The sequence below is a fragment of the Paenibacillus sp. FSL E2-0178 genome, from assembly GCF_038593005.1.
GTDB lineage: Bacteria > Bacillota > Bacilli > Paenibacillales > Paenibacillaceae > Paenibacillus_AQ > Paenibacillus_AQ phytohabitans.
Genome location: NZ_CP151953.1, coordinates 3,056,197 through 3,112,487, shown reverse-complemented (window position 1 = coordinate 3,112,487; position 56,291 = coordinate 3,056,197). Strand labels below are relative to the sequence as shown.

Genomic DNA, 56,291 nt, shown 5'->3' with positions numbered 1-56,291 from the left:
GTGCTATACCTTGCCCGTTCCTTTAAGTTCGCTGAAGAAGAGCAGACCGTCCCTTCCCAGGAGACCAAGCGCAATATTTCATAGAATAATTTTATATAAAAAAGCCCTAACCTCCAGTGATCTGGAGATTGGGGCTTTTTTTGATTTCTGAATTACAGGCTCAGCACTGTCAATTCTTTGGGGAAGCTGGTCAGCGTCTGCGGGCCCTCTGCCGTAACGAGCACATCATCCTCAATGCGCACGCCGCCAAGATTCGGCACATAAATCCCCGGCTCTACGGTGAAAACATTGCCGTTTGCGATAATATCCGTATTGAGTCCATGCAGCGATGGATATTCATGGGTATCCATGCCGAGACCATGTCCGACGCGGTGCATGAAGTATTCGCCGTAGCCGGCGGCTTCAATAACGTCCCGGGCAGCCTTGTCAACAGAACCGAAGGTGGCTCCGGCAACAGAAGCGGCAATACCAGCTTCATTGGCAGCAAGCACAGTATTATAGATATCAATCAGCTTGCTGTCTATCTCGCCTACAGCGAAGGTGCGGGTAATATCGGAGGCATAGCCAGCGGCGTATACGCCAAGATCGAACATCAGCAGATCACCCGGCTGAATCTTGCGTTCACCCGGTACACCATGCGGCAGGGCTGTATTCGGGCCGGAGAGCACCATGGTGTCGAAGGAGGGGCCGGAGGCTCCGGCTTTTTTCATCAGGTATTCAAGCTCCGCTACCAGCTCATTCTCGCTGATACCGGCTTTGACATGCGACAGGCCCCGGCGGAGAACTTCCTCCACAAGCTCGGCGGCATGCTTCATAATGCGGATTTCTTCAGGCGTCTTCATGGCGCGCATAGCGCGGAGCAGATGGCCGATGTCGCTGAATGCCTCCGCTGGGATGGCGTCTGCCAGCAACTCATAGCGGCTGACGGAGAAGTGCTCCTTCTCTATGCCGAAGCTGCCCGGAGCAGCGCCGCCGAAGCGGGATTTGAGCAGCTCGTACGGATTGTCCGTATCGCTGTGCGTCAGAATAGTCTTCACCGAGGAGGCGGCATGAGCCGCTTCGGCGTCCAGCGCCGGAACGATCAGCACAGGCTCCTCGCCGCGGATCAGCAGCAGGCCCAGAAAGCGTTCATGCGGGTTGCTGGCGAAGCCGGTCAGATAGTATACATGCTTGGGATCGGTCACGAGGAGAGCATCCAAGCCTCCTTCTGTAAGTCCTTGCTCCAGTTTAAGCAGAGCTTCATTCATTGCAATAGTTCCCCTTTCATATACACGCTTGAAACAGCATTATTCTCATTATAATTCATAATCCGGGAGGCTGCACGTCCCTGGAGCGGATGCTAAAGGGGGTTTAGTGAAGTTAAGCACCGGGTAATAGTTGCCACAATCATTTCTGGTTTCTATTCCCGCTTCACTTAACAGGAGGTTATGAATATGTCCGGTACATCGGTCCTCTCCCGTACATTTCTGCTGCGCGGAGCTTTGGTCCTGCTGATGGGCCTTCTGTCAGCCTGCACCTCTTCTGAACAAGATACTATGCAAGGGCAGCTGACAGGAGAGAATCCGCGTCTTGACGCACAGCCTGCCGGCACTGCTCTTCCATCTTCGATGACTACGATGACCGAAACGCCGGTGACAAGAACACCGGGAGCGTCTGCCAGTGCAGGAACGGGTGCGCCTGTTGGCGCAGCATCACCTGGTGCCTCTGGAAGCACACAGGCACCGGAAGTAACGGCTGCCGCGCCGAAGCCGCCAGCTTCGTCAGCCTTCCCTTATACCGCCCATACGCTGGCAGACGGATTGAATGTGCCTTGGGAGATGGCGTTCGCTCCGGACGGGCGGATCTTTTTCACCGAAAGACCAGGCAGCCTGCGGGTCATAGAGAACGGCAGGCTTCGTGAGGCCCCGCTGCTGGAGCTTGAAGCCCCCTTTATCAGTAAGGGAGAGGGCGGGTTGCTGGGACTTGCGCTTGATCGGGAGTTCGAGAGCAACGGATTGGCATATGTATATCATTCTTACCGCAATGCGGAGGGCGGAGTGGCAAACCGGGTCCTGCGGATTAAGATCGGCAGCAGCAAAGCGGAGATCAAGCAGGTTCTGCTGGATAATATACCAGGGGACACCAATCATAACGGCGGACGGGTCAAGCTGGGCCCGGACGGCTATTTGTACATCACCACAGGTGAACGCTATGAGCCTGAGCTCGCGCAGGATAAGACCAGTCTGGGCGGGAAAATACTGCGGATTACCACCAGCGGCGGCATCCCTGAAGATAACCCGTGGCCGGGATCTCCGGTCTATAGCATGGGCCACCGAAATCCGCAGGGTCTGGCCTGGCAGCCGGGGAGCGGAGTCTTATACAGCTCGGAGCATGGCCAGTCGAGCCATGATGAGATCAATCGTATTCAGGCCGGGTCCAATTACGGCTGGCCGCTGATTGAAGGGGATGAGACCGGAGCCGCTAAGCTGAAGCTGAAGGCTCCGCTGGCACACAGCGGGGATGAGACCTGGGCGCCGTCGGGCATGACCTTTATTACGCAGGGGCCGTGGAGCGGCGAACTGTTGGTTGCCGGTCTGGCGGGGCAGCAGCTGTTGCGGGTATCTTTGTCTCCTTCGGGCGGCAAGCCTAAGATTACGGATTTATTCAAAGAGAAGTATGGCCGAATCCGCAATGTGGCGGAAGGGCCTGACGGCACCTTGTATATTATGACCAATAACCGGGATGGCAGAGGCAACCCGCGCGCACAGGATGATAAGCTGATTGCGCTGCGGCCGAATTGGAAATAAAGGCTGTTAGCTGTATTTTCCGTGTATTTCCTCCGGCACTTTACCAGGCTATGCTAATGGAGAAGGGATTTCTCGGCCATCTGCTGCTGATGCGGACTGAGAAGCCGTTATTTCTGGATAATAGCCCGGTTTCTGTCCGTTGCGGACTCAGATGACCTTAATGGCTCAGTTTTACCGTGTTCGGGTCTATAATATTCCGAATAAGGGCTTCTGAGTCCGGATAAACGTCAAAAGTACCCTTTTCCGCAAAATAGCGTCATCTGAGTCCGTTTCACTCTATAACTCTGTAACTATGTAACAAACAAAGGCTGTCCTCCTTGCAGATCACCTGCACAGAGGACAGCCTTTGCTGTTATGGACTTGCAGCGTGCAAACTCCGGCTCAGCCAGCCCGCAAGCAACCGATCAGCACCTGCGGTTTGCTTACATACCGTGCACCATGGGTAGCAGACGATATTCTTACCGTCAGGCCTGTGAGCTTACGAGACTACGCAGTGCAAGCGGCATACCCGGGGTGGCCGGTTCAGCGGGTCCGTTACGCGATCGGCGTTCCGTTCGGAACCTGCTGCTCCGGAGCCAGCAGAATCACATCGCCTTCCTCCGGTACGCCGCCGAGGACGAGCACTTCCGAGAGGAAGCCGGCAATCCGTCTGGGCGGGAAGTTCACGACAGCGGCAATCTGCCGGCCGATCAGCTCTTCCGGAGTGTAACGTTTGGTGATCTGCGCACTGGAGGCCTTGATGCCGAGTTCCCCGAAATCGATCTGCAGCTTAATCGCCGGTTTGCGTGCTTCAGGAAAAGGCTCAGCGGACAGAATGGTTCCTATGCGTATGTCCAGCTTCAAGAAATCTTCAATCGTAGCCATGTACCCGCCCCCTGTAGTGGATAAGTTGCTTCTAACCGGGAATAAACTTCTTGAGAAGTTATTCCATGCCCAGGGGCTATTTTAACCCTCAGAAATGATGTAACATTATCATAAAACATATACTCTGAAAAGGCTACGCCATGCCCTGGCCTGGCTGGCCCGCAAGAGAGGGGAAGATGTCCATGAAAGGAAAGACCGTGCTTGTCACCGGTGCGAATTCCGGCATGGGACTGGCTACGACAGTGGAAATGGCCCGCAGAGGAGCCCATGTAATCATGGCCTGCCGCAGCCGCAAACGCGGGGAGGAAGCTCTTGCGGAAGCAGTGCGCCAGAGCGGCTCTGATCAAATCCGGCTGATGCTGTGCGATCTGGGATCGTTCGCAAGCATTCGCGCTTTTGCAGAGGAATTCACGGCCGGCTATCCGGTGCTTGATGTTCTGATCAATAATGCTGGCGTAGTCGCCATCAGACGTGAGCTTACTTCAGACGGCTATGAGCAGGATTTGGGCGTGAATCATCTGGGGCATTTTCTGCTCACCATGTTGTTATTGGATAATCTGAAGCATGCTGAACAGGGCAGGATTGTGGTAGTGGCTTCGGGTGCCTACAAGATTGGCAAGCTGCATCTGGAGGATCATACGCTGTCACGCGGCTTCAACCCGGCTAAGGCTTACGCCCGTTCCAAACTGGCCAACATCCTGTTTACCCGCGAGCTGGCTGCTCAACTGAAGGGCACCAGGGTTACTGCGAACTGTGTGCATCCGGGAGCGGTGGGGACGAGCATCGGAGTGAACCGGGAGACAGGCTTTGGGCGCTCGCTGCTGAAGCTGCTGTCCTACTTCTTCCTGACGCCTGAGAAAGGTGCGGACACGGCCATTTATCTGGCGGCTGCGCCGGAGCTGAGCGAAGTTAGCGGGCAGTATTATTACCGCCGCGAGATCAAGGAATTATCGCCAAGGGCGAAGAATACAGAAGAAGCCGCACGGCTGTGGAAGTGGAGTCTGGAACAGACAGGGCTGAACTAGCCTAAGCTGCTTGAAAAAGCTGGAATCCTGTCTTTTGTACAACAACTTTGGATTTGAGCCGTAGGATGAGGGAAATGTTGTTCACATATCACATACAACTTTTAGGAGGAATAACAGATGGATTGGCAAGTGAACAGCATAGAGGATGCGGCAATTGAGGATTTGGGAGCGATTGTGGAGATTTATAACACGACGGTTGCCGGAAGAATGGTGACAGCGGATCTTACACCGGTAGCCGTGGAGGATAGAGTGAAGTGGTTCCATGAGCATAACAGCCATCACCGTCCGCTCTGGGTTCTGCGGCAAGGCGGTGAAATTGCGGCCTGGTTCAGCTTCCAGTCATTCTATGGGCGTCCGGCCTATAATGGAACGGCAGAGATCAGTGTCTATGTAAATGAAAAATTCCGCGGCAGCGGCGCCGGAAGTATCCTGCTGACCAAGGCGCTTCAGGAATGTCCGCGTCTTGGTCTGCAGAACCTGGTCGGTTTTGTGTTTGGCCACAATGAGCCAAGTCTTGCACTGCTGCGGAAGTTTGGTTTCGGACAATGGGGCCTGCTGCCGGGTGTCGCCGTACTGGACGGCATTCCGCGTGACCTTGTTATCGTAGGCCGCAAGCTGTAAATTTATATAAGGCTTTCGCAGAAACAGTGTGTGAAACTTATTGCGGAGGAGCAGCTGAAGCAGAGCGGCATTCCTCTTCCGTAATCCAGTCCTCCGACCATACCTGCAAATCACGGATGACGGATTCCAGGGCCCGGCCCTTGTCAGTTAACGAATACTGGATTCTTACAGGCGTTTCGGGAAAAACCTCGCGCAGGACGATACCCTCCTGCTCCAGTTCCTTCAGCCGCTCGGACAAAAGCCTGCCGCTGACCGGCAGCGAAGCTTCGATAGCGCCGAAGCGCTGGGGACCTTGCAGAAGCTGATAGATGATTAAGCCCGTCCAACGTCTGCCGATAATATCCATGCTTTTTTGTAACCTTGGACATAACTCTGTGGATTTCATTAGGCTCACCTCTTACTGTACATTATAAACGAAAAGACCTATAACTAAAACAAATTTGAACTATTTGCACTACTTGAAAGGATGATTCCCTTGGCTAAAAAGAAGAAGATAACTCCGGCTCCGCGCCCTGCTACGGCTGATGCTCCGGCAACACTCAAAGACCTGCTCAGCCGCGAGGTGCTGGACAAGCTGAAGGCGCAGTCCGATGCGCTCAAAGCCGAAGAGCAAGGCAAGAAAGACGCCGCCCTCAAGGATGCGGAGGACAAACGCAAGGCAGAGCAGAAACGTCTGGAGAATGATTTCGGCCACCTGCTGGAGAACAGCAATCAGGACTGGTCGAAATTCAAATAAAACAAACTTTACCAGATTCAGGGTTGACAATTTGCAGCAGCGCCATATATTATTGGGTTTATCATTTAGAGAAGGGAGGCCGATGGGTCATGATTGGAACAAATGGTTTGAGAACGCCGCACAGTCACATTACAACCGCATATGAACAATCTGATCTCATCGCCTTCGTCCGGAAGACATAATACGCAGCGTGCTTATTATGTCACAACTGCATACGGGTGTCCCGGCTTGAATTCGAAGCTGCACCCAGCGCTCCGGGAGCCGCATGATCAGAACTGATCTGCGGCTCTTTTTGCGTACCACAAAACTGGAATTTATCTTACCAACCTGAGAGGAAATGAAAACATTTATGAATAGCATGAAGCAGCAAGCGGGGGAGATATCCCGCTACAAACATGAGGTAGCCCTTCCGGGCGGCGACCTCAAGGTATATGCCAGTGAGCAATTATTTGGCTCACTTGATTACAAGGTCCTGGAAATGGCTAATAACAATCTGCAAATCCCGAATATAGAATATATGAGCTACACTCCTGATGTACATGTAGGCGTCGGAACCTGCATTGGGACTACCGCGGTCTGGGATGCCGCGTCAGGCTATGTCTCGCCGTCCATTGTAGGCAGCGATATCGGCTGCGGCATGCGTGTACATCTGACCAATCTGCATATGGATGATCTGCGTGAAGTGAAGCTGCGCCGGAAGCTGGTCCGTGCAATTGAGAAGTATCTGCCGATGGAGGCCCAGCAGCGAGGCCACTACAGCGATATCCGGCTGGAGAATATCGTGCGCAAGGGCCTGCACGGCCTGCCGAATAAATATGTTCCGGACAGCTACACTCCGAAGAAATCAAGCGCGCTGTCCCATGTGGAGATCAGCAAGCTTGCGTTCGATGACGAGATTCTGAATGAGCTGCCGGATATGGCCTGGCACCGGGGGCACCGCCAGCTCGGCACCCTTGGCGGGGGTAACCATTTCGTTGAGATCCAGGCGATTGAAATCGCCGAGGAGCAGCGGGAGGTGGCTAAAGCGTGGGGCCTGAGAGACGGGCAGATTGCCGTGATGATCCACTCCGGCTCCCGGGCCTGGGGAGGCATGGTCAATCAGTTCTGTACCCCGGCCTTCGCCAAGGTCATGGGCCAGCTTGGACTGGGCAGCGCAGACCCGCGCCTGATCTATGCGCCCCTGGCTCATCCGCAGGCCCAGCGCTATGTTAATCTGATGTACTCGGCGCTGAACTATGCGGTGGTGAACCGCCATCTGATCGCTTACGGGGTCCGCGAGGGCTTCCGGGACGTGTTCGGCACCAAGTGTGAGCTGCGCACCCTCTACGATCTGATGCACAATTATGCGTGGGAAGAGGAAACCTCTTCAGGCACCAAGTTTGTTCACCGCAAAGGGGCGACACGCGCCCTGCCTGCAGACCATGCGGATAATCCGCGGGCTTATGCGGCGACCGGGCATCCGGCGCTGATTCCCGGCTCGATGGGCACCGCTTCCTACATCATGGTCGGCCAGCCCGGAGGAGAAGAGAATTATTATTCGATCTGCCATGGAGCCGGACGCATCCGCTCCCGCTCGGCGACGAAGCGGCTGGTGTCTGTCGATGAATTCTCCCGGTCGATGAAGGTGGGGACGGCAGACGAGATTGTAGTGAATCAGCATTCCCTGGAATCTATCATTGACGAATCTCCCCAGGCCTATAAGAATGTAGATGAGATTATAGAAAGCGTTACGGGCGCCGGCCTGGCTGCTGTTGTGGCCAAATGCAAGCCGCTCGCAGCGATAAAGGGGACGAAATAGGATGGAGCAGGAGATTAAGAAACCTACTGTAATCTACGAATACGATGAAGACAGAGCAGGAATCATCAAAGGTTATGATGTGTACGCGCGCCTGGTTGACGGCATACTTGAAGCGCTCTATAGCCGCTACGGCGTCCGTTATGAGCTGTATGCGAGCGATGACCCCAACAGTGAATACTGGAAGCTGCTGGAGAACGATGTGCAGAGCGGGAATGCCGGGGTGGAGCATGTGGCGCGGATTTTTGACCGCCTGGAGGACCGGACGTTTGTGTATGACGATGATAAAGAGCAGCCGGAGTACAATATCCATCTCTCGATCCGCAATAATGTGCTGGCGTATCCTGCCATGGGCATTGCGCTAGCGCGGGTGCCTGTGTTCCAGGAGAACGGCATCAACTTCCAGGACTATGTGTTCGCGGCATCTGACGCACAGCTGCAATTCTTCCTGGCCAATGTGCGTACCCGGCAGCGGGAGCAGAACATTAATAAGGTGACGGTGTTCACTGACCGGCGTAACGGAATCTTCCGTGAGTATGAACCCATCACCCGCTCTGTCGGGCGTGAGGAGGTCGTGCTGGACGCGGGGATCAAGAAAGAAATCTACCGTTCGCTCGACCAGTTTTTTGATTCGGACCGCAGCTTCTACGTCACTTATGATATCCCGTACAAGCGGGGCATTCTGCTCTACGGACATCCGGGCAACGGCAAGACGACGCTCGTCAAATCGATCGCCGGAAGTGTACCGGGACCTGTGATCTACTGGCAGATTACAGAATATACGAGCAGCGAGTCAGTGAATGAGGTGTTCGAGGCTGCGGCCCGGCTGGCGCCGATGGTACTGGTGATTGAGGACATCGATTCCATGCCGCAGGAGGTCCGCTCCTTTTTCCTCAACACTCTGGACGGGGCCACTTCGAAGGAAGGCATCTTCCTGATCGGTACCACCAATTATCCGGAGAAAATAGACCCCGGCCTCATGAATCGCGCCGGGCGCTTCGACCGGGCCTATGAGATCAAGATGCCAAATGAGGCGCTGCGCCTCGAATATCTGCAGCTGCGCGGGTTCTCCGCCTTCGCAGGTGAAGAAGGTACGGCCACCGCTGCGCGCCTGACCGGAGATTTCTCCCTGACCCAGCTTGGCGAGCTGTATGTCAGTGCGGCACTGGAATGGCATGAGAATGGAACGGCTGATGTCGAGTCTCTGGTGCGCGGCATGCGCGGCGAACTGGACAAAGGGCGCAAGCGTGAATGGATGAAGGATGCTTCGTCCAGTATCGGATTTTATTAAGTAAGAGAGAAGCGACTGTAAAGGGAAGGTTTGGGGAGCCGTGAGGCTCCCTTTTTCCTGGGAGGATAAGAGTTTATAGGTTTGGAGAAGCGAAGCTTACTCCTTATTTATTTATTTAGTGGCTACCGGGGACAGCGGACATAGTTGGAAAAAAGGCACTTAATTCTGCCGAAACGGAGAGTTGAGAGTAAGCAGTTGGAAAAAGTCCACTTAATCCACCGACCCACCCGGATTTAGCTGAAATCGGACCGATTAAGTGTTGTTTTTCCAATTGCTTTTAATAAAATGTACCTTTGGCGCCAAATTAGATGTACTAATTCCACTTAGATCATCCGCAGCACTCCGAACTGTAAGCAAAAATTCTTGACGCTACCGACAAAAATCCGCAAATAAGCGTGCTGCTGTCCGTTAACAAACTTAGCTTCCCCTCTGTCCCCTCAGCAACGGCGCGGATACGGGGAATTTTCATACAGAAGTGTAACTTTTGGCATTCTCATACGTGGATGGATTAAGGGGGGAGGAGATGGAGCCGAATTCGCTGGATGATCTATATGAGAATTATGTGGCGGACATCTACCGCTATCTGCGCTCCCTCTGCCATGACCACCATGCGGCCGAAGACTTAATGCAGGAGACCTTCTACCGGGCATATCTGTATCTGGAGGATTGCCGGGAAGAGCGGATTAAGCCGTGGCTGTTCCGTGTGGCTTACAATGTCTTCGTGGATTACAAGCGCAAGGAAAAGCGGAGTGTGTCGAAGGATGACGGGTTTTTCAGCGGGCTACCCCATCCCGAGACCACGGAGGGGACTTTGCTGCGTCAGGAACGCTGGGAAGAGACAGCGCTGGCACTTAGCCGTCTGCCGGAGGGGCAGCGCCATGCGCTGCTGCTGCATGATTATCACGGGCTGACCTACAAGGAAGCTGCTGGCATCATGAACGTAGGTTTGTCCCAATACAAGATATTGGTATTCCGCGCCAGGCAGAAGCTGCGTGAGGCGGACCGGAGGAGGAATGAGCATGAGTGAGGACTTCAAAGAACAGCTGAGGAAATATAGTGAGGGAACACTTCCGGAGGAAGAGCGGGAGGCGCTAGAGAGTGAACTGGAGAAGCTGGAGGCTTATCAGCTGTATCTGGAGGAGCAAATGGAGCGGGAAGAGCAGACCAGCGAACGGTGGACCAAGGCGGACCCGGAAGGAGGGGTAGCTACAGGGCTCAAGAAGGCGAAGAGGAAGGCGAAGCGAAGAGAGAAGTCCATTATCCGCCGCGGCAAATGGAAAGCACGGATCACCAACACGTTTACTGTATTTTCGGTGTTTCTGATCTTTACGTTCATAAGCAGCGTTATTACAACGGTCTTCTACAGCACCGGGAGCCGTGGTGACACTTACAGGGATGTGGTGTCATCCGCGATTGCCGTTACCCGTCCCAATACGACGGTGAGACTTTCATCGAACGCGCATTATTTTTTCCGCCTGGAGTTAACCGGGAATCTGCTGAGGCAGGTGGGCGGCGAGAGTATTCAGGTGGGCAACTACACCCAGAATCTCTTTCTGGGAAGGGCCAATCTTGGGAAGTTTAACTGGATGGATGAGCAGAATGCGGCTGCATATGTGTTCTATTATCCGTCTGCGAAGGGCACGGCTGGGAGAGGGGATAACAGCGATCAGTGGAAGAAGCTGGAGAAGCTTCCTGAAGGTACGGTGGCCGAGGCCTATCTGTCGCTGGACCATTTGTATACCACAGATGAGCTGCTCAAGCAATTGGAACCGCTGAACCTTCTGCCTGTCTGGTTCGGTGCAGATACCGGACCTTCAACGAGGGACGATGTGGTCCGGTATCCGCTAGGTTTCCCCTATCAGCCCATCTGGCATGAGGATGATATGAAGAAATCTGAAGTCACTACTACCAAAACAGGCTGGTTCAGTTCTGTCTCCTCCTATAGCAGCGTATCCCCTTCCGTTGAAGAATACGGAAGCGGGGCGCTGCGGGATGAGAATTTCATCAAGACGCTTAAGCTGCTTCAGCAGCATCAGTCGCTCGCGGACAGCGTGGTGTATATTGACCAGCTTGACACCTCCCTGGCCTATCTGGAGCAGAACGGGGTTAAGCTCTATGGAGCCGTTGCTACCGGACCCGTCAAGGAACTGCTGAAGCTGCGCGAGGCTTCCTGGGTCAGCTATATGCGGGTGGGTGAAGTCCGGCTCTGGAATTGGCGGGAATGAGGCTTAGGCCGGGCGCGGCTTGCTTCTAAGTTCGCCAAACCGTACAATTATAAGTACGTAAACTTGAGAAGGTTGATGTGAAATGGCTGAGGAACGTTGTTTACAGCGTTTCTCGGCTATTTTACTTCCAGTATCTCGGGTCATTTTTGAACACTTGGAAATAGGATGGAAATCTACCGGGGTGCCGGCAGGATGACTATAAGAATTAGGAGCTGAAGCAGATGAAGATTGGAGTAGTATCGGATACACATCTCTCAAGCAGGGCCAAGGGGCTGCCCTCCGTGCTTATGGAAGAATTCAGCAAGGTGGATATGATTCTGCATCTGGGCGATTGGGTATCGCTGGAGATCTACGATCTGCTGGCCGGGCTTGCTCCGGTGGAGGGAATCGCCGGCAACAACGATGGATATGAGATCATTCAGCGCTTGGGGGAGAGCAAGATCGTTACGCTGGAGGGCATGCGTATCGGGATGATTCACGGACATGCGCCGTATTCCCGCAAAGGGACGGATGGAAACGCTTTGCTCGCTTTTGAAGGCCAGGAGGTGGACTGTATACTCTTTGGCCATTCGCATCAGCCGCTGATGCGCCGGGAGAACGGTATTCTGCTGTTCAACCCCGGATCACCAACGGACAAGCGGCGGGAGAAGCAGTATTCCTTCGGGCTGATGGACATTGAAGACGGTAAAATCACGGCCCGTCATGTCTTTTATGACTCCAAGGAATAAAGGAAGCTGGGCAGAAGGAGGGGAGAGCCATGTTGAATTTTCGTTTTGAACGGGCAGGGCTTGAGGATGTGGAGGAGCTTGCTCCACTATTCGATGAATATCGCAGCTATTACGGCCAAGCCTCTGACCTGGAAGCTGCACGGGAATTTCTGAAGGCGAGGCTGTCCAATGAGGAATCTGTAATTTTTATAGCAGCAGCCGGTGAGGGTGCGGACAAGCGGACGTATGGAATGGCACAGCTGTACCCTTCCTTCTCTTCCATTACAGTTCAGCCCGTATGGATTCTGAACGATCTGTTTGTGACGGAGGCGCAGCGTGGGCATGGACTTGGCTCACTGCTGCTTGAAGGCGTGCGCGGATTTGCGCAGGGGACAGGTGCGAAGGGACTGACGCTTTCAACGATGACGCATAATACCGGCGCACAGCGTCTGTATGAAGCCCAAGGCTACATCCGGGATGAGAGCTTTTTTACTTATCATTTATTTTTTTAAAGACATAGTTAGTTAGGGGAGTTTACGTGGAGACAAGCAATAAGCTGGCTGTGTTTTTTGATCTGGATGATACGTTGTACGACCATTTGGTGCCTTTCCGGGAAGCGGTGCGCGAGGTGCTGGCGCCAGATGAAGACAAGCTGGATTATGCGGAGCTGTTCTACACCGTACGGCATCACAGTGATTTACTGTGGCCGAAATATCTGCGCGGGGAGCTTGAGCTGGAGGAGACCCGGGTGATGCGGCTGGAGCTGGCTTTTGCCGAATATGGCCTGCCCTTGAGCCGGGAGCAGGCAGCCAGAGTTCAGGCCTCCTATATTGCCCGCCAGTACACGATCGAGATGATCGAAGGCGTGGCGGAGCAGCTTCAGCGCTTCATTGCCCTGGGTCATCCGGTAGGCATTATCACCAACGGCCCGCTGCAGCACCAGATGGGCAAGCTGCGCGGGCTGGGTATAGATAAGCTCATTCCGCCGGAGATGATCTTCATCTCGGATGCTGTGGGTCTGGCTAAGCCCGACCCGGCGATCTTCGCCCATGTCAATAAGATGACGGGAACTGCACCTGAGAACAGCCTCTATGTAGGTGATACATGGGCTAATGATGTGGTCGGTGCGCTTGCGGCAGGCTGGAAGGTATGCTGGTACAACCCGCGCGGCCGGCAGCCGGGGGGAGATCACACGCCAAGCTATATTTTCACCAATTATAAGGAGTTCAGTGAGCTGCCGCTGGTATGACAAAAAAGGTGCCCTCCCCCAAAGGAAGGCACCTTTTCTGCTTGCATACGATGCTGCACATCCATCACTGCGCGGTATCAATCAGCGAAGCTGTACGTAGGATCGGTCAGATTCAGCCGTTCTCTCAGCGAAGAGGTGGCATAAATCTTATTGTCGTCTGTGATGAAGAAGGCATCGACCTTCTCCGGGAGCGCTTCAAGATACTTCATGCCGTCTTCGAGACCCATCAGGAATACACCGGTTGACAAGGCATCCGCATCTGTTGCGTTCGGACTCATAATGGTAATGCTCTTCAGCCCGTTCTGGGACGGGAAGCCCGTCCGCGGGTCCAGAATATGATGGTAGCGCACACCGTCCTGCATGAAGAAGCGCTCGTACACCCCGGAGGCGTCGATAACCTCGTCCGAGATTTTGATGGTGCCCAGCTGGGTACCGCGGCTCTGATCGGGGTCCTGCAGGCCGATATTCCACGGCGAGCCGTTCGGCTTGTTGCCAAGTGCAATAATACTGCTGCCGCCGAGATTGATCATCGCACTATCCAGGCCTTGCGCCTTGAGATAGTCGGCGATCCGGTCAGCGGCATACCCTTTGCCGATCCCGCCCATGTCCAGCACCATGCCTTCTTTGGCCAGCTTCACCGTCTTCGCGGCATCATCCACGATAACATCCTTGTAATTGGTCAGGCTGCGGGCTTTATCAATCGCTGCCTGATCGGGAACATGCTCTCCGCCTTCACCGATTGCCCAGAGGTCAACGAGCGGTCCAACAGTCGGATCATATAGCCCGTCCATTTCTTCGGCATATTTGAGGGAAAGCTTCACGATATCCAGCGTTTCGTCGGATACGGCTACGGCTTCTTTACCGGCTGCCTGATTTACAGCGTATAATTCCCCGTTCTCCTTGGTGCGGCTGAACTCGATGTCCATCCGTTCCAGCATCGCCTGAATATCATCCATATTCTTCTGCTCTACAGTATCACCGAAGACCTTGATATTCACGACCGTATCATAAATATAAAACGTCTGTTCCAGGGACTTCGTATCGCCATCTTTCGTGACCGTTGCACCGCCGGGGGTTTCAGTAGTCGTGCTTTCTTTTCCATTGTTGCCCACCAAGAGCCAGATGCCCACAGCTGCGACGATAACAATGACGAGAGCGGCCAGAATAACGCCAGATTTCTTGTTCTTAAACATATTCCACCATCCATAAAGTTAGTTTCTTGATCACATCTTTATTATCATACCCCAGAAAGAATGGCAAGGGATACTAATTTCATGACATTTTGTGCAGAAGAGCAGCTTGCAGAAAGGAAGCGGATGGAAACTTTTATCAAAAAGTTGTCTTCTTCCCGGTGACATGGTAAATTGATTTGTGACTTAGTGACCAAAAATTAAATTTAGTCAATTTATGGTCGTACAGAAAGAAAGGAGTTTTACCTATGTCCATTGACCGCAAGGCGTTGATCCTGCAGGCAGCGACCCTGTCCTTTGTACAATTTGGCTATAAAGCTACGACAATGGATCAGGTATCCAGAATCGCCAATGTGGGCAAAGGAACGATCTATACTTTTTTCAAAACCAAAGAAGAGCTGTTTGAGGAAATTCTGGACAAGGCTTCGCAGGAATTAATGTCGGTGATGAACCGTGTAGCGGCAGAACAAACGACCTTTGTGCATAATTTGCTTAATCTGCTGGATTCTATTCTGGAATTCCGGTCTGATCATGAGCTATTTGTGAAGCTCGCCCAGGAGGTGCGGGACATCGGAACAGCCCAGGCGCTGGAAGGTGTTAAGCGGATGGAGGCATACGCGCTGGATTTCTTGAGACAGCAGATTGAGGAAGCCATCGGCAGCGGTGAAGTGAAGCCCTGCGATTCCAGTGTTGCGGCATTTATGATTCTGCGAATGTACCTGGCGCTCACGACGGAATGGAACAAATCCCATGAGCCGCTGGACAAAAACCGGATTAAAGAGCATATGATCCTGTTCATTTCAACGGGGATTCTACTATAGTGTAGGTGGACAAATTAGAGAATTATTGTAATAACTTAACAAAGTCCGCCTTTCCCGGTTGAGCGGAGTCTGCCTCCCGTCTATAATGAGAGCGTCTTCATATATACCGGAAAGCGAGCTGATCCAAGTGAAGAGCAATAACAATGATTTTACCGGCGGCAGAATAGAAGGTCCTGCGGCCCCCAAAGATCCGGAGGAGAGAAGAGGCGGCTTCTTCGTCATGTTCGAAACAGCGATCGAGGCGACAGCCAGAGCGGAGGGCAGTCCATCCCAGGAAGTGTATCTGGAAGGCAATTATCTGACGGATAAGGCAAGATACATAGGCGGGATTACGGATGAGGGGATGCTGGCGCTTCTGACAACCTGGGCCGGGTTCCGTGAGCTGGTGCATAGCATCGGGGTGTCCGTGAAGACCGGGACCGGCAGTGAAGGGGGAAAAGTCTCCTTTCTTATGCAGAACTGGGGCAGAAGCAGCAAGTATGAGACAGGAACGCATCTGCGTGTCCCCTGTCCCGTGGACGGGACGGAGGTATTGCTGAAGCTGGAGGAGGCCATGTGGTCCGGGGACGATGTAAGTCCCGGCAAATTCGCTTTTGAATTTAGCCGTGAAGGAGAGCTGGCAACGGCGAGTATTATTTTCTATTTGAATGACGGCTATACTGCGCCAGAAGCTACAATGGAAGCTCCGGTTGCCTTCGGTTCGCTGGAATACCGCGCAATGATTGCTAAGTCTCTGCTGCATTCGGGCAATAATTACCGGCTCAGAACAGCTATAGACAAGGCAATCAAGGGGGAGGATGTCACCATTGCTTATATTGGAGGGTCCATCACCCAGGGTGCAGGGGCTAAGCCGATCCACACCGGATGTTATGCCTACCAGTCTTATTTGCAGTTCAAGGAGCTGTTCGGTAAGGACGGTGGTGAGAATATCCATTATGTGAAAGCCGGAGTAGGCGGGACGTCTTCTGAGCTTGGAGTGATCCGTTATGAAAGAGATATTCTGCGGGAGGGTGCGGTAACGCTGGACATCGTGGTGGTGGAATTTGCAGTGAATGACGAGGGTGATGAAACGAAGGGCAATTGCTTCGAGAGCCTTTGTCTAAAAATCCTGTCTGACCCGGCCCGGCCCGCCGTGATTCTGCTGTTCAGTGTGTTTGTGAATGACTGGAACCTTCAGGAACGGCTCGCTCCTGTGGGCAGGCACTATAACCTCCCGATGGTCAGCATCAAAGATGCGGTAACCGGACAGTTCCGTCTGAGCAAGACTGAGGGGAACGTCATATCGAAACGGCAATTTTTCTACGATATTTATCATCCTGCTAATGACGGACACCGGGTAATGGCAGACTGTCTGGGTTATTTATTCTCCGAGACCTGCCGGTCGCTCCGGGACGAAGAGGATATTACAACCGCTAAACGGCCGGTTCTCGGAAATGATTATGCGAATATACGGCTGCTTGACCGCAAGAGCCTGACAGGTCTCAGCGATATCAGGGTGGAAGCTGGAGGCTTCGGGGCAACCGACACGGATTTGCAGCGGGTAGAGCTGGATGCCGATCCCTTCGGCACCCCGGAATTTCCGCATAACTGGCTGCATACGGCAGCATCCGGTGAGGAGAGCTTCAGGCTGACCCTCACCAGCAGCAATCTGATCCTCGTATACAAGGATTCGGGCAGCCCTGATTTTGGCCGGGCAGATATCTTTGTCGATGGCAGCCTTGTGCTGACTGCTGACCCGCATGTGAACAGCTGGACGCACTGCAATCCGGTCATTCTGTACCAGAATGAGCAGAGTCAGCAGCATGTCATTGAGATCCGCATGGCGAAGGAAGATAAGGATAAATGCTTTACGATACTGGGCTTCGGTTATACTGTGTGATGGTTTAAGAACTGGCACATACAACAGGACTGAAGAAGTGAGTTCATTCAAACAATGCAGCAACTTATGTATTCAGTCCAAGTGGAAATTCAGGATAGTTGTATTATGTACAATTAAAACCTGCGAAAAGGGTTGCTTCCGTCTTATAACTGCAGTCTGTACAACTAAATCTGCCCGAATCGGACAGAACCCTCTATAACCGGCATTTTAATTGCACGAAATACAACTAAACGGATAATGGGTTGGTAATCAGATGATTTAGTTGTACAAAGTACAATTAAGCATATCGGATACCGTAATCCGATCATTGTAATCCGGTCACCGCAAACCTTCAGTAGTGGCGGAGGAGAATTTTGGAACTGTAGGAGCGACAGCGTCCGCCTTTGTCAGCGGATTTCCACCGCGAACAGCGGGTTAAATTCAAGAAATCTGCAGACGGGCAGCGGCCGGATGGCCAAACATTCTCATTCTCTGGAGTCACGGCAATCCCATAATAGAAAAAATACAAGTTCAATCTATATAGGTTGAATCTGGCGCTATTAGTCCAGCATAAATTCCCTGTATTTATCCTTACGGGGGTTCAGTACGAAGAGAATTCCGCTGGCATAGCCCGAGACGGCATTGAAATTCCGCTTGAGGGTAGCTTTGCCGGTTAAATAGGTCAGTGTCCACAGCAATGCGGCATAATTCTTCACCGGTGCCTTGCGCAGATTAAGCAAATAATAATGATTCACTGCAGTAGCCCGGGCCACCCGGCCTGCCTTGTCGCGGGAGCTGGGAGATTCATGATGCATAATCTTCATCTCCGGGTTGATGACAAGCTTGCCGTATCTGCTGGCCAGATGGCACATATAGATATCGTCAGCCACCGCGTAGCTGGTCATCCAGGGGTAAGGCTTCATATCCTGCAGCGCCGACGTCCGGAAGGACATATTGCAGCCATGGAAGAAATCCGTCTCAAAAATATTCTCGGTCTCCCCCCACAGCAGCAGGGAGCCTGCCAGTGTGCTTGCCGACAGCCTGCCGGGTGAAGCCGACATCTGGCAGGTCAGCCTGCCGAGCAGTTTGCCGGACCTGCTGCTGGAGAGGCCCTTGGCGATGCCTCCAACTCCGGCAATGGACGGGTCCGAAGCGTAGGTGTCCAGCATCCGGCGGATGTAGAGCGGATCATCCAGCTCGGCATCGTCATCGAAGCTGAGCAGAATCTCACCGTCGATAAGCCCCAGGGCTTCATAGCGGGAGAGCCAGACGCCGGGTTTGGTTTTGCGGTAATAGCGCAGCTCGGCTTGAGGCATACGCCCCAGTACCTTGCGGAAATACTCCAGCACTTTCTCCTCAATCTCGCCGTCATCCACAATCAGCAGTTCTATTGAAACATCCTCCAGCTCTGTCTGCCTGCCGATGGATTCAATGCACAGGGTCAGATCGCTGATCCGGTTGCGTGTAGGAATTACTATAGACAGATCATGCATACCGCTGACTCCTCCCGGGACGTCCTAGACTGTCCGCTTTATTTTTAGATTACAATGCACCGAAAGTACGTGTTGATCTAATTTTACTCCCCCTTTTGTAGGCCGTATATACCACTTTGGTTTACTTTTATTTAGTACAGTTGCGCTTATAATAGAATTAATTTCAGAATGTATATGCTTTCAAAACCTAAGCGGACGCTTCCGAAGCAGGTTTTGTACGAAGTAGCATCTGAAGAAGCAGAGCTAACAAAACTTTTAGGAGGGGACGTTATGCATGTCGGGATCTTTATGCATACCAATTACTTTGAAGATTTCTTCGTAAAGGGTCTGGGTCTCAGTGAAGAGGAATATGTACATTCGTATCATAACGATTTTTCTTTCGACTATGCGCGTCTTCTGCAAACCAAGGGGATCCGCACGACCATCTATAATTTCACCAGGGTTGGGAGTGAGGTCCGCACCTATCAGCACGGAATTGTGGATTGTACAATTAAGTTTATCCCGGTGGGCATGCTGTATAAATGGTATTCCGTTATTCCCTTGTCCCACCGGACACCGATCGGCAAATTCGTATCACAATATATATCTACGATTCAGAGAGACCTGTGTGATATTCTGCGGGGAGACGGAATCAGCCTGATCTATGCCCAGGAATATGCTTCCGGACGGTTTGAGCGGCTGGCTGCCGCTGCGAAGAAGCTGAGCATCCCGATCATTGCCGCCTACCACGGGGGCAGCATCCATAAGTGGATTCTGCCGATCAAGAAGCATACGCTTCATAAGGCAGCATTCATGACTACGCTTAACGAAGATGAGCAGAACAGCATGGTGCGCCACTTTCCGCATCTGGAGGGGCGGATCCGGCTGCTGCCGAATTTCGTGAATTCGGCGATCTTTTACCGGCGGGATAAGGATGAGGCGATAGCCGCGCTGGGGCTGGACCCCGGCTGCAGATATATCATTACCGTTGGACGGCTGTTTGAGCATCAGAAGGGCCATTCACTGCTGGTGCAGGCCATGGAGCAGCTGAAGCAGCACCCTGACCTTAGAATATTGGTTGCCGGCGGCGGTCCGGATGAACAGAGTCTGAAGGATCTGATCCGGGCCAAGGGGCTGGAGGACCGCTTCATCATGCTCGGTACAATCCGCAACAAGGATATGCTGGCCAGCTATTACAGCGTCTCTGAGCTGTTTGTGCTGCCTTCGCGTTATGAAGGATTGCCGCTGGTTATCCTGGAAGCCGGGGCCTGCGGTCTTCCCACCGTTGCCTTTAATGTGATGGGGGTCAGAGGTCTGGTACGCCACGGGGAGAGCGGACTGCTTGCTGAGGGGCTTGACCCGGCTAAACTAGCTGCATCCCTGGATCAGCTGCTCGGCAATCCTGATATGTGCCGGGAGATGGGGGAAGCAGCGCTGCAGATCGTCCGCTCTGATTATTCGGAAGAGATTATCGGAGCCAGACTCTACAATCTGCTTCAGGAGAGCTTAGGGCTTGATCCGTCCGCACCGCTCTTCGGTGAGGGGTATGCTCCGGAGTTAACGTCTCCCTTGTAGACCGCTGTCTTATTGTTGTGCCGTTGTGACTGAGGCCGCGGCTGCCGGAATACGGCGGATGGTCACTCCTCTAATTGGCGAACCCGTTGCAGATCCGATGCTCTGCGACTACATAGAAGCCTATAGCTGCTGTATACCTGCATAGAAGCCGATGGCGGCTATTCAGGCATGCAGCAGCTTGTTGCGGAACGGGGGCGTTTTTGGGATAGCTGCCGCATACATAAACAAACCCGACGTAAGCAAGTATTCAATCTGCGAGTGATTCAACCCGGAATCTTCTCTGAACAATGGAACGCCTCCCTAAATACATCTGCGGACTTGATATGGAATTTACCTGCCGTCTAATCACCGATAAGTCAATGTAATGATCCATAAGCACCGGTACAACGCCATCTGCATCCCGGCAGAAAGTTTGTTTGTAATTTTCGGTTTTTAACTATATAATAGTAAGTGACATGTAAGACTCGTCGATTGTAGGACAGCGTTGCATCCAATACATTTCAGGAGGAATTCCCATGAGAATAGATATATGGTCCGATTATGCCTGCCCGTTCTGCTATATCGGCAAAAGACGGCTGGAGCACGCCCTGAGCCAGTTCCCGGACCGAGACAAGGTGGAGGTCGTATTCCGCAGCTTCCAGCTGGATCCGAATGCGCGCAACGACGAAACGAGAGATATTCACGATATTCTGGCTGCCAAATACGGCATGACCCGTGACAAAGCTAAAGCTACGAACGCACAGCTCGCCGAACAGGCGCAGGGTGTGGGTCTTGAGTTCAACTTTGATACGGTCCAGTCGACCAATACGTTCGACGGTCACCGCTTAAGCCATTACGCGGCTACAAAGGGTAAAGCCCCGCAAATGACCGAACGGCTGCTGCGCGCGTATTTCACCGACTCGCTGAATCTCGGTGACCGCAAGGTACTGGCTGAGCTGGCCGCAGAGGTCGGACTCGATCAGGCTGAAACGGCTGCGGTGCTGGAGAGCGACGCTTATGCTGATCAGGTAAATGCAGATATTGATGCAGCCCGGCTGCTGAATATCACCGGCGTGCCGTTCTTCGTCTTCAACAACAAATATGCGGTGTCCGGCGCGCAGCCGGGTCCGGTATTCACCGAAGTCCTGGACACCGTATGGGCCGAAGAGCAGAATACCCCTGTGCTCCAGGTAGTCGGCAAGCCGCAGTCCAAGGCAGAAGATGCTGACGGCTGTGATGATGGCTCCTGCAGCATCTGATTCCGCTTAGGCAGACTCGCACACAAATACCCCGCTGTATGGATTCTCTCCATGCAGCGGGGTATTTCGTTTACCTATTCCGGGCCACATAACAGTACTATCTGAACGAAGTTACAAGGCTCGATAACAGCGTGCGCACATCATGCTGGTATTCCTTGATCGGCTCCACCGGACGGTTAATGCCGAACAGGGTGTAGACGGCAATTCTGGCTGCACGGACGGAATATTCTTCCGTGAAGACCACATCGTCCGGGATTTCGCAATATTGGCCGACAAAGGCCAGGTTGGTGGAGCCTTCAGGCACAACCTGCGGCCGGTCGCTGTTCAGTCTTGGCATGAACTGGGACGTAATGTACGGCATCATGCAAGGAATGCAATTGGCAGTAGCCATGATCTCTTCCTTATGCGTCTCGAAATGCAGATGGCCAATCAGCTCCTGCATGATCTCTTCGCCGGTACAGTCGCACATTTTCTTGTGGACATAATCGCCGACCTTGTCCGGATACAGTCCGTAACCCCAGAATACCTTGACATGCTCTGGCTGGTTACGGAAATGCGGCTGGAAGGCCAATACAACGGACATCAGCCAGCTGGAATCCTTGAAGGTCACAAGTGCGCCGGTGCCGGCCCGGTTGCGGGTGAAGTCTTCCATCAGGTCGAAGAACCTCGAGTCCTGGAAGGTAACCGTGAAGGATTCCCATTTGGACTCGTCCACATGATCGTCGAAGGACGAAGGATTGCCGAGACCCGGCTTCTTGGCGGCGATATTCTCCCACAGCTTCCACGAGCTGCCTTTGCCGTTCAGGCGCGGCGCCGAGGTCATCGAGCCGAGGCTGGAGCCTTCGGTCATCGAACCGTTGGTGATAATCACACGGTCGCCTTCGTTAATCTCGATCACGTCTTCCACGCCTTGACGGGAGACCTTCATTTTCGTAACGGTAATGCCGTCGCCTTCTTTGAATTCCAGATCGGTTACCGTACATTTTAACGTGAAATCTACGCCAAACGGCTCCAGATACTGGTGCAGCGGCAGAATAATCGAATCATATTGATTGTAAGGGGTGCGGGTTACGCCTTCGAGCGTCTGAATTCTCGGGAATTCATGAATGAAGCGGATCATATAGCGTTTCAGCTCAACCGCACTATGCCAAGGCTGGAAGGCGAAGGTAGTCGCCCACATATACCAGAAGTTGGTGGTGAAGAAATGCGGTCCGAACCAGTCGTTAATCCGCGCTTTGCCCATTTTGGCTTCCGGAGTAATGATCAGCTTGCCCAGGGCCAGGCGGTCAGCCATATCGAAGCCCATCGAATTGACATCCTGAAACTCACCCTTGCTGTCCACCAGGCGCGCCTTGGAGCGGGTTGGATTGGCATCATCGAACTGTGTGATTTCTTCCCGCAGCGTCAGCCCCGGCTGGTCAATCGATGGAATCGTATTTAGAAGTTCCCATAGGTTCTCATAGGTTTCGTCGTTCAGCATCCGGCCGCCGCGGATTACATAGCCGTGCTCCTCACTGCCTGAGCCGTCATTGCTGCCGCCGAGGATCTTCATCTCTTCAATAATGTGAATGTTCTGTCCGGGAAAACCACAGTCTCTGACGAGGTATGCCGCACCCGCAAGTGATGCAATTCCGCCTCCGACAAAATACACCTGCTCGTTACCGTACTCTTTTTTCACTGATTGTCGCCTCCATAGGTTTGCTTGATTGCTGTACCTGAACCGAGTGTAATATAGCGCCGCTGTGGAAGGTATCATCAAAAGTCCGCGAGTGTATGAAATTTGGTCATATGGAGCAAAGTGTATAGTTTTTGGACAGGAAAATAACCCCAAAACATATTATTCCATTAAAAAAGCCGCAACCCGGAGGGTTACGGCATCGCCTGTTCATATTTATGCAGCGCCTTGAGGAAGTTCCCTTCGATCAGCACGCTGAGCTTCTCAATCATATGCTTCGGCTGATCCTTCATACCGTCGCGCATCCACTGAATCACAAGCCCGGTGAAGGCCAGCGTGTAGAAGTTAGCGATAAATTGCTTATCCTCCAGCCTGATATCCATCCCGGCGGCCAGCTCGTTAATGACTCCCATGATCAGATCATTAGTTACTTCATACAAGTAGGCATCGAGATGTGTCCGTCCCAGTGAGTCCAGCGTGTTGCAGCAGAAGGCTTTATTGCTCTCGATATAGCAGAAAATCCGGTGAAATCCGTCCGTCCACGTGCTGTAGCTGCGGTACTGGGCAATACTCTCGACCGCCTCAGTCTTGTAGATCCAGCCCAGGAGGTCAAAGATATCCTGAAAATGATAATAAAAGGTCTGCCGGTTCACTCCGCAGTCGTCGACCAGATGCCTGACGGAGATTTTGTTCAGCGGAATATGTGCCATCAGCTCTTTCAGGGAGCGGGCGAGCGCATTTTTGGTCAGCAAGGAATTGGACATCAGGGTCATCAGCTCCTCTTGTAATCCGGTATAAGGGTAGGGTCCGGCCAGCAGAAGGCTTCAGCGTCTGCGCATATATTGAACAAGCAGCCGGCTGCCTTCCACAAGCAAACCAAGGACGAAACCACCCGCCGTGAACAGGAGAAAAGACAGAAAGCCCGCAAGATCCTCCCAGCCTGACATATCGCGGGAAGTGTAAATGAACATCAGGCTGATCCCGAGCACAACGCCTGCGGTCGAGAATATCCACACCAGCCGGGCGCCATACCATCCGAAGCTGTTAATAATGCCGGAGAGCATGATGGAAAGGGCAGCCCAGCGCAGCAGGAGCAGAAGATTGAAGCCCTCGCCGAGCAGCACGAACCGGTGCAGAATCAGCAGCAGCCACACAATCAGCGCATAACTGACATACCACCAGAGCCAGCGGCCTATCCGGGCAGGAGGCAGAAAGTTCATAAGCAGTTCACCCCGCCTTAAGAATTATACCTCCTCCAGTTCCCCGGCGCTTTGCAGCAGGAACTTCAGCAGGTTCGGAATATCTTCCATCTGTTCTTCAGTGATTTGTCGCTTGAACTGCAGTTCTATGCAGTTATTGTACGTATCGCCTTCCTGGCCGTAGCGGAAGCTGAGGGACTGGACAGGCTGGAAATCCGGCCCCCAGATCGTAGACAGAATCTTCTCCGCCGCTGGACACTGCACGTTCACATCGTCAATCTCCATATAAAAGCGTAATAGAAGAGTGCAACCGGGATCACTCCCCGGTGTTTCCATAATTTCGTCGCTCAGATCCTTCACCGAAGATTGCAGCATAATTTCAGAGGTTACATTATTGCCTTCAGTCAATTTGAAGGAGAGACTGAACTCCCGTGACATCAGCGCGAGGTTCAGCAAATCCGACCGGTCCGTCACGACAAGGATTCCATCCAGATTATCATAGTCGTAGATCTGGTTCTCAAAAGCAATTTTAATATTGTCAAATACAGTAGGATGGAACAAGAGCGGCACCTTCTAACGTTTCTCTGTATTGTACCATGACGCGGAAAAGAGTGAAAATTAAGAAAACATAGTTGACAAGTAGGCATTATGTGAATAAGATGATTACCACAGTATGTGAGGTTTTTGTAAGAATTTTAAATAGTTTGGCAGAATTGTACATAGGGCAATCATCGTTGCTCACAAAAATCCAAAGGCGTCTTAAGCCGCCTATAAAGTGGGGTTTTCACATTTGAATAGTTAGTTTTAGCTGCATTCATGGGGGATTTTATTTACAGACAAAGGGTTGTGAATGGTTATGAATTTGGATTGGGAGTTTATCGCCGAGAGCCTGCCGCTGTATGGTGACGCGATGTGGCTGACCTTGAAGCTGGCCTTCTGGGCCATTCTGTTCTCGCTGGTGCTGGGACTGATATTCAGCGTTATCCTGTATTACAAAGTGAGGGGCATCAGCTTTATTATTCAAGCTTATATCGAGCTGTCGAGGAATACCCCGCTGCTTGTACAGCTGTTCTTCCTATACTATGGCTTGCCCAAGGTCGGCCTTCGGATGAGTGAGGTCACCTGTGCCATTGTCGGGCTGACCTTTCTGGGAGGCAGTTATATGACCGAGGCCTTCCGCGGCGGAATGGAGGCTGTAAGCAGGACACAGGTGGAGTCAGGACTTAGTATCGGATTATCCCGGACCCAGCTCGCCAGATATGTCATTCTTCCGCAGGCTTTTGCCATCAGCATTCCTTCACTGGGAGCGAATGTGATTTTTCTGCTCAAGGAGACCTCCATTGTCGGAGCAATCGCCTTAATGGATCTGATGAATGTGGCGAAGGATCTGATCGGCATGCATTACAAAACAGCGGAATCCCTGCTGCTGCTGGTGGCCGCTTATCTGATTCTGGTGCTTCCTCTGTCGGTTGTGCTGAGCTGGCTGGAAAGGAAGGTAAGATATGCAGAATTCGGGGATTGAGGTACTGTTTGAAGGCTCGAACTTCGAGCGTCTGCTCGGCGGTCTGCTGGTTACCATTGAAATTTCGTTTGTTTCCATTGTGATCGGGACGGTACTGGGCATAGTGATGGGGCTGCTACGGACGCTGAATGTGAAGCCGCTGCAGGCATTGCTACGGTTGTATCTGGAGGCCTTCCGGATCATACCGATTCTGGTCTGGCTCTACGTTGTGCATTTCAGCTTCACGCCTCTATTAAATATCGACATTAGTGGTGAGACGACTTCCATTCTCGTGTTCAGCCTGTGGGGAGCGGCCGAGATTGGCGACATTGTGCGGGGGGCGCTGCAGTCCATGCCGAAGCATCAGGAGGAATCGGGTGCAGCGCTGGGACTCAGCCGGGTGCAGCTGTACCGGTATATTCTTATCCCTCAGGCTATCCGCAGAATGGTGCCTGGCGCCATTAACCTGGCGACACGGATGATCAAGACCACCTCGCTCGTTGTGCTGATTGGAGTGATAGAGGTTGTGAAGATCGGGCAGCAGATCATTGAGCTTGGGGTCATCAAAGCGCCAACCGCTTCGTTTTGGGTGTATGGCTTCATCTTTATCCTGTACTTTGCCGTATGTTTCCCGTTATCCCGTATTTCCCGGAGAGTGGAACGCAGATGGCAGAATTAGCCGTTAGGAAGGAACGATAATTATGACAAATACCGGCGAACTGTTGCTGGAGGTAGAAGGTCTGCAGAAAAGCTTCGGAGAACGGCTGGTTCTAAGCGGCATTGATCTGCAGGTAGTTAAAGGGGAAGTAACAGTTATTCTCGGCCCGTCCGGCTGCGGAAAAAGCACGCTCCTGCGATGTCTTAACGGACTGGAGCCTGTACAGGGCGGAAGAATCAGCTATAGTGGCCAGGATCTGGCCGGGCCGCAGGTGAATTGGCGTGAAGTCAGGCAGCGCATCGGGATGGTGTTTCAGAATTATGAGCTGTTCCCGCATATGACGGTGCTGGACAACATTCTGCTCGGACCTCTCAAGGTGCAAAAGAGAGAACCGAAAGAAGCGCGGCAGCAGGCTGAGCAGCTGCTGGACCGGGTCGGGCTGCTGGACCGCAAGGATGCCTATCCCCGGCAGCTGTCCGGAGGACAGAAGCAGCGGATTGCGATTGTACGGGCGTTATGTATGAACCCCGAGATCATGTTATTCGATGAAGTAACAGCTTCGCTTGATCCTGAAATGGTGCGCGAAGTGCTGGATGTTATTCTGGGGCTTGCCGAACAGGGCATGACGATGATTATCGTGACCCATGAAATGGGCTTTGCCAAGTCTGTAGGTGACCGGATCGTATTTATGGATCAGGGCAGCATTTGTGAGATCGCGGAGCCGCAGCAATTTTTCACCCAACCAGCGACAGAGCGTGCACAGCACTTTCTGGATATATTTCAGTATTAAAAATCATAGAAAACAGGGGATGAAGAGGAATGAGAAAAGGGATGAAATGGGCAGTATCATTTATGGCAGCGGGTTTATTGCTGGCGGGCTTAACCGCTTGCGGTAATTCGGATAACAAGGATAATAGTGCAGGGTCGGCATCATCCAAGTTTGCTTCTATTGAACAGCTGAAGAAGGACGGCAAGGTCCGGATTGGTGTTTTTGCGGATAAACCGCCATTTGGATATGTGGATGCCGACGGCAAGAATCAGGGCTTCGACGTCTATATCGCCAAAAGATTCGCCAAGGACCTGCTCGGGGATGAATCCAAGGCGGAATTCGTTCTGGTCGATGCGGCCAGCCGCGTCGCTTACCTGGAATCCAATAAAGTAGATATCATTATGGCTAACTTCACCGTAACGGATGAAAGAAAAGAAAAAGTGGATTTTGCCAATCCGTATATGAAGCTGTCCTTCGGGATCGTATCCCCTGACAGTGCACCGGTTACTTCGATTGACCAGCTGAAGGAGAAAGGCCAGAAGCTTATCGTTGCCAAAGGAACCACAGCAGAAACTTACTTCACCAAAGAGTACCCGGACATTGAGCTGCTGAAATTTGACCAGTACACAGAGATCTTTGCAGCACTCAAAGACGGACGCGGTGCAGCGATTGCCAACGATAACACCGAGCTGATCGCCTGGGCGAAGTCCAATCCCGGCTTCACGGTAAGCATCCCGGCGTTTGGCGGACAGGATACGATTGCCCCGGCAGTAGCCAAAGGCAACACAGAGCTGCTGAACTGGATCAATACAGAGCTTGAAACCATCGGTAAAGAGCAATTCATTCATCAGGCCTATAACGATACATTGAATGAGGTCTATGGAGAAGGCTATACTGACGAGCTGGTAGTTGAAGGCGGTAAGGTAGAGTAATTTGGCCGCGCTATGGCGTCAGGTCTGAGGAACTGGTACGAGATCAGATAGTGAGCATGAAAAGGCACCCTTATGGGTGTCTTTTTTAGGTGAAAGAGGATTTCACAGGATGGTAATAGAGTTAAGCAGACTAATCCTATATACTAAGTTTAAAATGGAATGACAGCCATAATAAGAAGGGGGAGTGCCGGATGAGTTACAGCTATATATCACATTTGGAATGTCCGCAATGTGGAGAACACTATAGTGCTGATGCTGTGCGCCAGCTCTGTACATGCGGATCACCGCTGCTGGTGCGGTATGATCTGGAACGATTGAAGAGGGAGTGGTCGAAAGAGGATTTGAGCAGCAGGAATCCTGATTTATGGCGGTACCATGAGCTGCTTCCGGTAGTGGAGGAGGGCTATGTGGTCACACTCGGTGAAGGGATGACGCCGCTGCTTGCACTGCCGCGTCTCGGAGAAGACTATAGTATCTCTACATTGTTAATGAAGGATGAGAGTCTGGTGCCAAGCGGCAGCTTCAAGGCACGCGGGGCAGCGGTTGGTGTCTCGAAAGCGAAGGAGCTTGGCGTAACGGGGCTTGCCATGCCGACGAACGGCAATGCCGGAGCAGCATGGGCGCTTTATTCGGCAAGGGCGGGCATTGAGGCAACGATTGTGATGCCGCAGGATGCGCCGAAGATTACGCGCAGCGAAGTGGCGCTTGCCGGAGCGAAGCTGTATCTGGTCAACGGCCTGATCAGCGATGCCGGTGCGATCGTGGCCCGGGAGGTGGCGGATAAGGGACTGTATGACGCCTCCACCCTGAAGGAGCCTTACCGCATCGAAGGCAAGAAGACGATGGGGCTGGAGATTGCCGAGCAGCTTGGCTGGGAAATGCCGGATGTAATTCTCTATCCCACCGGAGGCGGAGTCGGATTAATCGGCATTTACAAAGCGCTGCAGGAGCTGCAGGAGCTTGGCTGGGTGCAAGGCCCGCTGCCGCGGCTGGTTGCCGTGCAGGCCGAAGGCTGTGCGCCGATCGTGAAGGCGTGGGAAGAGAAGGCCGAGCGTTCGCAGTTCTGGCCGGATTCCGCCACCGCCGCCTTCGGCATCAATGTGCCGAAGGCGCTGGGCGACTTCCTGGTGCTGAAGGCCGTCTATGAGACGGACGGCGTGGCAATCGCTGTCTCTGATGCGGAGATGAGCATCGAGCAGGAGAAGATTGCCCGGCTGGAGGGCTCGTTCATCTGTCCGGAAGGTGCCGCCGCCTTCGCCGCTGCGCGCAAGCTGGCGCAGTCTGGCTGGATTCGGCCGGAGGACCGGGTGGTCGTGCTGAACACAGGCGCGGGCATTAAATATCCCGACTCCGTGCAGACCGATCCGCCGTTGCTGGAGATCGGGGAGTTTATCTAAGCCGGATGATTGCGGGACTGGCGGAATACATCAATGCCTGTACACTGGATTCTTTAGCGGCGGAGTGGAGGCTTCTTGGGAAGCACTGTAGACGCTGTAAATATAAATGTTGTACGTTTTGCAACTTTGATTGATGGATAGCCGGGTGATCGGGAGGATTGTTGTATGAAATACAAGAATAATCCTGCTGAGCCGCTTGAAAAAGGTGAAATGCTGCAGCTGTACAACAATAGTGGTTTTTGGGCCGATAGGAGGAGGGGAATGTTGTATTATGTGCAGGATTTCATAGAACGGTGCCCGATCTCTGCCACAGCAAGCGGATGAATCGAATCGGGGAGAATTCCCGAAAGCGACAAATGAGAGGCATAAATGCCTCTCATTATCCTTTAATTACGCGAATAAATGTGTCTGGAGTGGAATCAAACTCTAGTAACTGACAAAGAAATTAGCCGGGCTTAATCAGTTCGTCGGCGCAGGTGCAGTATACTTCAGGAATGTCTTTGGAATCGGACTCTCAAAGGTGAGGATATCCCCGGTAGTCGGATGAACGAAAGAGAGCACGCGGGCATGCAGTCCGAGACGGCCGACGGCTTTGGTCTCTGCGCCGTATTTCTTGTCGCCGGCGATTGGATGCCCGATGTCTGACATGTGGACACGGATCTGGTTCTTCCGTCCGGTCTCCAGGTGGACTTCCAGCAGGGAGAAATGGCGGTTGGCCTGGATCAGCTTATAACGGGTTACGGCATGCAGCCCGTCCCCTTCATGCGGACTGGAGTACATCTTCAGCGTAGACGTCTCCTTCAGCCAGGAGCTGATGGTGCCTTCGGATTTCTTGACTGCGCCTTCCACCAGCGCCACGTAGGAGCGTTCCTTGACGGTCTCTTTCCAGCTGTTCTGCAGGGACTGCTGAATCGCCTCGCTTTTGGCAAACATCATGACTCCTGAGGTATCACGGTCCAGCCGGTGTACCACAAAGACGCGGTTCTTCGGATTCGTCAGGCGCACATGCTCCATCAGTTGGCGGTAAGCTGTCAGTTCATTGTCTTCTCCGGTAGCAATCGACAGCAGTCCGGCATCCTTCTGAATGACGATGATATCATCATCCTCATGGACGATGGTCAGGCCGAGCATTTCTTTGGCTTCTGCATGCTTCTCCTGATCAATCGTCACGGTCTGGCCGGGATGGAGCTGATGGTTATGCTGGGTTACCGGCTTGCCGTTTACCGATATCTGTCCCCGGGACAGCATTGACTTGACCGCATTCCGTCCCTTATTCGTAATCGTCTTAAGCAGATAAGGCAGCAGCTCTGCGGGCTCGGACACCGTATAGGATTTTATCTGGGCAGGTGTTTTGGTTGTTGTTGTGGCAGGTGCTCCCGGTCTTGTCCCCGGTTTATGGTTAGAGGTCTTGTTCCCTTGATTTCTGGTTCCTGATTTAGGCTGGGCCTTGGAGGCTGCTGCGGGCTTCACGCCCCGCTTGGAACCCTCTTTGGGATTTCTTCTTGTATTCATGCCTGCATTCTCCGTCCTGTAATATTGTACTCCTCAATATACCATGGGCCGTGAAGAAATACTACGGAGGGTGCCGGGACAGCTAGACATAAATGATCAGCCCGATAAGGATAGCCAGAGAGATGGCGCCGTAGGCCCATCCCAGAACCATTGCGTATTTTTTCTCCCGGAGCCAGCCTTTGCTGTTGTAAATCCGGGCATCTACCGCCAGCAGCATCAGTGTGGAGACGAACAATATAATAACCAGACTTCCGAACAGGCGGACCATGCGGATCGCTCCCTTCTAAATATAGATACATGAACTTAATGACTGGTTATTGGTCTTTCAGTCCCACTCTCCGGATATGAAGCTTCATTTGAATGTCTACCTCAGTGCTGCTATACAGGCTTTCCCAGTCATCTTTGTCATGGATATGCTCTTTCCAGTAGGCAGGATGGTGACTCCGGATCATTTCGCCCATGCCAAAAATATCGGAGTGATCCTTCTGGGTCTGCTTAACCAGTCCGGTCAGTATGCTTCTGACCTGTTCTTCGAAATCCCGTTCAATTTCCTGCAGCTTGGCGGATGAGTCGACAGGGATATTGCTGCCATAATGCTCATCGAGATCGGCCTCCAGGAAGACCTGATACGACAGAAAAGGTTTGCCGTCCTTGATGTAGCTCCGCGTCCGGGTGAACCGCTCATTGATTTTGGTCATGACGATTCCCATCTTATTGGTATGAAAGAGGGTAGAATAACCTCCCGGGTCGATTCCCTTGAGTGCCATGAAGCCGCCGATTTCAATCGGATCGGTCTTGTTGACCATTCTTCCGCCGCTGAAATAAGCCAATCCTTTGATCAGGATATTATCTCTATTGCGCAATGCGACATAAGGCAAGTACGCGCTCTGGCCCCACTTGGTATCCGCCGACCAGAATGTGCCGATATAATCCCGGGGGAACTTCCCGGAGGACACCGACTTCTCCATCATGGACAAAATATATAGTGTGGGCACACGCTGAAGCGGCGGATTCACATCCATGAAATCAGAAGCTTTGCCTTCGGAGACCAGCAGCCAGGTTCTGCGCCGGATTTCCGGATTGCGCCGGAGATAGTCATTGAGCTCCTCGAGATTGCCCCGGGCGATATCCTCGCTAATGATAATGATCCGCAGATGAACCAGATAACGCGGGTCGGCGATCTGCTGCTGCAGATTGTTCATGGCATCGTCGAGTGAAATGCCGCGTACACTAACCACCCAGACCGGGCTCGTCTTGTCGTCACCCGGGTTTCCCCCTCCGCTTCCGGGGCCAAGGGGCACTCTGCCGGGAACGGCAATCTGCGCGGTCACACTGATCATTTCTGCCGGCAGATGATCATCGTGAATGTGGGTGACTTCGTCTCCTTTCTCTGCCTCTTTGGCTGATACCTTATCAATGGACAACCCGAGTACAAGCGCCCGGTCTTCAATTTCCACCTGATCCCAGCAACCGCTTAGAACAGTGGCAGCCATAGCCAGCATTAGGATTAGGGCGAATGAGCGCGGAAGCCTTCTGGTCATGAGGAGGCCTCCTTCCCGGCGCGCCGGATGAAGTAGGCTATCCATAGCAGCAGCGGATAGCCAACCATCAGTGCCATTCCGGCATTGCCCAGGTGAAGGATCCATTTATAGGCCTCGAAGACATTGGGGGGCAGCATCGCCAGAGCAAAGATCAGCGGCAGCAGCATACTTGCGGCCATACTCTGATCACGGAGAGCGAACAGGTTCTGCATCAGGTAGGCGGATATGTAATACGTAGTGTACACCGTTGTATAGACCGAAATGACCCAGATAATGATGAAGATGGCATCCAGCCGTTCAAGAAAACCCTCACCAAATGCTGCGGAACGCGCCATTTCCAGCGTGGGATAGATCAGCAGCTTGGTCTCCTCCGCACCAAACATTCCCACAGAGGCGATCACGATCAGCACATAGATGGCACCCGACATGATTATGGCCAGCGCTCCAGCGCGGAATGCGTGCTTAGGCTTTTCCATGAAAGGAATCAGCAGTGTAATTACGAAGGAGCTCTGGAACAGATAGCTTGCCTCCCGTGCACCATTCCAGAATTCGAGGGTAGGTGACATTAGAATGGGCTGCAGATTAAGGAGATCCACGCTTTTCAGCGAGATGAGGATCGTGAGTACGATAGAGCCGACAATCAGCGGCAGGTAGAAAAAATGGATATACGAGAACTTCACAACATTGCGTCTGGAGGAGAGCAGGCTAACGAGCAGCATCAGAAAAATGGTGGCTTCAATTGGTGTTTTTTTATACAGCACGGTTGTGGCGACATCTCCGAACTGGCGTGTAGTGATCCCTGTCAGCGTAATAAACAATATCAGAATTACCGCGGTGAAGACGGTGGCTAGCGGACGTCCGATCAGCCTGCGGCTGAACACAAAGAGGGACTCTTTGGGGAAACGCTGGCACAGGGAGGCGAGCAGCCAATAGCTGAGGAAAGACAGGACGACGCCGCTGAATGCGATGAAGGGCGCGCTGCTGTTCCCGGCTAATGCCATGTAACGGGGGAAACTGAGAATCCCGACACCGATAATGGTGCTACTGATGACGGCGGCTGCGCGCAGCGTTGTGATCTGCCGGAGATTGTTCACTGGGTTCACCTTCCTGCCTGAGGATCTGATCTACATGTACTGCGGGAACATTGCGGGACAGCCTGTCATTATTCTGGGCATGCAGGAAGCTCGGACGGCGGCGCATCCACCACAGCGGCACACGTACCAGCGTATCCTTCAGGTCACGCCATTTGCCGGGTATGAAAGGGGACATATACGGGACGCCGAAGGATTCCAGGAACAACAGATGGTTCAGAATGAGAATCGTACCGATCATCACACCGTAGAGACCGAACATTCCGGCCAGTATAATCAGCGGAAATCTTAGCATCCGCAAGGCAATAGCAGCATTATAGGCTGGAGTGGCAAAAGAACCGATGGTCGTCAGCGCCACAATCACCACGGTAATCGGACTGGCGAGTCCGGCACCTACTGCTGCCTGTCCAATCACGAGAACGCCCACGATGGATAAGGCGCCGCCGATCATCTGCGGCAGACGGATCGTAGCTTCACGCAGCACCTCCATGGAGACCTCCATGATCAGTACCTCCAGAACGGCAGGAAACGGCACACCTGCTCTTCCGCCCGAGATAGCCACAGCGAATTCCGTCGGCATTAATTCGGGATTAAACGAGATCACAGAAACATATAACGCCGGGAAAAAAAGTGAGAAAGACAGCGCGATAAGACGGATTATGCGGATCAGGCTGCCCATAATGAAACGCTCTGTGTAATCATCTACCGTCTGAAAGAACTGGTTGAACAGAGCAGGGACGATTACAGCAAAGGGGGAACCGTCGACAAGCATGGCAACCCGCCCTTCCAGCAGAGCGGCAACCGTCTTGTCGGGCCGCTCTGTGCATTGTACCTGCGGGAACGGAGACAGCGGCTGGTCTTCAATGAACTGCTCAATGTATCCGGCATCAAGAATGCCGTCGGTATCAATCATTGAGATTCTGCGCATCGCTTCAGCAACGAGTCCGCTGTCGGCAATGCTCTCGATATAGCATAAGGCCACCCTCGACTGGGTACGGGTTCCGATCGGGCTGATTTCAATCCGGAAATCTGTGCTCTGAAGCCGGTAGCGCAGCAGGGAGAGGTTGTTCTCCAGCTTCTCGACGTATCCTTCACGGGGTCCGCGGATGACCTGCTCGGTCTGCGGCTGCTCCACGCCGCGCATATCAATCTGGCGCATATCGAGCACAAGGGCTTCGGGCACTCCCTCTATCAACAGAATCAGCTCACCCTTCACGGCAGCGTCCGGCAGCACGGAAATGTCTGTAGTGGTTGTTCCCTGAGTTACCTGGACGGCTGTGCTCCAGATATAATGGATCATACCGGCCATATGCTCCGGAATTTCCTTATGCCCGGTGGGCCCGGCCATTAAAGGTTTAAGGACATGCTCGCGCACCTGCTCTGTATTAACCAGTGAAGAGAAGAAGAGCATTACGGCCTGGTGGGCTCCGAAGAGCTGGAAGTCGCGGACTACGAGGTCGCCGTTGTCGCCGAGCCGTGCCTGAAGCGCTTGTAAATCAGCCTGCAGATTTCCTGTAAGCGGACTTTTGTCAGACTCCGGAGGAGAAGCTTGCTGCTGCTTATGCACATAAGCGGTATATTTATCTTTCCAGGCTTGCAAATGGCGGCCTCCTTAGCAGTACAATTCGAATGTATTTCTATAAAGTGTTGCTTGATCGCGTGATTTTTATGTAAATTTTATGTAACAGGCCCAAAAGGAGTGCTAGGATATCTGCTTCAAGCGGTTGCCTAAGTACCCTGTTGCCCGGTAAACTAAAGGTAGAAAGTCTTAAGGAGTCAGAAGAGATATGAAGATGCAAGGATCACTAATGGAGCAAGCGCAGGCTGAACTGCAAAAATATTACGGGTATCCCGATTTCCGGGAAGGCCAGAAGAAAATTGTGAACAATCTGCTCGAAGGCCGCGATACGCTGGGCATCCTGCCTACCGGAGGCGGTAAATCGATCTGCTATCAGGTTCCGGCACTGCTGCTGCCGGGACTTACACTTGTTGTATCCCCGCTGATCTCGCTGATGAAGGATCAGGTGGACGCCCTTACTACCGCCGGAATTCCGGCTGCCTATATCAACAGCACCCTAAGCGGCAAGGAAGTGAATGACAGGATCCGCGCTGCCCGCCGGGGCGAGCTGAAGCTTCTGTATGTGGCGCCGGAACGTCTGGAGCTGGACTGGTTCCGCCTGGAGATGGCAGGGCTGTCCATCTCCTGCGTGGCTGTCGATGAGGCGCACTGCGTATCGCAGTGGGGCCATGATTTCCGTACCAGCTATCTGGCGGTGTCGCCGTTTGTAGAGGAGCTGCCGCAGCGGCCGATTCTGGCCGCTTTTACCGCTACCGCTACACCTGAGGTTATGGAGGATATGGTCCGGCTGCTGCGTCTGCGCGATCCGGGCGTCTTCATGACCGGACTTGGCCGTGATAATCTGGCCATGCAAGTGCTGCGCGGAGAGAATAAGCGTGAATTCGTACTAGACTACACGGCGCAGCATTCGCATCAGCCGGGTATCGTCTATGCCGCCACCCGCAAAGAGGTGGATGATCTCTATCAGCGGCTGCAGGCGGCGGGAGTCGCCGCGGGCCGCTATCATGCCGGGATGAGCGACCAGGAACGGGCCGAGAACCAGGAAGGGTTCCTGTATGACGATATCCGCGTCATGGTTGCCACGAATGCTTTTGGGATGGGGATCGACAAGTCCAATGTCCGTTATGTCATCCACTATAATATGCCGAAGAATATGGAGGCGTATGTCCAGGAGGCCGGACGTGCCGGCCGCGACGGGGAGCCGAGTGACTGTATTCTGCTCTTCAGCGCGCAGGATATCATGACGCAGAAGTTCCTGATTGAGCAGAATCCGCAGGACACAGAGCGCAAAGCCAATGAATACCGCAAGCTGCAGCAGATGATTGATTACTGCTACACCACCCGCTGTCTGCGCAGTGCACAGCTGGATTATTTCGGCGAGAATCATGATGATGATCCGTGCGGCATCTGCAGCTCCTGTACCGATGAACGGCAGCTGGTAGACATGACGGTGGATGCGCAGAAGATCTTCTCCTGCATCCACCGCATGCGTGAACGCTACGGTGTGGCGCTGGTATCCTCAGTGCTGAAGGGCTCACGCAACCAGAAGGTGCTGCAATACGGCTTCGAGAAGCTGCCGACCCACGGGGCGATGTCCGGGCGCAGCGAGAAGGAGATTACCGAGAGCATCAATGTGCTGATCTCGGAGGGTTATCTGGCCTTGTCCGAAGGCCAGTATCCGGTCGTGCGCCTGCAGCCGCTGGCTGCCGAGGTGCTGCGCGGCCAGCGTGAGGTTCACCAGCGCGTGGCCCGTACGCTTGTCACCTCCGGCACGCGGGACCGCAGCCGTACACGCGACCATTCGCCGTCGGCCGTCAACGAGACGGTCTTCGAGCAGCTGCGCCTGATCCGCCGGGAGCTTGCGGGGCGCGAGCATGTGCCGTCCTACATCATCTTCAATGATGCGACGCTGCGCGAGATGAGCGTGGTTTGTCCGCAGACGGAAGCGGAGATGCTGAGGGTGAAGGGTGTCGGCGAAGTGAAGTACCGCAAATACGGCAAGGCATTCCTGGAGTTTTTTCAAAATGAAATGTAAAGAAGGTTATAAGGCATGAGAATCATCCTGGCCACATTAAATGCCAAATATATTCATACGTCACTGGCGATCCGGCTTCTGAAGGCGTACAGCGAGCATGAATTCGAAGATATCCTTTTGGCGGAATACACCATCAAAGATCCCTTGATGAATATCGTGTCGGACCTTTTCCAGAAGCAGCCGGATGTGATCGGCTTCTCCTGTTATATCTGGAACATCGAAGAAACGGTCAAGCTGGTCGCGATCCTCAAGCAGGTGATGCCGGAGGTGAAGATCGTACTTGGCGGGCCGGAGGTGTCTTATGAGCCGCTGTACTGGATGAAACGGGAAGCCGGAATCGACTTCGTAGTCAACGGGGACGGGGAGGAGACCTTCCATCATCTGCTGCAGGAGATCCGGGATGAGCACAAGTATCATTTCGTATACGGCGCTGCCTACCGCAAGGGGGAGGAACTGATCGTCAACCCGCCGCGTCCCAAAAGCGACCTTAATACCCTGCCGACGCCCCACCGGTTCGCGGAGGATCTGCCGGAGCTCAGCAAGCGTATTGTGTATTTTGAGACAAGCCGGGGTTGTCCCTTCAACTGCCAGTTCTGCCTGTCCAGCATTGAGGTAGGCGTGCGTTATTATGATATTGAACGGGTGAAATCCGATCTGCTCTATCTGATTGAAGGCGGGGCCAAGGTGATCAAATTCCTCGACCGCACCTTTAATATCAACCGCAATTACGCGATGGAGATGTTCCAGTTCCTGATCGACAATCACCAGGGCTGTGTGTTCCAATTCGAGATTACAGCGGATATTATGCGTCCGGAGGTGCTGGATTTCCTCGCCCAGAATGCGCCGCCCGGAGTTTTCCGCTTCGAGATCGGTGTGCAGTCGACCAATGACGAGACCAATGAATTGGTTAAGCGCCGCCAGAACTTCACGAAGCTGTCACGCACGGTAATGAAGATCAAGGCCAGCGGCAATATCGACCAGCATCTCGATTTGATTGCCGGACTGCCGATGGAGGATTACTCGACCTTCCGCAAGACCTTCAATGATGTATTCGCCATGGAGCCGGAGGAGCTGCAGCTGGGTTTCCTCAAAATGCTCCGCGGCACCGGGCTGCGCGCCCAGGCGGCCAAATACGACTATACGTACATGGAGCATGCGCCGTACGAAATTCTCAGCAGCCATGTCATGCCGTTCTCTGACATTATCCGGCTGAAGCGGCTGGAGGACGTTCTGGAGAAGTACTGGAACAGCCAGCGCCTGGCTCATTCGGTCAAGTATCTGATCCGCCATGTCTTCCCGTCACCATTCGATTTCTTCCAGGAATTCGGCGACTACTGGGAAGCGCGGGGCTGGCAGAAGATCGGGCATCAGCTCGAGGATCTCTTCACCCGTCTGCAGGATTTCCTGACGGACCGGGGGACGGCGTCCATGGACATCATCACCGGGCTGATGAAGCTGGATTATTTCCTCGGCCACAAGTACAAGCCGCGCAAAATCTGGTGGGATGAGGTGATGGACAAGTCGGAGTGGGCCAAATACCTGAAGCAGATTGCCGGGCAGCCGGAGCTGATTTCGGCCAAGCTGGCCGAGGCGGGCTTAAGCGAGCGTGAATTGCAGAAGTACATCGTGCTGGATGTGCTGCCGTTCCGGCTGGAGCCGGTGCTGGATTCGATCAGCGGGCTGCGATTTGACGGCTTGGCTGGTGCTGAAGGCGAGAACGCTGGTACGCTTGAGAGTTCAGCGGACAGCGCGGATAGCAAGCCGGGAGCTGCAACCGAAACAGCAGGTGGCCTCGCGGATAAACGGGCGGGAGCTGCAACGGACATAGCAGGCAGCCATGCGGATAAAGGGGCGGGCAGTACGGCCGTAGCAGAAGCGGCAGAGAATGCGGCGGTAGCTGTGGCCGGGGACATAGTACCGGCTGTGACGAATGCGCATCCCGGTTCCAGTGCAGGCAGTACGCTGCTGATCGTGCTCTATCAGCAGGACGAGAGCCAGCGGGCGCAGTATTACACGCTGCCTATATAGCCGGAAGCCAGCTGCTGAATCAGCATGAACGTGCGGCTATATATAACCCACACTGGGGACTACAACTAGATCAAACAAGTAACTGATCAATCGCTTCGGCTATGGGACAAGCCGGAATTGCCCGACTCCTCATACTGATTCCCAGATTGGTTGCTGGCAGAATTAAACTTTTTAAGTTCGCGCTTGTATCGGCATAAATGTTGTACGTTTTGCAACTCGGATTGCTAAATACCAGGGTGTTCAGGCTGATTGTTGTATGAAATACAAGAATTTTCCCCGTAAGTGCTCTGGAAGAGGAGAAATGCTGCATTCTATACAACAATTCTGGATTGGGGCCGGAATTATGAGGGGAATGTTGTATTTTATGCAGCATTTTAAGAAAAGTAATAGTAAACAGCTTAAGTTTGGCTCATGGGAAAGATGCTGTTTGGGGGAGGGATGTAAGGATGAGGCTGGATCAGCGCATTACATTGTTCAGGTATGAAGAGAAGCATGAGGAGACATTCAAGGACCAGTTGCTGAGCTTTCAGCTTCCTCCGGAGCAGGCGGAATTTACCGGACTGCCGGAGCAGACGCTGCAGGATGCCTGCACGGATGCCGGCAAAATGGGAGTCGTTATTGCCCAGGGAGACCGGGCGGTAGGTTTCTTCGTTCTTCATACAGGCGAAGGTATCGCAGACTTCTTCCAAGACTACTCCGGCGCAGTGCTTCTGCGCGCCTTTCTGATGGATTATGCCTGCCAGGGACAGGGCTTCGCCAAAGCAGCGATGGCCCTGCTGCCTGATTTCGTCCGCCGCCATTACCCGGAAGTACAGCAGATTGTGCTGGCCGTTAATGAGCGCAACATTCCTGCCGGACAGCTGTACGCCCGCGCAGGGTTTCAGGATTACGGGCTGCGGCGCAGCGGGAGCAAGGGAACGCAGCTGATTTTACAATATGAGCTGGCTACTGAGCCCGTGGCTCCGGCTGCCCATGTATGAGGGGGAGATCCTTCACAATCGTCTGACGGAGCTGTTCTCCCGCAGTGCGCTGCTGATGGATATTTTCAAGCGTGCTCAAGGGCTGGCGCCTTTTCCTTATTATATTGGAGCAGGGTGTCTGGTTCAGTCGGTGTGGAACGAGCTTACCGGGCGGGAACCGGATTACGGAATTGGTGATATTGATATAATCTACTACGATGGGCATGATTTGAGCTATGCTGCGGAGGACCGGATGATCGCCAACGGACGTGAGCTGTTTGCAGGTATTTCTATTCCGGTTGATCTCAAGAACCAGGCCCGGGTTCATCTGTGGTACCGTGATAAGTTCGGTGTAGAGCTGGCACCCTACGCTTCCCTGGAGGATGCAATTAACAGCTGGCCGACAACAGTCACATCGCTGGGGGCGAGACTCAGCAGCGAGGGGGAGTGGCAGGTATACGCACCGTTCGGTCTGCACGATCTGTTTCATTTAATCCTGAGGCCAAACAAGGCGTTAATCAGCGAGGACGTCTACTTGAATAAGACACGGAAATGGAGGTCGAAATGGCCGGAGCTTACGGTTGTCCCATGGGGGCAGTGAAGCTTCGGCTTTTTGCTGTGTTCATGACGATCTACTACTTCAGCAGATGCGATATGAAGAGCGTGGCAGGCTTCCATTACGAAATTCGACCGGGTAGGATTGTGTAGTAGGAGGAGCGAATAGATTTAGTACCAAAAAGAGGCAGGGGGATTTCTATGACACAGTTTTATCTCATTCGCCATGGCGAACCCGAGTGGAACATCAATGAGCAGTACAAATTAAAGGGCCATGGCCGGGATCTGGTGCCTCTTACGGAAGCGGGAGTGAACCAGGTATATCGGACAGCGCAAGATGAGCGGCTGAAAGAAGCGGAAGTCATTATTTCTTCTCCATACACGAGAGCCCTTCAAACGGCCGCTATTTTATCCAAGGAACTCGGTTTAGACATAAAGGTTGAATTGGATTTAAGGGAATGGCAGCCTGACTTAACCTTCGAATATGATTCCCTGGAGCGGCTTGCAGAGCTGGGGAACGATTATGATACTAATCATGGAGTGTATCCTCCCGGGGTAACCAAGCTTTGGGAGTCCAAAGAACTGCTGAAGAATCGAGTGGAGAAGGTGATTGATCAATATCTCGGATTTAAAAAAGTGATCATTACCGGACACGGCATGGCTTTTCGTACCCTGATAGGAGAGGTGGGAGAAATTCCGCATGCTTCGATTACCGGATATAATAAAACGCAGGCAATAATAGAAACTACGCAATTGTAATTGGTGGTATCCGGTGTTAATATCAGGAATGAGATGCCTATAAAGGAGCATAAACCGTATCATGTGGATGACTCTGTAAAGATTAACAAGTCTAAAGAATGCCTTTAATAGTGAACGCACTATTGTATTAGGCATGTCTTTTTTTAATCTTACAGGGTATGCAGGATAAGGTGTGTCATAAAGCCACTTCTGCGGATACCTTTGGGTATCCGCTTTATTTTTTACGGGGAAAACGCATCTCCCTTGATGCTTACCTGCCTATCCTCCTAAAAATGAATGGAGGAACTACTATATGCAAACTAAATTGATCTTAATCGAGGGTTTACCGGGCTCCGGGAAATCAACCACGGCTCAGCTGGTGCATGAAATTCTTACGGAGAGAAATCTTAAGGCCAGGCTATTCCTTGAAGGAAATTTGGATCATCCTGCTGATTATGATGGAGTCGCTTGTCTAGATGAAGTTGAATACGATGATCTATTGAGCGCCTATGAGGAGTTTAGGGATTTATTAAGCCCATATACATGGAATCAAGGAAATAGTTATTTCGTGGAATACCGGAAACTAATCAATGAACACGGTTCAAGTATTCCAAAAGAAATGCTGGATACTTTGGTGAAGCATGATGTGTATGAATTGCCGCTAGACCGAAACAGGGAACTGATTACGGCAAAATGGAAGCAGTTTGCGGAGAGTGCCTTAAATGACGCAGACCTTTATATTTTCGATTGTTGCTTCATACAGAATCCTGTAACCATGGGAATGATCAAACTTGATGCCGCCAAGGAAGACGTCACAAGTTATGTTATTGAACTGGCAGCCATTGTAGAAACGCTGAATCCGCTTCTGATATACGTTGACCAGAACGATCTTGATTACTCCTTCGGCAAGGCTGTTGAAGAAAGACCCCGGGAATGGTCAGACGGGTTTATTGACTATTACACCAAACAAGGGTTTGGCAAAAAACAGGGTTACACCGGTTTGGAAGGAACTCTGAAGGTGCTTAAGGCAAGAAGGGGACTGGAAGAAAGGATCTTTAACGGCTTAAATATGGCTAAGACAAAAGTTAACAACTCATCATATGATTTAGATGCGTACAGAGAGGTTTTAGTGAAGATATTATCAGAACATTTCGGCCCGGAAAAAGAATCTGTTTAGTACAGGCTTAACTTAAGAATATTAGTCATCAGACTCGTGAAGACCTTGAAAATCATAGGTTGGGGTCTGACCTGAAACTATGTCTATTGCACTTTGTACAGTAGAATTCTGTAGAATGGGTAATTTTGAGCAGATATCTGGAGATCAATGGTATAAAATACAACAGAACTGGTTTTAGCGTAGGCTAATGCAAAATCTATTGCAGAAAGTCCAATCAGGGATGACCGATACCGTTCTCAAGCAGAGAGTCTAGCAGATAATTGTATTTCGTGCAGTTAAAATACGGCGAAAAGCCGGATGAGCAGGGATAACTGTATTCTGTACAATTAAATTAGAGAATAGTGCGCTTTTATGGCATAGGAGCATTTTATAAGTGTATAGAGTGCAATTAAAACTCTTTCTGCGCAGAAAAAGATCGTTTTAGTTGTACATTTTACAGTTAGAGCTTGAGCGGGCATCTCATACCGGGATGCGCAATCCCGCGGGGATCCTGCAGAAAATACAGCAATAGTTGCTGCTGTAATGTCAATCAGGTGGAGGCACCCTGGGCAGCAGCAGAACTTTGGCAGCATAACCGAAAACGAGGCACTCCGTCAGGTGCGGGGTGCCTCGTTTTATTTGGATACATACCGATTTAAGCTACTGACATTTCTCAGCATTTTCCCTGCAGGTTACACGAATGGTCAGCCAGGGCACCAGAGTCAAAGCTCCATTGAAGCTAATTCGCCGTAGGCTGAAGCCGCATGGAGCCGGCAGGGAGGTGGCGGGCAAGCCAGTCCAGCACATTGGCGGTGACCTCATCCCGGTTGACCTCGTTCAGCATCTCATGCCTGCCTTCAGGGTACAGCTTGCACTCTACATCCTGTATTCCCTGCCCGCGGTACAGTTCGGCCAGACGTTTCACCCCTTGACCGTTCATCCCCACGGGGTCTTTCTCCCCGGCGAACAGATAGACAGGTTTATCTCTGCACAAGGTCCGCAGGGTGGCCCTGGTATGAAGCTCCCGCAGCATATGGAAGAAATCCCGGAAGAAGCGGGTAGTGCAGATCGCCCCGCAGAACGGGTCGGAGATGAAGTGGTCCACCTCCACCGGGTCTCTGCTAAGCCAGTCAAAGGCGGTCCTGACAGGAGAGAAGGCACGGTTATAAGCGCCAAAGACAATGCCGTTCAACAATACGCTGCGATGGTGGTCTCCCTGCAGCCTTAGCTGCATTGCCGACAGCGATTCTGCCAGCCGCAGCATGCTCCGCGGACCGTTGGTACCGCTGAGAATGAAGCCGCTGTAGATTTCGTTACCTTCTTCGCACATCAGCTTCTGGGCCAGGAAGGAGCCCATGCTATGGGCGAACAGGTAAATCGGCACATGCTGATGCCGGGAGCAGGCGATTTCCGCAAGCTGCAGCAGATTGCGGCGCATCCAGTAGAAACCGTTCTCCCCGGTATCGCCTAGCAGATTGACTTGGCCGGCGGTGAGGCCATGGCCCCGGTGGTCATTGGCGTACACCGCATAACCGGCTGCGGTGAGCGCGGACGCAAAACGGGCATAACGCGCAGCCGTTTCACACATGCCGTGAGAGATCTGCACGATCCCTCTGACGTCAGCTCCAGCTTCCGGCAGCCATTCATAGACATGGATTTTGACACCTAGTGGATCCGTCATCGTAAAGGTGTTCTCTGTCATCGCCGTCCTCCTGAAAGTTATATTCAGCAATCCTAGCGTAAGAGTACTTCGTTAAAATAAATCTGCCCGGTATACCAGTTATGGTTGCTTACGGCAGATAAGAGCGGAGAACCGTGGACATGCCTTCGATGCTGTAGGCGCCGAGGCTGGACGGGAGCAGGTAGCATTCGCCTGCTGCATAAGGCTGGGAGCCGTCTTCCCAGATCAGGTGACCGCTGCCTTCGCAAATCACCAGAATAGTGAAGCTGTCGTCTGTGGTGGCGAGCTGCCATTCACCGGAGACCACACCTTTTTCAACGATGAAATAAGGGGAGGAGGCGATTTGCAGCCATTCACCGGCCACTGCACCGTCTGTCTTCATCGAGGTCGCGCCTGCACCTTCATAGGCAGTAACATTCAGGGAATCCTCAATATGCAGCTCGCGCGGCTTGCCGTCCAGGCCTGGACGGTCGTAATCGTAAATCCGGTATGTAGTGTCGGAGTTCTGCTGGATTTCGGCTACAACGACACCTGCACACAAGGCGTGAACGGTGCCTGCGGGAATATAGAAAGAATCTCCTGCCGCTACAGTCACTTCCTGCAGGCTGTCCATAACGGTCCCGTTCTCAAGTGCATCCTGCAGAACTTCGCGGGTTACGCCTTCTTTCAGACCGTAGATGATTTTGGCGCCCGGCTTGGCATCCAGCACGTACCACATTTCTGTTTTGCCCAGTTCGCCCTTGGGTAATCCGGCGTAATCATCAGTAGGGTGTACCTGCACGGAAAGATTGTCATTGCAATCGAGCAGCTTGATCAGCAGCGGGAATCTTCCGCCGTCTTCGGTAATGCCCTTGCTGCCGAACCATTCATGTCCGAACTGCGCACGGATGGCATCCAGACCTAGTCCGGCGAGCTCGCCGTTCACTACAGAAGAGGTTCCGTTCGGGTGGTCAGCGATCATCCAGCCTTCGCCGATATGGCCTTCCGGCAGCTCCAGGCCGAATTTCTCCAGCGCACGGCCTCCCCAGACACGTTCTTTGAACTCCGGCTGAAATTTCAGAGGATATGGTTTTGTCATTACAACATCTTCCTTCCTGATTATAGAATGTTTAAGACTTAATATTTAAACGGTACATCGGACTATAACCCAATAAGTAACCGGTCAAACGCGGGTCAGACGCTGGTCAGCCAAGCCGGATCATATGTGACACGCTTAAGCTCACACATTATTGGCAGCATCATAGTTATGTTGTACTTATTACAACATTGATTGAGCGATACCAGGGTGATTGGCAGCATTGTTGTACAAAATACAAGAATTTTGCCGCTAAAATACTTGCAGGAGGAGAAATGCTGCCTTTTGCACAACAATTTGGATGGGAATCGCTATTTATGAAGAAAATGTTGTATTTCGTGCAGGATTTGTAGGACTGTGCGCCGGCTGGAAGAACTCAAGCTTCTCGCTGTCCGGTCCCTCGAAGAAGAAATAGCGGCTGCCGTTCGCGAGCTCAGAAATACCGGTCAGTGCCGGGATGCCGAGTCCGGCAAGTCTTCTGTGCTCTGCCTCAATGTCATCGACTGTGAAGGCGGTATGGCTTACCCGTCCTTCCTGCGGCAGACCCTCGAATGCCCGTTCAATCAGTTCAATCTCAACACTGGCCTGTCCGGGGAAGCTGAGAAAGGCGAGACGCACTTCATCTCCAGGCTGGCCCAGAATACCCTGAAGCGTCAAGCCGATGACCTCCTGGTAAAATTGCAGTGAACGCTCAAGAATGTCCACTTTAATGCCGACATGCTCCATTTTGGTTACTGCCATTTAGTGATCAGCTCCTTTTTTCTTCTCTACAGCTACTACATACGGGGCGGAATCGCGCTGCAGCTGGCGGTACACGATGGATTGCGCGTCCGGCTGGGCCAGTCCGGCGGCCCAGGCTTCCACGGCGGCAGCTTCACGGCCGCCGCCTTCGTGGCCGGGATACAGCACGGCCGTGATGATCCCGCCCGGGCGCAGCAGCAGCAGCGCCGCCTCCAGCGCGGCCAGCGTGCTCTCCGGCTCGGTGATGATGGTCTTGTCGGCATCGCCCGCGGGCAGATAGCCGAGGTTGAACATCACCGCCGAGACCGTTCCGCGCCAATCCTGCGGAACGGCTTCAGCCATTGCTGCATGGCTCCGCTGCAGCAGGGTCACGGGAGCCAGCGCAGCAGGCGCTTCCTCCCGGGCCAGCCGCAGGCGCTCTCCGGCAAGAGCCAGCGCCGCGTGCTGGATGTCGAAGCCGTAGACCCCGCCGCGCGGCCCCGCCGCCTTGGCGAGGAACAGGGTGTCGCTACCTGTGCCCACGGTGGCGTCAATGGCCCGTCCGCCGGGGGCGAGCCGCTCGGCGGTTAATTTATGAGCAAAGCTAAGGACGGACATGAAGCCCATTAGCCCTTCCTCCAATACTTACCCTGCCAGGTATCACGGGCAATCAGCTCGTGGTCAATGGCATTCAGAACTTCCCACTTCTTCAGGCTCCACATCGGGCCGACCAGGGCATCGCGCGGAGCATCGCCGGTCAGGCGGTGGACAATCATGTCCGGCGGCAGAATCTCCAGCGAGTCGGCAATCAGCTTCACATACTCATCCTGCTCCAGGAAGCGCAGCAGGCCGGCTTCGTACTGCTTCACCATCGGCGTTTTGCGCATGAGGTGAAGCAGGTGGATTTTGATCCCCTGCACGCCCATGTTGGCAACAGCAGATACAGTCTCCAGCATCATCTCGTGCGTTTCCTGCGGAAGCCCGTGAATGATATGGGTACAGACCCGGATACCGTGATGTCTGAGCTTCGCAACGGCTTCGGTATAACAGGCTGTATCATGCGCCCGGTTAATCAGATCGGAGGTGGACTGGTGGATGGTCTGAAGACCCATCTCCACCCACAGATAGGTGCGCTTGTTCAGATCAGCAAGGTATTCGACCACATCATCGGGCAGGCAGTCCGGCCGGGTAGCAATGGCGAGGCCGACCACACCCGGTTGCTGCAGGATAACCTCATAATATTCCCTTAGCTCCTCAACGGGAGCGTACGTATTAGTGTAGGCCTGGAAATAGCCGATATATTTGGCGTTTGGCCATTTCAAGTGCTGGCGGTCACGTACATTGTTGAACTGGGTAACCAGATCATCGCGGCGGCTTCCGGCGAAATCACCAGACCCTCTGGCGCTGCAGAAAGTGCAGCCTCCTTTGGCGATGGAACCGTCACGGTTTGGACAGGTGAAGCCGGCATCGAGCATGACCTTGAACACCTTGGTATCCATCTGATCACGCATTTCATAGTTCCAGGTATGGAACCGTTTATCCCCCCACAGAAGCGGAGAGGAGGTCTGTAGAAGATTAGACATGTGCAGCTCCTTTCATTAACCTTCCCATTGTATCAAAAATCAAAGAAGAGCGTAACAATTACTCCCGGAAATCCGGCGGAAAAAGGCTAGAAATAGGCAGGAAACAGCCGGGATTTCGCTTGTAAATGCTTACACATTATGTTATATTTAAAGTGTAAAAAAGCCGCTGCAGCAACCACAATCACATTTTTGAATTCATAATTTCGTGTCGTCCGGTCCATAATAAACCATAGAGGTGATAACGATGAATTCTCCAACGGTGTTTCCCGATAATAAAGGTTCGATTGATGTGCAGCTGACTCCCGATGAGGCCCTTGCCCTGACAGGTGTGGAATTTAACGGTAACCACAAGATTAAGACCGAAGCGCAGCGCAAGATCCGCAGTGCCTTCGAGAAGACATTTGATTTTAACGCTCCGGCAAGGTAGACTATGTACTGTTGAAAAGTGGACCCCAATTCCAAATACAACAAAAAGGGATTTTCCAACCGGCCTTTTTCAGGCTGGACGGGGAATCCTTTTTTTTGAATTTTTGCAGGGATATTTTCAGCTTCCTGCTTAAATCCCTTTACTTTTGACGGCAAGTTCGGCACAATATTGCAAGTGGCAGTTATCCTATTCACAGATAATGCAATAAGAGATAAGCGGAGGAATACCTAATGCGTTTACGCGGAAGAAAAGGAATACGTGAAAGCCTTGAGGAGCAGACTGACCTGGTCATCCTTGATCCACGCAGCCTGAAGGGCCGTTGGTCGGAGCTGTTCGGCAATGATCATCCGATTCATGTGGAGTTCGGAATGGGCAAGGGGCAGTTCATCAGCCAGATGAGCTTCAAATATCCCGGTATCAATTTTATCGGCGTTGATATGTACGATGAACTGGTCCGGCGTGCAGCCGAGAAGGCCAGAAATGTGTGGGAGCCGGCAGGGGAAGAGACGCCGCCCAACGTCAGAGTGGCACTGGCCAATATCGATTATGCGGAGGAAGTATTTGCTCCGGGTGAACTGGAGCGGATCTACCTGAATTTCAGCGATCCGTGGCCGAAGAGCAAGCATGCCCGCCGGCGTCTGACGCATCCGCGTTTTCTCGACAAATACCGCGGGCTGCTTAGTCCGCTTGGCGAAATCCACCTGAAGACGGATTCCCGCAGCCTGTTTGAATTCTCCCTGAATGCTTTTGCCGACTATGGTCTGCAGATGAAGAACATCTCCCTTGATCTGCATGAAGGCGGCGTGATCAATGAAGAGCATGTCATGACGGAATATGAAACCAAATTTTACGGACGCGGTGTGAACATTCAGCGATGCGAGGCCATTGTCGGGGAAGAGGCGCTGAAGCAGTATCAGGCCTCCCGGCTGGACAAATACCGCCTGTAGTCCTTTCGACATTATTAGCTGTATAGTGCAAATGGCAGTCCGGGGAATCTTCCCTGGGCTGCCATTTGCCGTTTATCATCCAATATAAGAAGGTGTATGCCTTAGGTCCCGTTGTTCTATAAGAATCCGGGGGCTATTCCAGCATGTCAATGATGCTCTGGGCGCTTTGCAGCGGGTTGAACCGGGAAATCTCCTCCAGATGGGCTTTGCGTTTGGCCCGCACATCCCCGTAGTCGCCCAGCAGCCGTTCCATCCAACGGTCGACCACATCGAGGGAGCTTATCGGTTCCCCGAAGCCGGCTGCCGTGAAATAACGGCAGTTTTCTTCTTCCTGCCCCGGCAGCGGTGAATGGAAGAGCATGGGGATGCCCTTGGCCAATCCTTCGCTGCAGGTCATTCCGCCGGGCTTGGTGACCAGCAGGTCCGAGACCTCCATGAGCTTATCAACTTCACGGGTGAAGCCCAGCAGCTTGATGTTGGGGTGGCAGTAGCGCGGGTCTTCCTGCATTCCGCGCAGCAGCTTGTCGTTCTGTCCGAGGCAGAACACAAGCTGCACCTTCTCCCGCCAGCCGGCGAGGGCCTCGTTCACCACCTCATCGTTCATCATGCCCCAGCCGCCGCCCATGACCATGACTGTAGGCATGTTCATGAGGCTGAACTGCTTCTGGATCTCTTCCCGGCCGGGATGCTCCCAGAAATCGGGATGTACCGGCATACCGGTTACCCGGATCTTGGCGGCAGCAACACTGCGGCGGCGGAGCTTGGCCTTGACCTCCGGTGTAGAGACCAGATAACGGTCCACTTCAGGACTAATCCAGCTGGCATGGGCATCGTAATCGGTAATGACTGTGATCAGCGGCGCTTTCAGCGACGGGTCCAGCCGTTTCAGCCGGGAAACCACAGCGCCTGGAATGAAATGAGTGCAGACGATGATGTCCGGCTTCAGCTGCTTCACAATATTTTGCGTATGCGTATAAAATATGCGGTGCAGGGCAAGTGTGGTAAGACGATTGAATGATTTTTGGTGCCGGTACACATAGCCCATCAGCCGGGGCTGGGAGATCACCGTCTTGCGGTAGGCAGAGACAATGATCGGCGCCATCTTGGGATTGAGGAAGCTTCCGAGCTCCAGCACCTTCGTCTGCACATCAGGCGACAATTTGCGCAGGCTGCTCGACAGCGCGTATGCTGCCTGGGTATGCCCTGCGCCGAAACCTTCCGACAGCAATAATACTCTTTTTTTGCGCAATGTATAGTTCACCTGTTCTTTAGTCGTATTCAGGGGTCCGGCGGCCGGGAGGGCGTCAGACCCATAGCGCAAGCGTGCCTGCAGCAACACCGGAGCCGATTACCGCACCAGCGATGACATCGGACGGATAATGCAGCCCGAGATAGATCCGGGAGAAGCCGACCGTGCAGGCGAGCGGAAGCAAGATATAGGTCAGGGCAGGGTAAGCCATCATATAAGGAACCGTAGAGGCGAAGATAGCTGTAGTATGGCCTGAAGGAAAAGAATGATCCTTAAGCGGATTATGAAACGTATTGGTGCCCGGCAGCGCCAGATAAGGCCGCATGCGCGGATAGAGCTTTTTGGCAACGGCAACGGGCAGATGGCTTACAGCCAGTGCGGTCAGTGCCTGCAGTCCTATAGTTCTCCATGGCTGTGGACACAGTGCCCAGATCAGAACATTGATACCGATGGCGCTTGTAGCTCCTCCGAGATGAGTGAGGTACCAGAGCCAGAAGTTCAGAAAACGGTTGTGCAGCCGTCCGTTAATCCATTGAAAGAGAAGCCGCTCCAAGAGATGCAGTTTCTTGAAAAAAGGTCTCATATCTTGTCCCTCCGTTAGTCCGGCTAAAGATATTTGGCGCAGCTTAAGCAGCAGGTTCCAAGAGCTGAAGCTGTCTTTATCATACTTTTTTAAGGCAGTCCATTTCAAGAAAAAGCTCGGAATCACTCGAAAAATGCCAGTTTTGACTTGTGTACCCCAATGCGTCTACAATGATTCAAGCAGGAAGATCCCGTTTATAAGGTAACAGAGAAATAAGGATTCGGCCATGATCCGGATACCATGTTCATATCTTAGGAACGGGGCTAATAAACAATTCGGAAGCCTGCCCGAGAAAAAGGGATAATTCTTGTCTGCTGTAAGGGATGCAACAAAAGGGTCAGAAAGAACGTTAACAAGCCTGAGAGAGAAAGAGAACATCTAGACTTGGAAAAAGGGGGCATCAAAAGATCATGACAGACGCATTGTTTGTTACGCTCCAAGTGATCTTGGCGGCAATTGCAGTTTATCAGTTTGCATTCTCACTGTTTGGACTGCACAAGAAAAAGAACAAGGTTAAGTATGCGCCGCAAAAGTCATTTGCCGTACTGGTTGCCGCGCACAACGAGGAAGAAGTAGTCGGCGCGTTAATGGAAAATCTGAAGCAGCTTAATTATCCCCAGGAACTGTACGATGTATTTGTCATCTGCGATAACTGTACGGATAATACAGCAGCCATCGTACGGGAGCACGGCATGAATGCCTGTGTACGGACCAACACGAATCTTCGCGGAAAAGGTTATGCTATCGAGTGGATGCTCAAGGAGCTGTGGGCGCTGCCCCGCCAGTATGATGCTGTCGTGATGTTTGATGCCGACAACCTCGCGCATACCGAATTCCTGACCGAAATGAATAATGATCTATGCTCAGGCGGCCGTGTAATTCAAGGTTATATCGATACCAAGAATCCGGAGGATTCATGGATTACCGCTGCTTATGGCGTATCCTACTGGTACATCAACCGGCTCTGGCAGCTGTCGCGCCATAATCTGAATATGGCCAACTTCCTCGGCGGAACAGGCATGTGCTTCGAGACGAACCTGCTCAAAGAGATGGGCTGGGGGGCCACAAGTCTGGTGGAGGATTTGGAATTCACCATGCGCAGCGCTTCTAAGGGTGTGTATCCAAGATTCAACTATGATGCCAAAGTCTTCGATGAGAAGCCGCTTACGTTCAAGGCTTCCTCCAGACAGCGTCTGCGGTGGATGCAGGGGCATTTCACAGTCGCCCGCCGTTATTTCTTCCCTTTGCTGTGGCAGAGCATCAAAGAACGCAGCCTGACGAAGTTTGACTTGGCGCTCTATGGAGCGAACGTCTACATTGTGCTGCTGACGTTCCTGATGACGGCGGTAATGTGGATCGACAACTCCATGTTCGATGGTCCGCATATTGCTAATATTTACGGTCATTTGCCGCTCTGGCTGAGCTACTTTGCCATTGGCGCCAATATTCTGACCTTCCTGCTGGCCATGGCGCTGGAGAAGGTGAAGTTCAAGAAGGTATACCTGTACCTCCTGGCCTTCCCGGTTTATCTGCTCTCGTGGTACCCCATTACGTTCTACGCGTTCTTCACGCAGAACAACAAGCAATGGAGCCATACCAAGCACACGCGTGTGGTGCGGCTTGAGGAAGTGCAGAGCAAGCAAGTGTAGTATAATGCCTGATTGTTATCTAAGTATTTTTTGGGGAAGATATTGACACTGTTCGCTCAGTGTTGTATAGTATTCAAGTATGCAAAACATAGGGATTGCAAGCAGAAGCACCGGCTTCTCACCTGAACGGCTAAATTGCCGGCTGGTTTTGATCTCAATGCTTTATGAATGGTTATAATTCATGAACGTTGATCAAACGGGGTGTCGGGGAGTTACCGGCATCCCTTTTTTATGGAGAACCGCATTACAAGAAGATCCGGAGGTGGAGTATTATCAGTAAGGAACATATGATCAATGATGAAATTCGGGCCAAAGAGGTCCGGCTGGTTGGAGCAGAAGGTGAACAAATCGGGATCAAACCGATCCGCGAGGCGTTGCAGATGGCGATCGATCTTAATCTTGATTTAGTCAATGTAGCACCGCAGGCGAAACCGCCGGTATGCCGCATCATGGATTACGGCAAGTTCCGTTATGAAACGCAGAAGAAAGAGAAGGAAGCGCGCAAGAACCAGAAGATCGTGGACATCAAGGAAGTCTGGTTCCGTGCTAACATTGAAGAACATGATTATCAGACCAAGTTCCGCAATGTTATCAAGTTCCTGGGCGAAGGCGATAAAGTGAAGTGCTCCGTTCGTTTCCGCGGACGTGAGATTACCCATGCGAGTATCGGCCAGAAGATCCTGGAGCGTGTGAAGAACGAAGTGGAAGATATTTCTGTTGTTGAGCGCCAGCCTAAGCTGGAAGGCCGCAGCATGATTATGATTTTGGCTCCTAAAGCCCAATAATCCTGGAGTCACTTGCACAGCAATTTGGCGCCGCATAATATTCAAGGAGGAAACACCATGCCTAAAATGAAAACACATAGCAGCCTGAAAGGCCGCTTTAAGATCACTGGAACTGGTAAAGTATTGCGTTACAAAGCTCACAAGAACCACTTGCTGTCCCACAAATCGAAACGCGCAAAACGCGTATTGAACGGCAATCCAGTAATGGCCCCTGGGGATGTAAGACGTTTGAAACAAGGACTTGCTAACTTGAAATAGTTAATTACACATTTTTGGGAGGTTTATTAATATGGCAAGAGTTAAAGGCGGATTTGTAGTTCGTCGTAGACATAAAAAAGTATTGAAACTGGCAAAAGGTTACTTCGGTTCCAAGCACCGCATTTTCAAAACAGCTAAAGAGCAAGTAATGAAATCGATGGTTTACGCTTACCGTGACCGTCGTCAGACTAAACGTAACTTCCGCAGACTGTGGATCGTTCGTATCAACGCAGCAGCGCGTTTGAACGGTCTTTCCTATAGCAAGCTTGTATACGGCCTGAAATTGGCTGGCGTAGAAGTGAACCGTAAGATGCTGGCTGATCTGGCAGTGAACGATCTGAACGCATTCAACTCCCTGGCTGTAGTTGCCAAAGAGAAGATCAACGCGTAAGAATGATATAAACCGAAAAGCACCGCCTGCGGGATGTCCCGCGTGACGGTGCTTTTTTGTGCCGTAAGGCTGAGCTGCTGCTCCCTGCTATATTGAAGGAACAGAATTCCGGAGAGTGCTATTCCCAGTACTTTGTTGTGCTAAGCTGTGAAGCCAGCTTCTTGCTGCTGGCGCGTCTGATCTTGCGCAGCTCAGAACGCTCGTTGGCCGATTGGCAGATCAGCTTCTCTTCCTCAGTCTCGGCAATGATGGCCGGAACAGGGGATGGAGTGCCATCTTCATGGACTGCAACGAAGGTAAGGAACGATGTAGCTGCAACAGCGCGTTCACCTGTATAGAGGTTCTCCGAGATGATTTTGACGAATACCTCGATGCTGGTGCGTCCCGTCCAGGAGACGAAGGATTCGAAGCAGACGGAATCAGTTGGCCTGATCGGCAGAAGGAAGTCTACAGAGTCAGCGGAGGCGGTTACCACATTCGTACGGCAGTGGCGCATAGCCGAGATGGAGGCGACTTCATCAATTGTGCTCATCAGTTTGCCGCCGAACAATGTTTTGTGGTTGTTAACATCATTCGGAAAGACACGGCCGGTTTTGAATACGCGGGATTCGTGGCAGTATTTAGAGGCCGGAACAACTTGAGGTTTGTTTTCTTGATCCATTTCAGTAACTCCCTTTGCAAACAATATGTAAACATTCATGATAATAGAAAAGCCATCACTGTGCAATAATAACGTTAATGCGCGGGTATCACAAGATGAATTTCGAGGTTTCCTGACACCTACCATACATAGCGGTTACATGCCATGTCATGGTAAGCGGTTTCTTGTTGAAAAATGCAAATTATTATTGACCTGAGGTCATTAATAGACTGGATTTTAGCTTTTTTTGCAGGTATAATTTGTTCTAATGGTATGTCCAAGCAGAACACAGAAGACATCCAATTTTCTAAGGGGGATCACATTCGATGAAGAAGTTTTACCAACTATCTTTAGTTATGGTTATGGCATTCACTGTTATTTTGGCAGGATGCGGAAACAATAACAACGCAAACACCAATGCTGGAGCAGCAACTACTGCACCAACCACAGATGCAGCAGCAACAGAAGCACCAGCAGCAACTGAGGCTCCTAAGGCTGTCAAACTCGGTCTCGTAACTGACGTGGGCGGCGTTAATGACAAATCCTTTAACCAATCCGCTTGGGAAGCCCTGCAGGCTCTGGAAACAGAATCTGGCGCTGAAATCAAATACCTGCAAAGTAAATCCAATGCAGACTATGAGCCAAACCTTAACCAATTCGTTAAAGGCGGCTATGATCTGACTTGGGGTATCGGTTTTGACCTTGGCGATGCAGTGCTGAAGGTTGCTAATGAGAACCCGACTGCTAACCTGGCAATCATCGACAGCGTAGTAGAAGCTCCTAACGTTGAATCTGTGACATTTGCTGAGAACGAAGGATCCTTCCTGGTAGGTGTTGTTGCAGGTCTGACAACCAAAACTAACAAAGTAGGCTTCATCGGCGGTATGGAAAGCCCGGTTATCAAACGTTTCGAAGTTGGCTTCAAAGCCGGCGTATTGGCAGTTAACCCTACTGCGAATGTAACAATTACTTATGCAGGTGCTTATGACAAGCCTGATACTGGTAAATCCCTGGCTGCTACCCTGTATGATGCAGGCAATGACATCATCTTCCCGGCTGCCGGCGCTACAGGTAACGGCGTATTCAATGAAGCTAAATCCCGCAACAAAGCTGGCGGTACTAAAGTATGGGTTATCGGCGTAGACAAAGACCAATCCCTGGAATTTGGCGATGACGTAACTTTGACTTCCATGATCAAACGTGTTGACGAAGCGGTTAAGAAAGTTTCCCAGCAAGTGGTTGACGGAACATTCAAAGGCGGCACTACAACTGTTCTTAGTCTGAAAGACAACGGCGTAGGCCTTCCTGAAACATCCAAAGCTAACGTTTCTGCAGAAATCCTGGCTAAAGTTGACGAGTACAGCAAACAAATCATCGATGGAACAATCACTGTTCCTGCCGAGTAATTCTTTGCCTCACCTTTACTGGATTTAACCATATCAAGAAACAAGGCCGGTTACTTGAGCTGGCCTTGTTCTCTGTTACAACATTTGTTATAGGTATACACAGCGGTACCGTCCTGCAT

58 protein-coding genes (1 of these 58 running past the window's edge) are annotated in these 56,291 nt (G+C 52.3%); 35 read left to right on the top strand and 23 right to left on the bottom strand.

Annotation, left to right across the window (positions count from 1 at the left end):
• Positions 1-84, top strand: the end of a protein-coding gene (locus tag MHI42_RS13540; RefSeq protein ID WP_042134420.1) for a queuosine precursor transporter. Its footprint begins 642 nt before the window's first position; the window shows 84 of its 726 coding nt (coding positions 643-726); the start codon falls outside the window, past its left edge; its stop codon occupies positions 82-84.
• Between the two features lie 68 nt (positions 85-152).
• On the opposite strand, the gene MHI42_RS13535 is transcribed toward MHI42_RS13540, so the two are convergent.
• A complete protein-coding gene (locus MHI42_RS13535; RefSeq protein WP_342424123.1) occupies positions 153-1,247 on the bottom strand; it encodes a Xaa-Pro peptidase family protein in 1,095 nt (364 codons plus the stop codon).
• Positions 1,248-1,433: 186 nt separating this feature from the next.
• Here MHI42_RS13535 and MHI42_RS13530 point away from each other — a divergent pair, with 186 nt between their 5' ends.
• Positions 1,434-2,786, top strand: a complete 1,353-nt coding sequence (locus MHI42_RS13530; protein ID WP_342424122.1) for a PQQ-dependent sugar dehydrogenase — start codon at positions 1,434-1,436, stop codon at positions 2,784-2,786.
• Positions 2,787-3,320: 534 nt separating this feature from the next.
• Here MHI42_RS13530 and csaA read toward each other — a convergent pair.
• A complete protein-coding gene (gene csaA, locus MHI42_RS13525; RefSeq protein WP_076242412.1) occupies positions 3,321-3,650 on the bottom strand; it encodes a chaperone CsaA in 330 nt (109 codons plus the stop codon).
• 182 nt (positions 3,651-3,832) lie between these two features.
• Here csaA and MHI42_RS13520 point away from each other — a divergent pair, with 182 nt between their 5' ends.
• Both MHI42_RS13520 and MHI42_RS13515 read left to right on the top strand, forming a co-directional pair.
• A complete protein-coding gene (locus MHI42_RS13520) occupies positions 3,833-4,675 on the top strand; it encodes an SDR family oxidoreductase (protein ID WP_342424121.1) in 843 nt (280 codons plus the stop codon).
• A gap of 117 nt (positions 4,676-4,792) precedes the next feature.
• On the top strand, positions 4,793-5,296 hold the full coding sequence (locus tag MHI42_RS13515) for an N-acetyltransferase family protein (RefSeq protein WP_342424120.1): 504 nt from the start codon (positions 4,793-4,795) through the stop codon (positions 5,294-5,296).
• A gap of 37 nt (positions 5,297-5,333) precedes the next feature.
• On the opposite strand, the gene MHI42_RS13510 is transcribed toward MHI42_RS13515, so the two are convergent.
• On the bottom strand, positions 5,334-5,681 hold the full coding sequence (locus MHI42_RS13510) for a helix-turn-helix domain-containing protein (RefSeq protein ID WP_039299846.1): 348 nt from the start codon (positions 5,679-5,681) through the stop codon (positions 5,334-5,336).
• Between the two features lie 90 nt (positions 5,682-5,771).
• On the opposite strand from MHI42_RS13510, the gene MHI42_RS13505 reads away from it, so the two are divergent.
• From MHI42_RS13505 to MHI42_RS13470, 8 genes are all read left to right on the top strand, one after another.
• Positions 5,772-6,032 carry a YqkE family protein gene (locus tag MHI42_RS13505; protein ID WP_342424119.1) on the top strand — a complete coding sequence of 87 codons (261 nt, stop codon included), beginning with the start codon at positions 5,772-5,774 and terminating at the stop codon, positions 6,030-6,032.
• Positions 6,033-6,381: 349 nt separating this feature from the next.
• Complete coding sequence (locus tag MHI42_RS13500; RefSeq protein WP_342424738.1) at positions 6,382-7,830, top strand: RtcB family protein; 1,449 nt, start codon at positions 6,382-6,384, stop codon at positions 7,828-7,830.
• A 1-nt stretch (position 7,831) separates the two neighbouring features.
• A complete protein-coding gene (locus MHI42_RS13495; protein ID WP_342424118.1) occupies positions 7,832-9,118 on the top strand; it encodes an AAA family ATPase in 1,287 nt (428 codons plus the stop codon).
• 523 nt (positions 9,119-9,641) lie between these two features.
• Positions 9,642-10,145 carry a sigma-70 family RNA polymerase sigma factor gene (locus MHI42_RS13490; protein WP_342424117.1) on the top strand — a complete coding sequence of 168 codons (504 nt, stop codon included), beginning with the start codon at positions 9,642-9,644 and terminating at the stop codon, positions 10,143-10,145.
• Positions 10,138-11,343 carry an anti-sigma factor gene (locus MHI42_RS13485; RefSeq protein WP_342424116.1) on the top strand — a complete coding sequence of 402 codons (1,206 nt, stop codon included), beginning with the start codon at positions 10,138-10,140 and terminating at the stop codon, positions 11,341-11,343. Before MHI42_RS13490 ends, MHI42_RS13485 begins: the two co-directional genes overlap by 8 nt.
• Before the next feature lie 221 nt (positions 11,344-11,564).
• The gene (locus MHI42_RS13480) at positions 11,565-12,071 is read left to right on the top strand and encodes a metallophosphoesterase (RefSeq protein ID WP_342424115.1); all 507 of its coding nucleotides are present in this window, start codon (positions 11,565-11,567) and stop codon (positions 12,069-12,071) included.
• 29 nt (positions 12,072-12,100) lie between these two features.
• Positions 12,101-12,562: a GNAT family N-acetyltransferase gene (locus tag MHI42_RS13475; RefSeq protein ID WP_171717643.1), complete on the top strand. Its 462-nt coding sequence runs from the start codon at positions 12,101-12,103 to the stop codon at positions 12,560-12,562.
• A 26-nt stretch (positions 12,563-12,588) separates the two neighbouring features.
• Entirely contained in the window at positions 12,589-13,299 is a 711-nt protein-coding gene (locus MHI42_RS13470; RefSeq protein WP_171717642.1) for an HAD-IA family hydrolase, read from the top strand.
• A gap of 77 nt (positions 13,300-13,376) precedes the next feature.
• On the opposite strand, the gene MHI42_RS13465 is transcribed toward MHI42_RS13470, so the two are convergent.
• Positions 13,377-14,492: an FAD:protein FMN transferase gene (locus MHI42_RS13465; RefSeq protein ID WP_342424114.1), complete on the bottom strand. Its 1,116-nt coding sequence runs from the start codon at positions 14,490-14,492 to the stop codon at positions 13,377-13,379.
• 245 nt (positions 14,493-14,737) lie between these two features.
• Here MHI42_RS13465 and MHI42_RS13460 point away from each other — a divergent pair, with 245 nt between their 5' ends.
• Together MHI42_RS13460 and MHI42_RS13455 are read left to right on the top strand one after the other, a co-directional pair.
• Positions 14,738-15,310 (top strand): TetR/AcrR family transcriptional regulator, encoded by a 573-nt coding sequence (locus tag MHI42_RS13460; RefSeq protein WP_039299874.1) that lies wholly within the window; start codon positions 14,738-14,740, stop codon positions 15,308-15,310.
• A gap of 85 nt (positions 15,311-15,395) precedes the next feature.
• Positions 15,396-17,189: an SGNH/GDSL hydrolase family protein gene (locus tag MHI42_RS13455; protein ID WP_342424113.1), complete on the top strand. Its 1,794-nt coding sequence runs from the start codon at positions 15,396-15,398 to the stop codon at positions 17,187-17,189.
• A gap of 539 nt (positions 17,190-17,728) precedes the next feature.
• Here the strand turns inward: MHI42_RS13455 and MHI42_RS13450 are convergent.
• Positions 17,729-18,661, bottom strand: coding sequence for a glycosyltransferase family 2 protein (locus MHI42_RS13450; protein WP_076242430.1), 933 nt, complete (start codon positions 18,659-18,661; stop codon positions 17,729-17,731).
• Between the two features lie 270 nt (positions 18,662-18,931).
• On the opposite strand from MHI42_RS13450, the gene MHI42_RS13445 reads away from it, so the two are divergent.
• Positions 18,932-20,215 (top strand): glycosyltransferase family 4 protein, encoded by a 1,284-nt coding sequence (locus MHI42_RS13445; RefSeq protein WP_342424112.1) that lies wholly within the window; start codon positions 18,932-18,934, stop codon positions 20,213-20,215.
• A 162-nt stretch (positions 20,216-20,377) separates the two neighbouring features.
• Here the strand turns inward: MHI42_RS13445 and MHI42_RS13440 are convergent, their stop codons facing one another.
• A complete protein-coding gene (locus tag MHI42_RS13440) occupies positions 20,378-20,503 on the bottom strand; it encodes a hypothetical protein (RefSeq protein WP_342424111.1) in 126 nt (41 codons plus the stop codon).
• A gap of 227 nt (positions 20,504-20,730) precedes the next feature.
• Between MHI42_RS13440 and MHI42_RS13435 the strand changes: the two genes are divergently transcribed.
• Positions 20,731-21,453, top strand: coding sequence for a DsbA family oxidoreductase (locus tag MHI42_RS13435; protein WP_342424110.1), 723 nt, complete (start codon positions 20,731-20,733; stop codon positions 21,451-21,453).
• A 97-nt stretch (positions 21,454-21,550) separates the two neighbouring features.
• On the opposite strand, the gene MHI42_RS13430 is transcribed toward MHI42_RS13435, so the two are convergent.
• The 4 genes from MHI42_RS13430 to MHI42_RS13415 form a co-directional block, all read right to left on the bottom strand.
• Complete coding sequence (locus MHI42_RS13430) at positions 21,551-23,209, bottom strand: oleate hydratase (protein ID WP_342424109.1); 1,659 nt, start codon at positions 23,207-23,209, stop codon at positions 21,551-21,553.
• A 113-nt stretch (positions 23,210-23,322) separates the two neighbouring features.
• On the bottom strand, positions 23,323-23,892 hold the full coding sequence (locus tag MHI42_RS13425) for a TetR-like C-terminal domain-containing protein (protein WP_042140838.1): 570 nt from the start codon (positions 23,890-23,892) through the stop codon (positions 23,323-23,325).
• Positions 23,893-23,952: 60 nt separating this feature from the next.
• Complete coding sequence (locus tag MHI42_RS13420; protein ID WP_342424108.1) at positions 23,953-24,348, bottom strand: hypothetical protein; 396 nt, start codon at positions 24,346-24,348, stop codon at positions 23,953-23,955.
• 24 nt (positions 24,349-24,372) lie between these two features.
• Positions 24,373-24,897 (bottom strand): hypothetical protein, encoded by a 525-nt coding sequence (locus MHI42_RS13415; RefSeq protein ID WP_305954179.1) that lies wholly within the window; start codon positions 24,895-24,897, stop codon positions 24,373-24,375.
• Between the two features lie 286 nt (positions 24,898-25,183).
• On the opposite strand from MHI42_RS13415, the gene MHI42_RS13410 reads away from it, so the two are divergent.
• From MHI42_RS13410 to MHI42_RS13385, 6 genes are all read left to right on the top strand, one after another.
• Entirely contained in the window at positions 25,184-25,849 is a 666-nt protein-coding gene (locus tag MHI42_RS13410; protein ID WP_039299936.1) for an amino acid ABC transporter permease, read from the top strand.
• The gene (locus tag MHI42_RS13405; RefSeq protein ID WP_342424107.1) at positions 25,830-26,507 is read left to right on the top strand and encodes an amino acid ABC transporter permease; all 678 of its coding nucleotides are present in this window, start codon (positions 25,830-25,832) and stop codon (positions 26,505-26,507) included. Before MHI42_RS13410 ends, MHI42_RS13405 begins: the two co-directional genes overlap by 20 nt.
• Positions 26,508-26,529: 22 nt before the next feature.
• Positions 26,530-27,276 carry an amino acid ABC transporter ATP-binding protein gene (locus MHI42_RS13400; protein ID WP_342424106.1) on the top strand — a complete coding sequence of 249 codons (747 nt, stop codon included), beginning with the start codon at positions 26,530-26,532 and terminating at the stop codon, positions 27,274-27,276.
• Between the two features lie 29 nt (positions 27,277-27,305).
• Complete coding sequence (locus tag MHI42_RS13395; protein WP_171717633.1) at positions 27,306-28,187, top strand: transporter substrate-binding domain-containing protein; 882 nt, start codon at positions 27,306-27,308, stop codon at positions 28,185-28,187.
• Between the two features lie 191 nt (positions 28,188-28,378).
• Complete coding sequence (locus MHI42_RS13390) at positions 28,379-29,584, top strand: threonine synthase (RefSeq protein ID WP_342424105.1); 1,206 nt, start codon at positions 28,379-28,381, stop codon at positions 29,582-29,584.
• Positions 29,585-29,749: 165 nt separating this feature from the next.
• Complete coding sequence (locus tag MHI42_RS13385) at positions 29,750-29,908, top strand: hypothetical protein (RefSeq protein ID WP_342424104.1); 159 nt, start codon at positions 29,750-29,752, stop codon at positions 29,906-29,908.
• Between the two features lie 135 nt (positions 29,909-30,043).
• Here the strand turns inward: MHI42_RS13385 and MHI42_RS13380 are convergent, their stop codons facing one another.
• The 5 genes from MHI42_RS13380 to MHI42_RS13360 all read right to left on the bottom strand — a co-directional run bounded on the left by MHI42_RS13380 (position 30,044) and on the right by MHI42_RS13360 (position 35,328).
• Positions 30,044-31,096, bottom strand: a complete 1,053-nt coding sequence (locus MHI42_RS13380) for an RluA family pseudouridine synthase (protein ID WP_342424103.1) — start codon at positions 31,094-31,096, stop codon at positions 30,044-30,046.
• An 82-nt stretch (positions 31,097-31,178) separates the two neighbouring features.
• Positions 31,179-31,364, bottom strand: coding sequence for a CLC_0170 family protein (locus MHI42_RS13375; protein WP_171717630.1), 186 nt, complete (start codon positions 31,362-31,364; stop codon positions 31,179-31,181).
• Between the two features lie 46 nt (positions 31,365-31,410).
• Positions 31,411-32,637, bottom strand: a complete 1,227-nt coding sequence (locus tag MHI42_RS13370) for a Ger(x)C family spore germination protein (protein ID WP_342424102.1) — start codon at positions 32,635-32,637, stop codon at positions 31,411-31,413.
• Complete coding sequence (locus tag MHI42_RS13365) at positions 32,634-33,731, bottom strand: endospore germination permease (protein ID WP_171717628.1); 1,098 nt, start codon at positions 33,729-33,731, stop codon at positions 32,634-32,636. The genes MHI42_RS13370 and MHI42_RS13365 overlap by 4 nt, the downstream gene beginning before the upstream one ends.
• On the bottom strand, positions 33,679-35,328 hold the full coding sequence (locus MHI42_RS13360) for a spore germination protein (RefSeq protein WP_342424101.1): 1,650 nt from the start codon (positions 35,326-35,328) through the stop codon (positions 33,679-33,681). The genes MHI42_RS13365 and MHI42_RS13360 overlap by 53 nt, the downstream gene beginning before the upstream one ends.
• Before the next feature lie 187 nt (positions 35,329-35,515).
• On the opposite strand from MHI42_RS13360, the gene recQ reads away from it, so the two are divergent.
• The 6 genes from recQ (at position 35,516) to MHI42_RS13330 (ending at position 42,799) form a co-directional block, all read left to right on the top strand.
• Positions 35,516-37,342, top strand: coding sequence for a DNA helicase RecQ (gene recQ, locus MHI42_RS13355; protein ID WP_340988632.1), 1,827 nt, complete (start codon positions 35,516-35,518; stop codon positions 37,340-37,342).
• A gap of 15 nt (positions 37,343-37,357) precedes the next feature.
• Complete coding sequence (locus tag MHI42_RS13350) at positions 37,358-39,370, top strand: B12-binding domain-containing radical SAM protein (protein ID WP_342424100.1); 2,013 nt, start codon at positions 37,358-37,360, stop codon at positions 39,368-39,370.
• Between the two features lie 446 nt (positions 39,371-39,816).
• A complete protein-coding gene (locus MHI42_RS13345) occupies positions 39,817-40,350 on the top strand; it encodes a GNAT family protein (protein WP_342424099.1) in 534 nt (177 codons plus the stop codon).
• Positions 40,307-40,930: a nucleotidyltransferase family protein gene (locus MHI42_RS13340; RefSeq protein WP_342424098.1), complete on the top strand. Its 624-nt coding sequence runs from the start codon at positions 40,307-40,309 to the stop codon at positions 40,928-40,930. Before MHI42_RS13345 ends, MHI42_RS13340 begins: the two co-directional genes overlap by 44 nt.
• Before the next feature lie 155 nt (positions 40,931-41,085).
• Positions 41,086-41,643: a histidine phosphatase family protein gene (locus MHI42_RS13335; RefSeq protein WP_342424097.1), complete on the top strand. Its 558-nt coding sequence runs from the start codon at positions 41,086-41,088 to the stop codon at positions 41,641-41,643.
• A 292-nt stretch (positions 41,644-41,935) separates the two neighbouring features.
• A complete protein-coding gene (locus MHI42_RS13330; RefSeq protein ID WP_342424096.1) occupies positions 41,936-42,799 on the top strand; it encodes a hypothetical protein in 864 nt (287 codons plus the stop codon).
• Positions 42,800-43,517: 718 nt separating this feature from the next.
• Here the strand turns inward: MHI42_RS13330 and MHI42_RS13325 are convergent.
• The 5 genes from MHI42_RS13325 to MHI42_RS13305 all read right to left on the bottom strand — a co-directional run bounded on the left by MHI42_RS13325 (position 43,518) and on the right by MHI42_RS13305 (position 47,837).
• The gene (locus tag MHI42_RS13325) at positions 43,518-44,480 is read right to left on the bottom strand and encodes an alpha/beta hydrolase (RefSeq protein WP_342424095.1); all 963 of its coding nucleotides are present in this window, start codon (positions 44,478-44,480) and stop codon (positions 43,518-43,520) included.
• A gap of 88 nt (positions 44,481-44,568) precedes the next feature.
• Positions 44,569-45,537 carry a type I phosphomannose isomerase catalytic subunit gene (locus MHI42_RS13320; protein WP_342424094.1) on the bottom strand — a complete coding sequence of 323 codons (969 nt, stop codon included), beginning with the start codon at positions 45,535-45,537 and terminating at the stop codon, positions 44,569-44,571.
• Positions 45,538-45,849: 312 nt separating this feature from the next.
• Positions 45,850-46,275: a VOC family protein gene (locus MHI42_RS13315; RefSeq protein ID WP_342424093.1), complete on the bottom strand. Its 426-nt coding sequence runs from the start codon at positions 46,273-46,275 to the stop codon at positions 45,850-45,852.
• Positions 46,276-46,881 carry a class I SAM-dependent methyltransferase gene (locus tag MHI42_RS13310; protein WP_342424092.1) on the bottom strand — a complete coding sequence of 202 codons (606 nt, stop codon included), beginning with the start codon at positions 46,879-46,881 and terminating at the stop codon, positions 46,276-46,278.
• On the bottom strand, positions 46,881-47,837 hold the full coding sequence (locus tag MHI42_RS13305; protein ID WP_342424091.1) for a TIGR01212 family radical SAM protein: 957 nt from the start codon (positions 47,835-47,837) through the stop codon (positions 46,881-46,883). Before MHI42_RS13305 ends, MHI42_RS13310 begins: the two co-directional genes overlap by 1 nt.
• Before the next feature lie 244 nt (positions 47,838-48,081).
• Here MHI42_RS13305 and MHI42_RS13300 point away from each other — a divergent pair, with 244 nt between their 5' ends.
• Both MHI42_RS13300 and trmB read left to right on the top strand, forming a co-directional pair.
• Complete coding sequence (locus MHI42_RS13300) at positions 48,082-48,264, top strand: hypothetical protein (protein ID WP_039301551.1); 183 nt, start codon at positions 48,082-48,084, stop codon at positions 48,262-48,264.
• 230 nt (positions 48,265-48,494) lie between these two features.
• Positions 48,495-49,211: a tRNA (guanosine(46)-N7)-methyltransferase TrmB gene (trmB, locus tag MHI42_RS13295; RefSeq protein WP_042134479.1), complete on the top strand. Its 717-nt coding sequence runs from the start codon at positions 48,495-48,497 to the stop codon at positions 49,209-49,211.
• 133 nt (positions 49,212-49,344) lie between these two features.
• Here the strand turns inward: trmB and MHI42_RS13290 are convergent, their stop codons facing one another.
• Positions 49,345-50,460: a glycosyltransferase gene (locus MHI42_RS13290; RefSeq protein ID WP_171717617.1), complete on the bottom strand. Its 1,116-nt coding sequence runs from the start codon at positions 50,458-50,460 to the stop codon at positions 49,345-49,347.
• Between the two features lie 55 nt (positions 50,461-50,515).
• Positions 50,516-51,043 carry a phosphatase PAP2 family protein gene (locus MHI42_RS13285; protein ID WP_342424090.1) on the bottom strand — a complete coding sequence of 176 codons (528 nt, stop codon included), beginning with the start codon at positions 51,041-51,043 and terminating at the stop codon, positions 50,516-50,518.
• 410 nt (positions 51,044-51,453) lie between these two features.
• On the opposite strand from MHI42_RS13285, the gene MHI42_RS13280 reads away from it, so the two are divergent.
• The 4 genes from MHI42_RS13280 to rplT all read left to right on the top strand — a co-directional run bounded on the left by MHI42_RS13280 (position 51,454) and on the right by rplT (position 54,126).
• Complete coding sequence (locus tag MHI42_RS13280; protein WP_042134481.1) at positions 51,454-52,692, top strand: glycosyltransferase family 2 protein; 1,239 nt, start codon at positions 51,454-51,456, stop codon at positions 52,690-52,692.
• A gap of 287 nt (positions 52,693-52,979) precedes the next feature.
• A complete protein-coding gene (gene infC / locus MHI42_RS13275; protein WP_039301536.1) occupies positions 52,980-53,477 on the top strand; it encodes a translation initiation factor IF-3 in 498 nt (165 codons plus the stop codon).
• A 57-nt stretch (positions 53,478-53,534) separates the two neighbouring features.
• The gene (gene rpmI / locus MHI42_RS13270; RefSeq protein ID WP_036696104.1) at positions 53,535-53,735 is read left to right on the top strand and encodes a 50S ribosomal protein L35; all 201 of its coding nucleotides are present in this window, start codon (positions 53,535-53,537) and stop codon (positions 53,733-53,735) included.
• A gap of 31 nt (positions 53,736-53,766) precedes the next feature.
• Positions 53,767-54,126, top strand: a complete 360-nt coding sequence (gene rplT / locus MHI42_RS13265; RefSeq protein WP_036649386.1) for a 50S ribosomal protein L20 — start codon at positions 53,767-53,769, stop codon at positions 54,124-54,126.
• A gap of 118 nt (positions 54,127-54,244) precedes the next feature.
• Here rplT and MHI42_RS13260 read toward each other — a convergent pair whose 3' ends face one another.
• The gene (locus MHI42_RS13260; protein WP_039301523.1) at positions 54,245-54,787 is read right to left on the bottom strand and encodes an acyl-CoA thioesterase; all 543 of its coding nucleotides are present in this window, start codon (positions 54,785-54,787) and stop codon (positions 54,245-54,247) included.
• Between the two features lie 305 nt (positions 54,788-55,092).
• On the opposite strand from MHI42_RS13260, the gene MHI42_RS13255 reads away from it, so the two are divergent.
• Positions 55,093-56,172: a BMP family ABC transporter substrate-binding protein gene (locus MHI42_RS13255; RefSeq protein WP_171717614.1), complete on the top strand. Its 1,080-nt coding sequence runs from the start codon at positions 55,093-55,095 to the stop codon at positions 56,170-56,172.
• Positions 56,173-56,291 lie beyond the last annotated feature (119 nt).

Excerpts from the sequence above, each read along its gene's own strand:
- MHI42_RS13535 (WP_342424123.1), bottom strand. The coding sequence starts at position 1,247 with ATGAATGAAGCTCTGCTTAAACTGGAGCAAGGACTTACAGAAGGAGGC.
- MHI42_RS13530 (WP_342424122.1), top strand. The coding sequence starts at position 1,434 with ATGTCCGGTACATCGGTCCTCTCCCGTACATTTCTGCTGCGCGGAGCT.
- csaA (WP_076242412.1), bottom strand. The coding sequence starts at position 3,650 with ATGGCTACGATTGAAGATTTCTTGAAGCTGGACATACGCATAGGAACC.
- MHI42_RS13520 (WP_342424121.1), top strand. The coding sequence starts at position 3,833 with ATGAAAGGAAAGACCGTGCTTGTCACCGGTGCGAATTCCGGCATGGGA.
- MHI42_RS13515 (WP_342424120.1), top strand. The coding sequence starts at position 4,793 with ATGGATTGGCAAGTGAACAGCATAGAGGATGCGGCAATTGAGGATTTG.
- MHI42_RS13510 (WP_039299846.1), bottom strand. The coding sequence starts at position 5,681 with ATGAAATCCACAGAGTTATGTCCAAGGTTACAAAAAAGCATGGATATT.
- MHI42_RS13500 (WP_342424738.1), top strand. The coding sequence starts at position 6,382 with ATGAATAGCATGAAGCAGCAAGCGGGGGAGATATCCCGCTACAAACAT.
- MHI42_RS13495 (WP_342424118.1), top strand. The coding sequence starts at position 7,832 with ATGGAGCAGGAGATTAAGAAACCTACTGTAATCTACGAATACGATGAA.
- MHI42_RS13490 (WP_342424117.1), top strand. The coding sequence starts at position 9,642 with ATGGAGCCGAATTCGCTGGATGATCTATATGAGAATTATGTGGCGGAC.
- MHI42_RS13485 (WP_342424116.1), top strand. The coding sequence starts at position 10,138 with ATGAGTGAGGACTTCAAAGAACAGCTGAGGAAATATAGTGAGGGAACA.
- MHI42_RS13480 (WP_342424115.1), top strand. The coding sequence starts at position 11,565 with ATGAAGATTGGAGTAGTATCGGATACACATCTCTCAAGCAGGGCCAAG.
- MHI42_RS13475 (WP_171717643.1), top strand. The coding sequence starts at position 12,101 with ATGTTGAATTTTCGTTTTGAACGGGCAGGGCTTGAGGATGTGGAGGAG.
- MHI42_RS13465 (WP_342424114.1), bottom strand. The coding sequence starts at position 14,492 with ATGTTTAAGAACAAGAAATCTGGCGTTATTCTGGCCGCTCTCGTCATT.
- MHI42_RS13460 (WP_039299874.1), top strand. The coding sequence starts at position 14,738 with ATGTCCATTGACCGCAAGGCGTTGATCCTGCAGGCAGCGACCCTGTCC.
- MHI42_RS13455 (WP_342424113.1), top strand. The coding sequence starts at position 15,396 with ATGAGAGCGTCTTCATATATACCGGAAAGCGAGCTGATCCAAGTGAAG.
- MHI42_RS13450 (WP_076242430.1), bottom strand. The coding sequence starts at position 18,661 with ATGCATGATCTGTCTATAGTAATTCCTACACGCAACCGGATCAGCGAT.
- MHI42_RS13445 (WP_342424112.1), top strand. The coding sequence starts at position 18,932 with ATGCATGTCGGGATCTTTATGCATACCAATTACTTTGAAGATTTCTTC.
- MHI42_RS13435 (WP_342424110.1), top strand. The coding sequence starts at position 20,731 with ATGAGAATAGATATATGGTCCGATTATGCCTGCCCGTTCTGCTATATC.
- MHI42_RS13430 (WP_342424109.1), bottom strand. The coding sequence starts at position 23,209 with ATGATACCTTCCACAGCGGCGCTATATTACACTCGGTTCAGGTACAGC.
- MHI42_RS13425 (WP_042140838.1), bottom strand. The coding sequence starts at position 23,892 with ATGTCCAATTCCTTGCTGACCAAAAATGCGCTCGCCCGCTCCCTGAAA.
- MHI42_RS13420 (WP_342424108.1), bottom strand. The coding sequence starts at position 24,348 with ATGAACTTTCTGCCTCCTGCCCGGATAGGCCGCTGGCTCTGGTGGTAT.
- MHI42_RS13410 (WP_039299936.1), top strand. The coding sequence starts at position 25,184 with ATGAATTTGGATTGGGAGTTTATCGCCGAGAGCCTGCCGCTGTATGGT.
- MHI42_RS13405 (WP_342424107.1), top strand. The coding sequence starts at position 25,830 with ATGCAGAATTCGGGGATTGAGGTACTGTTTGAAGGCTCGAACTTCGAG.
- MHI42_RS13400 (WP_342424106.1), top strand. The coding sequence starts at position 26,530 with ATGACAAATACCGGCGAACTGTTGCTGGAGGTAGAAGGTCTGCAGAAA.
- MHI42_RS13395 (WP_171717633.1), top strand. The coding sequence starts at position 27,306 with ATGAGAAAAGGGATGAAATGGGCAGTATCATTTATGGCAGCGGGTTTA.
- MHI42_RS13390 (WP_342424105.1), top strand. The coding sequence starts at position 28,379 with ATGAGTTACAGCTATATATCACATTTGGAATGTCCGCAATGTGGAGAA.
- MHI42_RS13385 (WP_342424104.1), top strand. The coding sequence starts at position 29,750 with ATGAAATACAAGAATAATCCTGCTGAGCCGCTTGAAAAAGGTGAAATG.
- MHI42_RS13380 (WP_342424103.1), bottom strand. The coding sequence starts at position 31,096 with ATGAATACAAGAAGAAATCCCAAAGAGGGTTCCAAGCGGGGCGTGAAG.
- MHI42_RS13375 (WP_171717630.1), bottom strand. The coding sequence starts at position 31,364 with ATGGTCCGCCTGTTCGGAAGTCTGGTTATTATATTGTTCGTCTCCACA.
- MHI42_RS13370 (WP_342424102.1), bottom strand. The coding sequence starts at position 32,637 with ATGACCAGAAGGCTTCCGCGCTCATTCGCCCTAATCCTAATGCTGGCT.
- recQ (WP_340988632.1), top strand. The coding sequence starts at position 35,516 with ATGAAGATGCAAGGATCACTAATGGAGCAAGCGCAGGCTGAACTGCAA.
- MHI42_RS13350 (WP_342424100.1), top strand. The coding sequence starts at position 37,358 with ATGAGAATCATCCTGGCCACATTAAATGCCAAATATATTCATACGTCA.
- MHI42_RS13345 (WP_342424099.1), top strand. The coding sequence starts at position 39,817 with ATGAGGCTGGATCAGCGCATTACATTGTTCAGGTATGAAGAGAAGCAT.
- MHI42_RS13340 (WP_342424098.1), top strand. The coding sequence starts at position 40,307 with ATGAGCTGGCTACTGAGCCCGTGGCTCCGGCTGCCCATGTATGAGGGG.
- MHI42_RS13335 (WP_342424097.1), top strand. The coding sequence starts at position 41,086 with ATGACACAGTTTTATCTCATTCGCCATGGCGAACCCGAGTGGAACATC.
- MHI42_RS13330 (WP_342424096.1), top strand. The coding sequence starts at position 41,936 with ATGCAAACTAAATTGATCTTAATCGAGGGTTTACCGGGCTCCGGGAAA.
- MHI42_RS13325 (WP_342424095.1), bottom strand. The coding sequence starts at position 44,480 with ATGACAGAGAACACCTTTACGATGACGGATCCACTAGGTGTCAAAATC.
- MHI42_RS13320 (WP_342424094.1), bottom strand. The coding sequence starts at position 45,537 with ATGACAAAACCATATCCTCTGAAATTTCAGCCGGAGTTCAAAGAACGT.
- MHI42_RS13315 (WP_342424093.1), bottom strand. The coding sequence starts at position 46,275 with ATGGCAGTAACCAAAATGGAGCATGTCGGCATTAAAGTGGACATTCTT.
- MHI42_RS13310 (WP_342424092.1), bottom strand. The coding sequence starts at position 46,881 with ATGGGCTTCATGTCCGTCCTTAGCTTTGCTCATAAATTAACCGCCGAG.
- MHI42_RS13305 (WP_342424091.1), bottom strand. The coding sequence starts at position 47,837 with ATGTCTAATCTTCTACAGACCTCCTCTCCGCTTCTGTGGGGGGATAAA.
- MHI42_RS13300 (WP_039301551.1), top strand. The coding sequence starts at position 48,082 with ATGAATTCTCCAACGGTGTTTCCCGATAATAAAGGTTCGATTGATGTG.
- trmB (WP_042134479.1), top strand. The coding sequence starts at position 48,495 with ATGCGTTTACGCGGAAGAAAAGGAATACGTGAAAGCCTTGAGGAGCAG.
- MHI42_RS13285 (WP_342424090.1), bottom strand. The coding sequence starts at position 51,043 with ATGAGACCTTTTTTCAAGAAACTGCATCTCTTGGAGCGGCTTCTCTTT.
- MHI42_RS13280 (WP_042134481.1), top strand. The coding sequence starts at position 51,454 with ATGACAGACGCATTGTTTGTTACGCTCCAAGTGATCTTGGCGGCAATT.
- infC (WP_039301536.1), top strand. The coding sequence starts at position 52,980 with ATGATCAATGATGAAATTCGGGCCAAAGAGGTCCGGCTGGTTGGAGCA.
- rpmI (WP_036696104.1), top strand. The coding sequence starts at position 53,535 with ATGCCTAAAATGAAAACACATAGCAGCCTGAAAGGCCGCTTTAAGATC.
- rplT (WP_036649386.1), top strand. The coding sequence starts at position 53,767 with ATGGCAAGAGTTAAAGGCGGATTTGTAGTTCGTCGTAGACATAAAAAA.
- MHI42_RS13260 (WP_039301523.1), bottom strand. The coding sequence starts at position 54,787 with ATGGATCAAGAAAACAAACCTCAAGTTGTTCCGGCCTCTAAATACTGC.
- MHI42_RS13255 (WP_171717614.1), top strand. The coding sequence starts at position 55,093 with ATGAAGAAGTTTTACCAACTATCTTTAGTTATGGTTATGGCATTCACT.